This is a genomic window from Agrococcus sp. Marseille-Q4369 (genome assembly GCF_018308945.1).
In the GTDB taxonomy this organism is placed as follows: Bacteria; Actinomycetota; Actinomycetes; order Actinomycetales; family Microbacteriaceae; genus Agrococcus.
Window position 1 is genome coordinate 667,123 of sequence record NZ_CP070501.1, and the last position, 56,067, is coordinate 723,189.

Sequence of the window (56,067 nt, forward strand, 5' to 3'; positions counted from 1 at the left end):
CGCTTGACGCCGTCGGGCTTGATGAGGACGAGGGTGCTCTGCATGGGCTCCAGCCTACCGACGCCATGCGGCCGGGACGCCGCGCGGCGGCGCGGCCAGCAGCCGTGTGCACGCTGCTGCTGCTCGACCGTCTGTCGCACCGCAAGAGCGTGCACATCGGATCCGCGGCGCACGCGGGATGTGCACGCTGTTGCGGCCCGGCGGCGCGGCGAGCCGCAAGAGCGTGCACATGCTCGACGGCTCACGGCCGCGCACCCTCGGGCCGGCTCAGGTGCCGGGCGCGCCTCGCGGGTCGAGGCCCGAGGCGCGGCGCCGCCGCTCGATGCCGCGCGCCTTGACGAAGCAGTAGATCCACAGGCCGATGAGCACGAGCGCGACGACGCCCCACACGGGCTCGAACGCCGTGAGCGCCGCGACCGCGACCTGCAGCGCGAGGCTCACGAGCCATCCCCACGGGCGCGCGAGCAGCGGCATCGTCGCGATGAGCGCGACGCCGACCGCGACGAAGGCGACGGGCGCCGGCCAGTCGCGCGTGACGCCCCACGCGGCGAGGGCGCCGAACGCGATGCCCGCGACCTCGAGGCCGTGCACGATGCGAAGCAGCGCCTCCATCGCGCCGCGCGCCGGGCGGGGGCGACGCTTCGCCGCTCCCTCAGCCTGCGCCGTCGGCTCGTCCTGCGCCATCGGCTCGCTCACGCCTGCCCCTCCTCGTCGGTGACCTCGACCGTCGCCGCCTGCCGGCGCGCGTCGGGCCGCAGCAGCCAGCCCGCCTCGCGCGCGTGGCCGAGCACGTCGCCGAGCAGCGTGATCGAGCCGGTGACGACGACAGCGCCGCCGCGATCGGTCGCCGCCTCGCGCGCCGCCTCGACCGCGGTCGAGAGGTCGGGCTCGACGACGACCCGGTCGGCGCCGAGCACGGCCACGGCTTGCGCGGCGAGCTCGTCGGCGTCGAGCGCGCGCTCGGACGTCGACTGCGTGATGACGACCTCGTCGACGACGCTCTCGAGCGCGGTCAGCACGCCGGTCGCGTCCTTGCCGGCGAGCACGCCGAGCACGAGCGTGACCCGCTCGAGCCCGAAGAACTCGCCGAGCGCGGTGCGCAGCGCCGCCGCGCCGTGCGGGTTGTGCGCGGCGTCGAGGATGACGAGCGGATGCGCTCCGACGGCGTCGAGGCGACCGGGCGACGACGCGGCGGCGAAGCCGTCGGCGAGCACCTCGGCGGTCATCGGCTGCGAGCCGCCGCCGAGGAACGCCTCGACGGCGACGAGCGCGAGCGCGGCGTTCGCGCCCTGGTGCGCGCCCATGAGCGGCACGAGCTGGTCGATGTACTCGGCCGCGAGGCCGCGCACGGTGATGAGCTGGCCGCCCACGGCGACCGCTTGCCCCGCGAGCGCGAACTCGCGCCCCTCGACGAGCAGCCGGGCGCCGACCTCGGCCGCGCGCGCCTCGAGCACTGCGAGGGCCTCGGGCTCCTGCCGCGCCGAGACGACGATCGCGTCGGGCTTGATGATGCCGGCCTTCTCGCGCGCGATCGCCTCGACCGTCGAGCCGAGCCGGTTCGTGTGGTCGAGGGCGATGGGCGTGATGACCGCGACGTCGCCGTCGGCGACGTTCGTCGAGTCCCACGTGCCGCCCATGCCGACCTCGAGCACCGCGACGTCGACCGGCGCATCCGCGAGCACCGAGAGCGCGAGCACCGTGAAGGCTTCGAAGAACGTCAGCCGCCGCTGCCCCGCAGCTTCGAGCTCGGCGTCGACGAGCTCGAGCACTGGCCCGATCTCCTCGTAGTTGCGCGCGAACGCCTCGTCCGAGACGGGTTCCCCGTCGATGAGGATGCGCTCATTCACCCGCTCGAGGTGCGGGCTCGTGAGCACGCCCGTGCGCAGGCCGTGCGCGCGCAGGAGCGCGTCGGCGATGCGGGCGGTCGAGCCCTTGCCGTTCGTGCCCGTGATGTGGATCACGCGGTAGGAGCGCTGCGGATCGCCGAGCAGCTCCACCGCCCGCCGGGTCGCCTCGATGCGCGGCTCGACGGCGTGCTCCCCCGCTCGCGCGAGCAGCCCGTCGTAGGCGGCGCGGGCCGCCTCGGCGTGCTCGAGCGACTCGAGGATGCGGTCGTCGACGTCGTCGTGCTCACTCATGCGCCCACCTCCACGCGGTCGCGGCCAGCCTCGAAGCGCTCGAGCGCGATCGCGAGCGGCGAGCCGTCGCCCACGCGGTGCGCGGTGCGGCCGTCGGCGAGCTCGCCCATCGTGTCGTCGATGCGGTCGAGGGTGAGCTCGAGCGCGAGCGTCTCGGCCATCACGAGCTCGCGGTTCGCCTCGAGCGCCCGCACGCCGTGCTCGTCGGAGCCGAGCTCGAGGCGGATGCGGTCGGAGACGTCGAGCCCGGCCTCCTTGCGCGCCTGCTGGACGGCGCGCACGACGTCGCGCGCGAGGCCCTCGGCCTCGAGCTCTCGCGTCGTCGCGGTGTCGAGCACGACGAAGCCGCCGCCGGGGAGGAAGCCCACCGCGGCCGACTCGTCGGCGACCTCGAGCGCGAGCTCGAACTCGCCCTCCTGCAGCGCGATGCCGCCCGCGGTCACGACGCCGTCCTCTGCGACCCAGTCGCCGGCACGCGCCGCCTGGATGGCGCGCTGCACGTCCTTGCCGAGGCGCGGGCCCGCGGCGCGCGCGTTCACCTGCAGCCGGCGCGAGATGCCGTAGCGCTCGAGCGAGCCCTCGTCTGCCTCCTCGAGCACGACCTGGCGCACGTTGAGCTCGTCCTGCAGCACGGCGCGGAACGGCGCGACGTCGACGGAGCCGACGACCGTGAGGGTCGGCAGCGGCAGCCGCACGCGCTTCCTCGCCTGCTTGCGCAGCGCGTTGCCGACGCTCGCGATCGCGCGCACGGCATCCATCTGCCGCACGAGCTCGTCGTCGGCGGGCAGGTCGGCGACGTCGGGCCAGTCGGTGAGGTGCACCGAGCGGCCGCCCGTGAGGCCCTTCCAGACCTCCTCGGTGACGAGCGGCGAGAGCGGCGCGGCGATGCGCGAGAGCGTCTCGAGCACGGTCCAGAGGGTGTCGAACGCCTGCGAGCCCGAGCCGTCCGCGGCCACGCCGAGCCAGAACCGGTCGCGCGAGCGCCGCACGTACCAGTTGGTGAGCACGTCGAGGAACTCGCGCACCGCCCAGGTCGCGCCCGTCGCGTCGAGCCGCTCGAGCGCATCCGTCGTCGTCTCGACGGTCTTCCGCAGCTTCGCGAGGATGTAGCGGTCGAGCACGTCGGTCGACGCCGTCGACCGCTTCGCGAGGTAGGGCTCGCCGTCAGCGGCGCGGTTGGCGTAGGTCGCGAAGAAGTACCACGTCGACCACAGCGGCAGGTGGAACTGCCGCAGCGCCTCGCGGATGCCCTCCTCCGAGACGACGAAGTTGCCGCCCCGCAGGATCGAGCCCTGCAGCAGGTTCCAGCGCACCGCATCCGAGCCGTAGGCGTCGAACGACTCGTTGACGTCGGGGTAGTTGCGGCGCGACTTCGAGGCCTTGAAGCCGTCGTCGCCGAGGATGATGCCGTGGCTGATGACGTTCTCGAACGCCGGCCGCCCGAAGAGCGCGACCGAGAGCACGTGCATGACGTAGAACCAGCCGCGCGTCTGCCCGATGTACTCGACGATGTAGTCGGCGGGGCTGTGCTCGGCGAACCACTGCTCGTTCTCGAACGGGTAGTGGAACTGTGCGAACGGCATCGAGCCCGAGTCGAACCAGACGTCGAGCACGTCCGGGATGCGGCGCATCGTGCTCCTGCCCGTCGGGTCGTCGGGGTTCGGGCGCGTGAGCTCGTCGATCGCCGGCCGGTGCAGGTCGGTCGGGCGCACGCCGAAGTCGCGCTCGAGCTCGTCGAGCGAGCCGTAGACGTCGACGCGCGGATGGTTCGGGTCGTCGCTCTTCCACACCGGGATGGGGCTGCCCCAGTAGCGGTTGCGGCTGATCGACCAGTCGCGCGCGCCCTCGAGCCACTTGCCGAACTGCCCGTGCTTGACGTTCTCGGGCACCCAGGTGATCTGCTCGTTCGCGGCGAGCAGGTCGTCCTTGATCTCGGTGACGCGCACGAACCAGCTCGAGACCGCCTTGTAGATGAGCGGGTTGCGGCAGCGCCAGCAGTGCGGGTAGGAGTGCACGTAGGAGGCCTGTCGCAGCACGCGGCCGGCGTCCTTCAGCAGCTTCGAGAGCGTCTTGTTGGCGTCGAAGACCTGCTGGCCGGCCACGGGCGGCACGCTGTCGAGGAACCGGCCGCCGTCGTCGACCGACAGGATCGTCGGCATGCCCGCAGCGGTCGTGACGCGCTGGTCGTCCTCACCGTAGGCGGGCGCCTGGTGCACGATGCCCGTGCCCTCGCCGGTCGCGACGTAGTCGTCGACGAGGACGCGGAAGGCGCGCTCGGTGCCCCAGACGGATGCGTCGGTGAAGAAGTCGAAGAGCGGCTCGTACTCGAGTCCCGCGAGATCCTCGCAGCGCAGCGTGCGCGTCACGGCTGCGAGCGCGGCCTCGGCGTCGTCGTAGCCGAGGTCCTTCGCGTAGGCGGGCACGGTCGCGGCGGCGAGCAGGAAGGAGCCTTCGCCCGCCGTCGTGCCGTTGGGCCCTGCGGGCACGACGAGGTACTCGATCTCGGGGCCCACCGCGAGCGCCATGTTCGTCGGCAGCGTCCACGGGGTCGTCGTCCACGCGAGCGCCTTGACGCCCGTCAGGCCCGACGCATCCGCCGACTCACCCCGGAACGGGAACGCGACCGTGAGCGTCGTGTCCTGGCGATCCTGGTAGACGTCGTCGTCCATGCGCAGCTCGTGGTTCGACAGCGGCGTCTCGTCGCGCCAGCAGTACGGCAGCACGCGGTAGCCCTCGTAGGCGAGGCCCTTGTCGTGGAGCTCCTTGAACGCCCAGATGACGCTCTCCATGTAGGAGAGGTCGAGGGTCTTGTAGCCGCCCTCGAAGTCGACCCAGCGCGCCTGGCGGGTGACGTAGTCCTCCCACTCGTCGACGTACTGCAGCACCGACTCGCGCGCGCGGGCGTTGAAGACGTCGACGCCCATCGCCTCGATCTCCGCCTTCTCGGTGATGCCGAGCTGCTTCATCGCCTCGAGCTCGGCGGGCAGTCCGTGCGTGTCCCAGCCGAACACGCGCGGCACCTGCTTGCCGCGCATCGTCTGGAAGCGCGGGAAGACGTCCTTCGCGTAGCCGGTGAGGAGGTGGCCGTAGTGCGGCAGGCCGTTCGCGAACGGCGGGCCGTCGTAGAAGACCCACTCGGGGCAGCCCTCGCGCTGCTCGACCGACGCCTTGAAGGTGTCGTCGCCCTTCCAGAAGGCGAGGATGCCGCGCTCGAGGGCGGGGAGGTCGGGGCTCGCCACGACGCCGGCGGCGTCGGTCGCGCCGCTCGCGAGCGGGTAGCGGTGCTGGTCGGTCACGCTGGTCTCCTGCATCCTCGGTTCTCGGATGCGGGGACGCTCTCGCGCGGTACCACCCCGCTTGCTCCCCGTGCCTCTCGGCTCGGGTCGCCGCTCTGCCCCTGGTCGTGCTCGTTGCTCACGACCGGGCCTCCGGCTGTGACGGGCCTGCCCCGTTCGGATCTACTGAGCGCCACTGCACCTGACGGTGCCTCGTCGCCGTTCTGCCGACCGCTCCCCGGTGATGGCCGGATCGATGCGTGTGCCTGTGATCCTACCGCGACTCGCCCCGCAGCGTCACGCTGCCCGCGCTCACCTCGACGTCGATCGTCGCGGCCGCCTGGCGGTCGGCGTCGACATCGATCGCGGCGCTGCCCGCGGAGACGTCCTGCGTCACCGCGTACTCGCCGTCGGGGATCGCGAGCTCGATCGCGCCCGCGCTCACGGTCGCGGTGATCGCGTCGGGCTGCTCGCCCGTCACGGCGCCGACGACGCGGCCCGCGCTCACGTCGAGCTGCACGGTGCGCGGCGAGGCGACGTCGAGCCGCGCCTCGCCGGCCGAGACCTGCACGACGAGCTCGTTTGCGGTGCCGCCGAGCTGGGCGCTGCCGGCGCTCAGGTCGAGCTCGGCCCGGCCCCAGTCGGCTGCGGCGTCGAGGCTGCCGGCGGAGACGTCGGCGACGATGTGCAGCCCGGCGTCCTCGAGCTCGGCGGGCAGCGTGAGCGTCACCTGCTCCTCGCCGAAGCCGCGGTCGCCGAACCCGAAGCCCCAGCCGCCGCCCCAACCGCCGCCCCAGGGGCCCCACTGCCAGCCGGTGCCGACGACGAGCGCGTCGCCCTGGCGCTCGAGGGTCCACCGCTGCACGGGCCCGCCCGTCGAGCTCGCGTCGAGCGTCGCCTCGTCGACGTCGGCGAAGACGACGTCGAAGTCGGCCGCGGAGGTCGAGAGCCGCAGCTCGGCGACCCCCTCGGCGTCGGCGCTCCACGTGCCGTCCGTCGCCCGGTGCGTCGCGACGCCGTTGACGACGCCGCCGCCGATCGCGAACACCGCGGCGATCGCGCCGAGCACGACGAGCACGATGCTGATCGCGCGTCCCGCGCGGTTGGTGGTCGGGATGGTCATCGGATGCCTCCTGGGGCGTCGTGCGGGCGGCTCGGGTCGGAGCCGGGCGCGTCGAGGTGGGCGAGCACGGCGAGCACGCGGCGGTTGCCGTCCTCGGGGTCGAGCTCGAGCTTCTGGAAGACCGCGGAGATGTGCTTCTCGACACTGCCGGCGGAGATGTAGAGGCGATCGGCGATCGCCTGGTTGGCGGCGCCCTCCGCCATGAGCGCGAGCACCTGCCGCTCGCGCGGCGTGAGCCGCTCCATGCGCGCGTCGCGGCGGCGGCGCGCGAGCAGCTGCGTGACGACCTCGGGGTCGAGCACCGTGCCGCCGCTCGCGACCTGCTCGATCGCGGCGAGGAAGTCGCGCACGTCGGCGACCCGGTCCTTGAGCAGGTAGCCGAAGCCGGCCGGGCCGCTCGCGATGAGGTCGGCGGCGTAGCGCTCCTCGACGTACTGCGACAGCACGAGCACGCGCGGCCGGTCGCCGCGGCCGCGGATGCCGATCGCGGCGAGGATCCCCTCGTTCGTGCGCGTCGGCGGCATCCGCACGTCGAGGATGGCGAGGTCGGGGTCGCATGCGCGGATCGCGGCCTCGAGCGCGGTCGCGTCGGGCAGCTGCGCGACCACCTCGTGGCCCGCATCCGTCAGCAGTCGCGCGATGCCTTCGCGCAAGAGGACGGAGTCCTCGCAGATCAGGATGCGCACGGGACGTCCACCTCGATCGCGGTCGGGCCCCCGACGGGGCTGGAGAGGGTGAGGGTGCCGCCGACGCCGGCGACGCGGTTCGCGAGCCCGTCGATGCCGCCGCCCGGCAGGCGCTCGGCGCCGCCGATGCCGTCGTCCTCGATGCGCGCCCACAGCGCGTGCTCGCGGGTGCGGATCGAGACGCGGATGCGGCTCGCGCGCGCGTGCTTCTGCGCGTTCGTGATGCCCTCGGCGATCGCGAAGTAGACGGCGGTCTCGCTCTCGCGCGAGCAGCGCCGCTCGAGCCGCGCGTCGACCTCGACGGGAATGGCGCTGCGGGCGGCGAGCGCCGAGACGGCGGCGTCGAGGCCGCGGTCGTCGAGCACGGCGACGTGGATGCCGCGGGCGACCTGGCGGAGCTCGGTCACGGCGTTCTTCGACGACGCGTGCGCCTCGTCGATGAGCCGCTTCGCGCCCTCGGGGTCGCTCTCGATGCGGTCGCGCGCCATGCCGAGCTGCATCGCGATCGAGACGAGCCGCGGCTGCACGCCGTCGTGGAGGTCGCGCTCGATGCGGGTGCGGTCGTAGTCGGCGGCCTGCACGACGCCCTGCCGGCGCTCGCGCTCGTGGAGCGCCTTGGCCTCGAGCTGCGCGCGCTCGTCGGGCACGAGCAGGCCGAGCGCGACGCCGCGGTGGGCGATCGCGAGGCCGATCGTGCCGGCGATGCCGGCCGCGAGCGCGAGGATCCCGAGCAGCGGCGCCCACTCGACCGGCACGGCGATCGACGTGAGCGGGATGCGCACGCGCTCGGCGTCGCCGAGCGGCGCGAACGCGAGCGGGATGCCGAGGCCGACGAGCGGCAGCAGGCTCAGCACGAAGACGCCGAAGAGGCTCGCGAGCGCGAAGCTGAGGATCGCGCGCCAGTGGGCGCCGTCGCTCACGATGCGCAGCAGTCGGTGCGGCACCCGCAGCCAGTCGGTGCGGTGCGAGCCGCGCAGCACGGCCGGCGGCACGGGTGCGTCGTACAGCGCCGCGATGCGCTCGCGCTCGAACCACGCGACGGCGAACATCCCGAGCAGCGCGACGGCGAGGAAGAGCACGCCGACGACGACGACGAGGAGCCCGGCGCCGAGGGCGACGAAGGTGAGGATGATCGTGAGGATGGGGAGGCCGATCGAGCCGAGCACCACGAGGTGCGCGATCGTCGCGAGGAGGGGGCCGAGGCGTTGCATGGCTCCACGCTAGGCGCGGCGCGGGGCTCACGCGCGGCGGTTCCCCGGAAGCCTCGCGGGGGCTATCCCCCATGCTCGCCGGGCTCGGCCATAGCCTGCATCGGTACCCTCGCGGCATGACCGCCTCCCGCATCCGCCTCGGCGCCGCAGGCCTCGCAGCCGCGGCGGCCCTGCTCGTGACCGGGTGCGGCATCCTGCCCTCGCCGTCGCCCGCGCCGGTGCCGACGACGCCCGCGACCGTCGAGCCCGCACCCGGCGATCAGGCGCAGCAGTGCGCGCAGGTGCTCGCGGAGGTGACGGCGATCGCGACGGACGTCGCGCGCGTCGGCGAGCTGCTCGCGACCGACCCGTTCGGCGCGCTCGCGCTCGTCGGGAGCATCTCGACCAGGGTCGGCGACCTCGAGACGCGCGTGACCGACCCGGCGCTGCTCGAGCGCATCGGCGAGATCCAGGCGGGCTGGGATGCGCTCGTCGCCGACGCGCAGGAGTCCCTCGCCGCGGGCGATGCCGCGGGCATCGAGCGCGCCGGCACGGCGCTCGCCGAGCTCGGCGACCGGGTCGTCGCGCTGCAGGAGTTCTGCGCGGGCACGCCGTGACCCGCTCGGCGGGCGCGCCTACGCTGAGCGCATGACCGCTCCGCTGCTCGCCCTGCTCGACGGCTCGCTCGCCGACGTCACGCATCCGCTCATCCGCGCCGACGACCTCGGGGTCGTGCGGGGCGACGGGGTCTTCGACGCAGCGCTCGCGCGCCGCGGGCCGGATGGCGCGGGCGTCGTGCGCGACCGCGACGCGCACCTCGACCGGCTCGCGCGCTCGGCGGCGATCCTGCAGCTGCCCGAGCCCGACCGCGCGGGCTTCGGCCGGGCGATGGATGCGCTCCTCGCGGCATGGGACTTCGACGCGCAGCCCGAGGCCGTCATCCGGCTGGTGCTCACCCGCGGGCCGGAGTCGGGCGGCGACCCGACCGCGTTCGCCCTCATGGCGCCCATCTCGGCCGGCGTGCTGCGCGAGCGCGCCGAGGGCGTTTCGATCACGCTGCTCGGCCGCGGGCACGACGGCGACGAGGTCGCCTCGATGCCGTGGCTCCTGCCCGGTGCGAAGAGCCTCTCGTACTCGATCAACATGGCGGCCAAGCGGCACGCGGCGCAGCGCGGCTTCGACGACGTCGTCTTCGTCTCGCCTGCGGGGCAGCTGCTCGAGGGGCCGACGTCGACGCTCGTCGTCGACCGCGGCGGGCGGCTCCTCACGCCGCCGCAGGACGGCATCCTCGCCTCGCTCACGCTCGAGCACCTCATGGCGGCGGCGCCCTCCGCCGGCATCGAGGTCGCGTTCGAGCGGCTCGAGCCCGCCGACCTGCTCGGCAGCGACGGCGCGTGGCTGCTCTCGTCGGGCCGGCTCGTCGCGGCCGTCACGAGCGTCGACGGCACCGAGCTGCCGCGCTCGCCGCTCGATGCGACCGTGCGGCGGTTGCTCGACGCTGAGAGCGAGAACGTCTAGCGAAGCCGCTCGGCCTGCGCCGCGATGAGCGTCGCGACGGCCTCGGCCGGAGCGCGCTCGTGCAGCACCGCGACGACGTGCCGCCCGACGGCCGCGGCATCGACGACCAGCGCCGCGTCGTCGGACTCGAGCGCGACGGCAGCGCCGTGCGCGGACGGCGGGGCCGCGAAGGTGCCCGATTCGGTAGCCGTGCCCTCGCAGGCGGCGGAGAGCGCCTGCAGCGCCGCGATGGCGTCGGCAGCGGCGGCTGCGCTCGGGTAGCGCAGCACCGTGACGTTGAAGACGGCCCCTCGCTCGCTGCCGGCCGAGAGCGCGACCATCGCCGCCTCGCTCGCGGCGCCATCGACAGCGCCGGCGGCCGCGGCGCACTCGGGGCTCGCCGTGCGCGCGACGGCGACGTGCGGGATCGCCTCGCCGACCGGCACGCTCGCGGGCGGCGCGAGCTCGACCCACGTCCCTTCGGTCCACGTCGGCGGGGGCAGCGAGCCGGCGTCCACGAGCAGGTCGACGAGCGCACGCGGAGCCGCCGGCGTCGTCGGCGAGGGGGTCGGGGCTGCGGATGCGGTGGGCGCGGCCGTCGGGGTCGGCGTCGGCCGGGCGGGCTCGGCGGACTGCGAAGGCGCCGGTTCAGCCGCGGGCTCGTCGGGATCCGCGCGCTGCTGGTGCGGCCGCGGCCGCACGCCGGGCGCTTCGCCCCCGTGACCGGCCACGGCCGGGAGCGCGTCGGGCGGCGCGACGCCGGGCGCGGGGGTGCCTGCCTCGAGCCCGGGGTCGGTGGGGCTCGGCATGGCCGCTGCGCCGCAGCCGACGAGCGCGGCGCTCATGAGCAGGGCGGCGGCCACCGTGATGATCCAATGCCCGCGCCGCATGTCCCCCATGATGGGCGGCCCGCCTGGGAAGGCGGGGGTCGGCGCGGTCAGGCTCGCGGATCGTTGTGCATTCGTGATGCGGCGGCGAGCGGCTCGATCGCGGTGCGGACCGCGACCGACGCCTCCGGTCGGCCCGGCTCGAGCGCCCACGCCGCGAGCGCCGCGCATGCCGCGGCGACGATCGCGACCGGCGCAACGGCCGCGGCGGGCGACTCGGGCAGCGCGTCGCGCTCGAGCGCGAGCGCGAGCGCCGCTCGCTCGACGAGCGGCTGCAGCCTCGCGGGGGCGCCGTCGCGCAGCGCCGCCTCGGCCTCCATCGCCCGCGCGTCGCGGAGCGCGACGGGCGGCGTCCGCCCCCACGGCTCGACCGCGGCGACGATCGCCTCGACGAGCGCGTCGAGCGCACCGCGCTCGCGGCCGGCCCCGTCCCCCTGGGCTGCCTCGAGCGCGTCGCCGGCCCTCGCGATGGCCGCGTCGAGGGCGACCCACAGCGCATCCGCCTTGGATTCGCAGTAGGAGAAGACGGTGCCGCGCGAGACGCCCGCACGACGGGCGATGTCGTCGACGCTCACGGCGCCGTAGCCGCGCTCGAGGAAGAGCTCGAGCGCCGCCTCGTGGATCGTCGCCGAGCTCGAGGCCGGGGGCCGACCGGGCCCGCGCCCCTTGCCCCGCCGCTGCGTGCGACCCGCCGCCATGGGAATCTCCTTCCGGCGCTATTGTTGCACTCGGTATGACAATCTGCGCCGCCCCGGCGCCCCGCGAGGAGATCCCGTGACCGCACGCTCGAGCAGCTCCGCCCGCGTCGCCACCGCCGCGACGGTCGGCACCGCGCTCGAATCGTACGACTTCTACACCTACTCCTACTTCGCCGCGTTCTTCGCCGGCCCCTTCTTCTTCTCGGCGCTCGGCGAGGCCGGCGCGCTCGCGGCGTCGTTCGCGACGATCGGCATCGCCTTCGTCGTGCGGCCGCTCGGCGCGATTCTCTTCGGCCACCTCGGCGACCGCATCGGTCGCCGCTCGACGCTGCTCATCACGATCGCCCTCATGGGCGTCGCGACCGGGCTCGTCGGGCTGCTGCCGACCGGCGAGGGCTGGGCGCTGTTCGGCGCGGTCGCGCTCGTCGTACTGCGCATCGCGCAGGGCCTCTCGCTCGGCGGCGAGTGGGGCGGCGCCGTGCTCCTCGCGACCGAGCACGCCGACGCGCGCCGCCGGCCGTTCTTCGCGTCGCTGCCGCAGCTCGGCTCCCCGATCGGCTCGGTCGCCGCGGGCGGCCTCATGCTCGTGATGTTCTTCGGGCTCGGGCCCGAGGCGATGGCGGCGTGGGGCTGGCGCATCCCGTTCCTCATCGCGATCCCGCTCATCGCAGTCTCGCTCTACCTGCGCTGGTCGATCGACGAGACGCCGGTCTTCAAGGAGCTCGCCGCGAAGGGGCAGCGCGAGCGCAACCCCGTGTGGGCCGCGATCCGCACGCAGCCGGCGGCGTTCGGCGTCGCGATCCTCGTGGCGCTGCTCGGCATCGGCTCCTACTCGCTCATGAACACCTACACGATGGGCTACGGCGTCACCGCCCTCGGCTTCGACGAGATGCAGTTGCTCACCGCCGCGACGATCGGCGGCCTGCTGCAGTTCGTCACGGTGCCGGGCTTCGGGTGGCTCGCGACCCGCATCGGCTCGGCGCGCGTCGTCGCGCTCGGCGCGGCGGGCACGCTGCTCATCGCCTTCCCCATCTACTGGCTGCTCGGCAGCGCGACCTTCGCCGTGCTCGTCGCGCTCATGATCGTCGGCGGCATCCTGCCGACCGCGTCGTGGGCCGCGCTCGGCGGCACGATGCAGGAGCTCTTCCGCGGCCGCCACGCCTACTCGGCGCTCTCGGTCGCCTACGCACTCGCCGCCGTGCTCTCGGGCTTCATCCCCTACCTCACGACCGAGCTCGGCGTGCTCACCGGCGGCGCCTGGTGGCACCCGGGGGTCGTGCTCGCGGCGCTCTCGGCGCTCACGCTCGTCGGCGCGATCCTGGCGGGGCGGATGCGTCGGCTCGGCGACGAGGACGCCGACGCCGCACAAGCCGCCGTCCCCGAGGAGGCGACCGCGCCGGTGTGACGCGCGGCCCCGGGCAGGATGGTGGGGTGCTGCTGCAGACCATCGCGAGGGGCGCGAGCGCCGAGGTCGAAATCTCGCGCTCGCGCTTCGTCGCGACGGCGCACCGCATCGCGAGCCTCGACGAACTCGCGCCGCTCGTGCGCGATGCACGCCGCGCGAACGCCGACGCGCGGTACGTGTGCACCGCCGCGATCATTGGACGACCGTCACGCAGCACGCGGCGCGCAGTCGCGGGAGTACCGGAACGTAGCGGTGCGATGTGCTTGTATCGGAAGAAGTTTCCCGGACGCTTGGAGGCACGGTGGAGTCGCAGCTGAAGACAAGAGCGGAGCAGGAGGCTTCGCGCGCTCAGAACTTCCCGGCGTTCTCCGCCCTGAGCCTTCCCTACGTCCGCGAACAAGTGGAAGAAGCACTCACCGCGTTCGGGAAGTTCAGCATGCTCGAGGAGTACACGAAGCATGACATGAGCCATATCGACAGCATGCTGAAGATGTACGACTGGTTGATACCGGCCGCGACTGCCGAGAAAATGACCGCCGCCGATTGGCTACTGGTTACGCTCGCAACTTACTTGCATGACTTCGGGCTGCTAATAACACGCGACGAATTTGATCGCCGTGAAGCGGTGGAGGGATATACCAGGTTCTCGACCCGGGTCCGAGACAACGACGACCCCGAGTATATGGACTACCGGGCACAGTTGAATGCCATGCCGGGCGCCGACGCTGAGCGCTTTCTCTATCAGGAATTCGTGAGAGCAAATCATGCCCAGCGAATCCGAAGTTGGCTGCGCGAGATGCCCGACCCGGCTTTAGGATATGACGACCGAATCGTGGCGCGTCTGCGCGAGATTTTCGGCACCGTCGAGGAGACCTTCCTGGAAGACGTTGGTTTGGTATGCGAGAGCCACCACGCGGATGACCTGCACGACACGCACAAGTATCGTGTCGACCGCCCCTACGGTCAAGATCAGCAGGAGGAGGCAAATGTTCAGTATGCGGCCTTCCTACTCCGGACGGCAGACCTGTTGGATATCACGCGGACACGCGTGCCCTCGATGGCCGCGCTGATCGTTAATCCCCGCAACCCGAAGAGCCAGCTTGAATGGGCTAAACAAAGCGCTGTTCGAAGCGTGCGACCGCAACGCGTCGCTGTCGAGGAGGGCGACCCTATCCCGGAGCTCGACGTCATAGAGGTTCATGCCGACTTCAAGGAATCAGAGGGATTCTTCGGGTTGACCCAGTACCTGAAGTACGCGAGCGACCAGCTGGCCGAGACGCACCGATGGGCGAGTTCGAGCGGGACCGCGGCAGCCAAGACGTACTTGTTTCCCTGGCGCCGCATCGATCCGAGCAATGTTGTCGCGAAAGGATTCGTCGCGGAGCCCTTCAAGTTCACAATCGACCAAGGAAAAATTCTTGATCTGCTGACGGGACACACCCTATACAATGACAGCAGCGTCGTCGTTCGGGAATTGTTCCAGAACGCCCTGGACGCCGTTCGATTGCAAGAGTTTCTCGTGGCTGATTCCGCCTATGCGCCCACTGTTCAAGTATCGTGGGACTCTGCTAGCAGGATGCTGACTGTCGCCGACAACGGCACGGGCATGACTCAGTCGGTAATAGAGAACAACTTCCTGCGCGTTGGATCGTCCAGATATCAGGAGCCTGAGTTTCGAAAGTCCCACCCTGACTTCACTTCCATCAGCCGCTTCGGCATCGGTGTACTGACCGCCTTCATGGTCGCGGACGACGTGGAGGTCATCAGCGTCAATGAACTCGAGGACCAAGCACGGCAATTAACGTTGCGTGACGTGCACGGCCAGTATCTGGTGCGCCTGCTCGACAAGACCGACGCCCAAGTTCCGAGACTCGTTCGCAAACACGGAACGAGTGTTCGACTTAAACTCCGCCCGAGTGCAGTCGCGCTGAACGTCGAATCCGTGTTGCGGTACTGGTGCGTATTACCTGGATGTGCGGTTACTTTATCAATCGACGGGGGAGCGCCGGAGCCCATCGGCTTCCAGTCGATGGCCGACGCGCTCAAGCATGAGCTATTCCGTGCCGATGTCGTGAGTGTCGCGGAGGATGGTCTGACCAGTTCCTATGGCGACGCGGTAGAAGTCAGAGAGGCGTCGATCGACGGATGCACCTTGGCTTACGCGGTGGTCTGGAGCCAGTGGCTGCAAGAGTGGCGCTTCCTAAGCATTGATCGAGAGCCTCACTCGCGCAGAGAGCCATTGGTACTAGGGACAGCGATCGGAGGAGTGCGAGTCACTGAGGACGCTCCAGGCTACAGTCAGCTAGCCGGGATCGCAGCCATGTCGAATGTGACAGGGAAGGGAGCCCCGCGAACGAACGTCGCTCGGAGTGCGATCGAACGCACTGAAGAGTATGACCAGTACCTCCAACGAGTCTACGAGATTTATCTCAACCATATTGATCACGAGATGAGTTCTCTGGAGACCGATCGAAGCACGTCGGCAACAAGGGCTGCAAGTGAGGGCTTTTATATGTTGCAGGATGTCGCGCAAGCGGGAGCTATAGAGTCGGCGGCGAAGTTGCGAACGAACGCTATCCAGCTACCGTATCTCGTAGTTGAAGATCAAGGGATTCGCGAGCGTAAGTCGCTGGAGGAGATTTCTCGCCTCGGGTCGGTTTGGACCGTCGAGGGGACGGCTGTCGACAACTTCGAGAGAGTACTGGGCACGATTCGCGGCGTCTCTTCTCCGTCGCTTGGCGCGCTAGCGACCGCTCTAGGGGTTTCGGACTCGTTGCGGTTGCCTGAGGGCGCTCTGATCTGCGGGCTTCCATCCGCTCGTGCGTATGGTGGGAGGCTGTTCGCCGAGCAGTGGGACCCAGTTGCCTTCGAAACTGACGACGAGTCGAGAGTCCTGCGCGCCCGATGGCAGACCCGCGCTTCGGAGTCGGCATGGGCGGAAGTGCACGTTCCTAAGAGTCTTCCGCGAGTCTTACAGGAACGCTTCGACGCCGTCGATCGCATGCGGCCGGGCGGCACGACCGATGTCTGTGTACCGACCGGCCCGTCTGTGGAGGTCTCCGGCATCACGCAAAGTGTGGTGAGGTGCCAGGGTAGGTATTTCGTATTGCCCCGCAGTCCGCTCTTGAACATTGCGCCGGCGAGGAGCGGTATTCCGGTCGATCAAGTGCGCTGGGCGATCTCGTTCGTGTTGAACAACGTGGTCGCGGGCCAGCCGACACGAACGCGACTATTCGGCCATGTCGCCCCGACTAGGGAAGCCCGCGCCAGTTTCCTAACCGCGATGCGTGATTACGGCCTATATGAGATCATCGACGAATCCAGCACGGTGGACGCGTTCCTCGATCCGTCGGCCGAAGTCCTGGATGTTAAGCAGTGGGATCGCCGTTCTCAAGCGGCAGGGCTCGATTAGGGCGCCGCACCTTGCTTGAGTCGAAACGGCGACACTCGGGGTGCCGTCTTGCGTTCCCCAGCGCCCACGTGGTTTTTCTCAGGACGCGGAACTAGCAACGCGTGCGCTGGAGGATGTATCGAGCGCGACGCGTGCCGCGTGCCCCATGGCCAGGGCCAGGCGCGCGACCGGCTGGCGAAGCCCGGGCAGGATGGAGGGGTGCTGCAGCCGACCATCGCGAGGAGTGCGAGCGCCGAGGTCGAGATCTCGCGCTCGCGCTTCCTCGCGACGGCGCACCCCATCGTGAGCCTCGACGAGCTCGCGCCGCTCGTGCGCGACACCCGCCGCGCGCACCCCGTCTCGCGGCACGTGTGCAGTGCCGCGATCGTCGGCCCGCACGGCGAGTCGAGCCGCTCGAACGACGACGGCGAGCCCGCCGGCACCGCGGGATCGCCGATCCTCTCGGCGATCGCCGGCCGCGGCCTCACCGACGTCGCGGTGCTCGTCGTGCGCTGGTTCGGCGGCGTGAAGCTCGGCACCGGAGGGCTCGTGCGCGCCTACGGCGGCATCGCGGCGGATGCGCTCGACGCGGCAGGGCGGCTCGAGCACGTCACAGCGACCGAGCTCGTCGCGCGGCTCTCGCACGCCGACGCGCCCAGGCTCGAGCACGCGATCCGCGCCGCGGGCCACGAACCGACGATCGACTACGAGGCGACGGATGCGCGGCTCGCGATCGTCGTCGAGGACGCCCGGCGCGCGGAGGCGGACGCGCTGCTCGCGCAGCTCGGCATCGCGGCCGAGCCGAGCGTCGCGCGCGTGCTCGAGCGGCCGGCCTGAACCGGCGGCGCGAGCATCAGCGGCGGCGGGGCACCCGCTGCAGCATCTCGGGCGTGGGCAGGTCGACGCTCGCCGACCACTCGTCGGCGTGCTCCTCGACGTACCGCTTGACGAGCGGGCAGATCGCGACGATCCGCTTGCCCTCGTCGCGCGTCGCGGCGAGCGCCGCGCCGATCACCGCGGTCGCGAGCCCATGACCCGCATGCTCCTCGCGGATCGCGGTGTGGAAGAAGACGCGGTGCTCGCCGTGGTCGAAGAACTGCGCGAACCCCGCGACGGGGCCGTCGGCCGTGATCTCGAAGCGGTCGGGATCCGCGCGCCTCGTGACGGAGGTCTCCATGGCGCCAGCCTGCCACTGCGGCCGCCCCGCAGCGAGCCCCAACGTCGCCGCGCTCAGCCGAGCGATCGCGCGACGTCGAACAGCTGCGGCGCGTAGCCGCCGCCGAAGAGCAGCGTGTGCACGAGCAGCGGCTGCAGCTGCTGCATCGGGATGCGCTCGCGCCAGCCGTCGGCGAGCGGCGCGGCCTCGTCGTAGGCCGCGAGCACGCGCTCGAGCAACGGCAGCCCGAAGAGCGCGAGCATCGCGAGGTCCGTCTCGGCGTGCCCGCCCTGCGCGTGCGGGTCGATGAGCACGGCGCCCGTGTCGACCTCCGACCACAGCACGTTTCCGGCCCAGAGGTCGCCGTGGATCCGCGCGACCGGCCCGACGCCCGCGGGCTGCGGGGCATCGAAGCGCCCGGCGGCCATCCGGTCGACCGCCGCCTCGACCGCCCGCGCCCGGGACGCATCCAGCCGCCCCTCGTCGACGCAGCGCCGCAGCACCGGCCGCACCGCCGTCTCGGCCCACGCCGCGCCCCACGAATCGGCGACCGGCTCGGGCGCGAGCGGCACGCGCGAGGAGCCCCACTCGAGCGGCGGCTCGGCGCCGGCCGGCGGGCAGCAGTGCCACGCGGCGCCGAAGGCGTGCAGCGCCGCGAGGCTGCGGCCGAGCGCCTCGGCGCGCGCGGGCGTGGCCGCCGCCTCCGCGACGCGCGCGACGCGCAGCGCGCCCAGGTCGAGCCGGGCGCGGGCGATGCGCGTGCCGCCCGCCGGCTCCGCCTCGGCGAGCCACGCGAGCCCGGCGGCCTCCATCGAGAGCCGGTGGTCGGCACCGCCCGGCGCGCGCTTCACGACATCCATCCCGCCACCATGCCATGGAGCGCTGAGCCGCGCCCGGCTAGCGTGGAGGCATGGCCGCACCCCGCAAGCCCGCCCCCCTCTGGCTCTACGTCAGCGCCGCCGCGCTCTTCGCGCTCGCCGGCGTGCTGCAGGCCGAGACGCTCCCGCGCGTGCTCTTCCTCATCGCCGCCGCCCTCTTCGCCGTCACCGCGGTGCTGCAGTGGCGGATGCGCCGGAAGGCGTGAGCGCCCGCGCGTAGACTGGCGCGGAGCACAACCAGGCATCATGCCGACGCCCCGGCCCGGGGCGCGGCCAGACGCGATGCCGCGCACATCGAAAGCGAGACGCCATGAGCGCCATGCCCACACCCGGGATGCCCGACCGCCCCGCCCTCGAGGGACTCGAGGAGAAGTGGGGTCAGCGCTGGGAGGCCTCCGGCACCTACCGCTTCGATGCGACGGGGCTGGAGCGCGACGCGATCTACTCGATCGACACCCCGCCTCCCACCGCATCCGGCTCGCTCCACGTCGGCCACGTGTTCTCCTACACGCACACCGACCTCGTCGCCCGCTTCCAGCGCATGCGCGGCAAGCACGTCTTCTACCCGATGGGCTGGGACGACAACGGCCTGCCGACCGAGCGCCGCGTGCAGAACTACTACGGCGTGCGCGTCGACCCGACCCTCCCCTACGACCCCGACTTCACGCCCCCGCACGAGGGCGGCGAGGGCAAGAGCTCGAAGGCCGCCGACCAGGTGCCCGTCTCGCGCCGCAACTTCATCGAGCTGTGCGAGCGGCTGACGGAGGAGGACGAGGAGAAGTTCGAGCACCTGTGGCGCACGCTCGGCCTCTCGATCGACTGGTCGCAGACCTACCGCACGATCTCCGACGACGCCCGTCGCACGTCGCAGCTCGCCTTCTTGCGCAACTTCGAGCGCGGCGAGGCGTACCAGGCGGATGCGCCGACCCTGTGGGACGTGACGTTCCGCACCGCCGTGGCCCAGGCCGAGCTCGAGGACCGCGACCAGCCGGGGGCGTACCACACGCTGCTCTTCACCTCCGAGGACGGCGACCTGCGGATCGAGACGAGCCGCCCCGAGCTCCTGCCGTCCTGCGTGGCCGTCGTCGCGCATCCGGATGACGAGCGCTATCAGCACCTCTTCGGCACGACGGTCTCGACCCCGGTGTTCGGCGCCCCGGTGCCGTTCGTCGCGCACGAGCTCGCGCAGCGCGACAAGGGCACGGGCGTCGCGATGATCTGCACGTTCGGCGACGTGACCGACGTCACGTGGTGGCGCGAGCTGAACCTGCCGAACCGCTCGGTGATCGGCTTCGACGGCCGCTTCGCCGCCGAGGCGCCCGAGGCGCTCGCGAGCGAGGCCGCGCAGGCCGCCTACGCCGAGCTCGCCGGCAAGACCGTCTTCAGCGCTCGCAAGGCGATCGTCGAGCAGCTGCAGGCCGCGGGCCGCATGATCGGCGACCCGAAGCCCATCCAGCACCCGGTGAAGTTCTACGAGAAGGGCGACAAGCCGCTCGAGATCGTCTCGACCCGCCAGTGGTACATCAAGAACGGCGGCCGCGACGAGGCGCTGCGCGAGCGGCTCATCGCGCACGGGCGCGAGATCGCCTGGCACCCCGAGCACATGCGCACGCGCTACGAGAACTGGGTGCACGGCCTCAACGGCGACTGGCTCATCTCGCGCCAGCGCTTCTTCGGCGTGCCGATCCCCGTCTGGTACGCGCTCGACGAGGAGGGCGAGACCGACTTCGACCGCGTGCTGCTGCCGCGGCCCGAGCAGCTGCCGCTCGACCCGACGAGCGACGTGCCCGACGGCTTCGACGAGTCGCAGCGCGGGGTGCCTGGCGGCTTCGTCGGCGAGGTCGACATCATGGACACGTGGGCGACCTCGTCGCTCACGCCGCAGCTCGCGGGCGGCTGGGCCGACGGCGCGGAGCTGTGGTCGAAGATCACGCCCTTCGACCTGCGGCCGCAGGGCCAGGACATCATCCGCACGTGGCTCTTCTCGACGCTGCTGCGCTCGATGTTCGAGGACGGCCGCGCGCCTTGGCAGCACGCGGCGCTCTCGGGCTGGATCCTCGACCCCGACCGCAAGAAGATGTCGAAGTCGAAGGGCAACGTCGTCACCCCGCTCGGCATGCTCGAGGAGCACGGCTCCGACGGCGTGCGGTACTGGGCCGCGTCGTCTCGGCTCGGCGTCGACGCGACGCTCGACCCGCAGAACCCGAAGATGATCAAGATCGGCCGGCGCCTCGCGATGAAGGTGCTCAACGCTGCGAAGTTCGTGCTCTCGATGGAGGGGCAGCCGGGCGAGATCACCGAGCGGCTCGACCGCGAGATGCTCGCCGAGCTCGCCGTCGTCGTGCGCGGCGCGACGCGCGCGTTCGAGGGCTACGACCACGCGAAGGCGCTCGAGTCGACGGAGGCGTTCTTCTGGACGTTCTGCGACGACTACCTCGAGCTCGTCAAGGAGCGCGCCTACTCGGGCGACGAGCCCGGCCGCGGCTCGGCGATCGCCGCGCTGCGGCTCGCGATCGACGTGCAGCTGCGGCTGCTCGCGCCGTTCCTGCCGTTCGCGACGGAGGAGGTCTGGTCGTGGTCGCACGAGGGCTCGATCCACGTCGCGCCGTGGCCCGATGCCGACGAGCTCGGTGTCGATCACTCCCCGACCGGCATGCTCCAGGCCGTCGGCCAGGCGCTCATCGGCATCCGGCGGGCGAAGACGGATGCGAAGGCGAGCCAGAAGACGCCCGTCGCGTCCGCGGTCATCGGCGTCCCGGCAGCGCTGCGCGAGCACCTCGAGGCCGCGACCGGCGACCTCAAGGCCGTGGGACGCATCCGCGACCTCACGCTCGTCGAGGCGGCGGAGCTCGCGGTCAGTGAGATCGCGCTCGAGGAGGCGTGATGCAGATCGGCACCCGCTGGGCGGTCGGCGGCGAGGCCCCGCAGTCGGTGCCGATCGCGATGCGCGCGGCGATCGACGAGGAGGAGCGCACGCTCGCCGAGCTCGGCGCCGACACCGCCTCGTGGCGATGGACGCTCACGTGGCTCGAGGGCCTGCCGATCGTCGAGCTCGACGACGGCACGACCATCCGGCTCGAGGGCGACGACGTGATCGTCAGCCGCGAGGAGTGAGACACGAAGGCCCCCGGGCAGCTGAACTGCTGCCGGGGGCCTTCCTCCCTTGCACAGGAGTGTCCTGGATCGACTCAGCGCATCGGCCGGGTCAGGATCTGCGCCATCACGAACGAGTCGTTGATGACGGCGATCGGCATGGTCACGGGGTGGTCTTCGCGCTTCGGCATGGGTGTCTCCTCGAGTGGTGTGTCTCCCGATCAGTCGATCGGGAAGGCGTTGAACTGGATCTGGATGCGGTGGACGGGATCGTCCTCGTCACCGGTGTCTGCGGCGGCCTCGGCGAGGCGCTGGGCGATGAGGCGCTCGACGTCGCGCGTCAAGCGGTGCAGCTCGCTCGCGCGGAGCGAGACGGAGCGGCTCGAGAGGCGGGACGCGTCGAGGATCGGCTCCTCGTAGCGCTCCTCCCCCGTCGCGACGTAGGCGGCGAGCAGCGCGCTGTCGTGCTGGGTCCACGCGCCGAGCACCGTCGCGGTCGCGGCGCGGCCCTCCGGGGCGTCGGCGAGCTCCTTCGTCCACACCTCGACGGGTGCGATCGCTCGGCGCCACCAGCGCTCGCGACCGGTGCCGATCGACGCGTCCTCAGCGATGAAGCCCTTCGCCTCGAGCTGCCGGAGGTGGTAGCTCGTCGAGCCGGTCGACTCGCCGAGCGTCGCAGCGAGCGACGACGACGTCTGCGGACCCTGCGTCGTCAGCACGTGCAGGATGCGCACGCGCAGCGGGTGGGCGAGGGCCTTGAGGGATTCGAGATCGACGGCCGGGGCCTCGCTCGCGCCGCCGGAACCGTCGACGGCGGCGTCGAGCATGGGTCCATACTACCCTTTGCAAAGCCCTCTCTGCAAGAGGAAGTCAGACACCGCTTCACCCGCAGAGTGCCGCCACTCTGCGCTTCTCAAGCCGCAGGACAGCAGAGTTCCGGCACTCTGCGGTCAGTGGTGAGGCGCGGCAGCAGAGTGGCGGCACTCTGCGGGGCGGCAGGTCAGTCGCGGGCGATGATCCAGCCGTGCAGCATGGCCATCCAGCCATCGTCGTCGGCGGTCCAGGCACGCCACGCGTCGGCGATGCGCTGCCGCTCGGCGGCGTCCGCGAGGCCGAACCGCTCGGTGCCGTCGGCGAACGCCGAGTGCACGGCGCGCTCCGCCCACTGCCCGCCCCAGAACTCGCGGCCGGGGGCCGACTCGAAGCACCTCGTCTCGACGTCGGTCTCGATGCTCGAGAAGCCCGCCTCCCGGGCCCACGCCTTGAGCTTCGCGCCCGCGTCGCCGTCGCCCCCGTTCGCGGCCTGCAGGGCGACGACGATCTCGCGCCAGCGCGCGAGCTCCGGCGTGAGCGGATGCATGGCTGTCGACGAGTAGATGACGTCGCGCGCCGCGACGACCCGGCCCAAGCGCCGCCACGCGGCGAGCGCCGACACCGGCTCGCCCAGGTGCTGCAGCACCTGGTGCGCGTGCACGACGTCGAACTCCCCGCCCGGCGGGGCGTACGCATCCCCCACCAGGAACTCGACGTTGCCGACGCCGGCGTCCGCCGCCGCGCGCCGGGCGTGCTCGACCACCTCGGCGCTCGCATCGATGCCGACGACGTGGCCCGCGTCGCCGACGCGCCGCGCGAGGTCGATCGTGATGGACCCCGGACCGCACCCGACGTCGAGGATGCGCATGCCCGGCTCGAGGATCGGCGCGAGGTAGGCGGCCGAGTTCTCGATGGTTCGAGCCGCGTGCGCGCCGACGACGCTCACGTGGTGGCCATGAGTGTACCTAACCGGGGACATGAGCACACTCTATGGCGAAGCGCGCGCCTGCGCCGGTTCTAGGGTGGTGGCATGACCAACCCCTTCCTGACGCCCAGCGCGCTCCCGTACCAGCTGCCGCCGTTCGCCGACATCCGCGACGAGCACTTCAAGGAGGCGCTCGAGGCCGGCTTCGCCGAGCAGCTCGAGGAGGTCCGCGCGATCGTCGAGGACGACGCCGCGCCAACCTTCGAGAACACGATGGAGCCGCTCGAGCGCTCCGGCGCGATCCTCTCGCGCGTCGCGCACGTCTTCTTCAGCATGACCTCGACCGACTCGACCCCGTTCCTCGAGGAGCTCGAGGAGCGGTTCGCGCCGCGCTTCGCCGCGCACGAGGACGCGATCACCCTCGACCCGCGCCTGTACGCGCGCGTCGCGGCGCTGCACGAGGCACCGGATGCGTCGTGGACGGACGAGCAGCGCTACCTCGTCGAGCGGCGCCACACCGAGATGACCGTCGCGGGCGCCGGCCTCGACGAGGCGGCTCGCGCACGGCTCATGGAGCTCAACCAGCAGATCGCGACGCTCACGACGCGCTTCGACAAGCACCTGCAGGCCGACACGAACGACCTCGCGGTCGTGATCGACTCCGCGGCAGAGCTCGACGGGCTGAGCGACGGCGAGATCCAGGCCGCTGCGGCCGCCGCTGCCGACCGCGGGCTCGACGGCAAGTGGCTCATCACCCTGCCGCTCTTCTCGGGCCACCCGTGGCTCGCATCGGTCACCGACCGCGACGTCCGGCGCCGCGTGATGGAGGCATCCCTCGCCCGCGGCACGCGCGGCAACGAGCACGACAACCGCGAGACGGTCGTCGAGCTCACGGCGCTGCGCGCCGAGCGCGCGGCGCTGCTCGGCTTCGCGACGCACGCGCACGCCGTGACCGCCGACGAGACCGCCGGCAGCCCCGACAACGTCATAACAATGCTCACCCGGCTCGCGAAGCCCGCCGCCGCGAACGCGCGCGCCGAGGCCGCGGCGCTGCAGGCGCAGATCGACGCCGCGGGCCTCGGCTACCAGCTCGCCGCATGGGACTGGGACTACTGGACGGAGAAGGAGCGCACCGCGCGCTTCGACGTCGACACCGCGGCGCTGCGCCCCTACTTCGAGGCCGAGCGCGTGCTGCGCGACGGCGTCTTCTTCGCCGCGACCCAGGTCTACGGCATCACGTTCGAGGAGCGCGACGACCTCGTGGGCTACCACCCCGACGTGCGCGTCTTCGAGGTGCGGAACGAGGACGGCTCCGAGCTCGGCCTCTACCTGCTCGACCTCTACACGCGCGACTCGAAGCGGGGCGGCGCGTGGATGAACTCGCTCATCCAGCAGAACGAGCTGCTCGGCCACCCGACGGTCGTGATGAACAACCTCAACGTGCCGAAGCCGCCGGCCGGCACGCCGACGCTGCTGACCTTCGACGAGACGACGACGCTCTTCCACGAATTCGGGCACGCGCTGCACGGCCTCTTCGCGCACGTCACCTACCCGTCGCTCGGCGGCACGAACGTCTTCCGCGACTTCGTCGAGTTCCCGAGCCAGGTGAACGAGATGTGGATGCTGTGGCCCGGCATCGTCGAGCACTACGCGCGCCACATCGACACCGATGAGCCGCTGCCCGCCGACGTCATCGAGCGGCTGCAGGCGTCGGAGTCGTTCAACCAGGGGCACGACACGAGCGAGTACCTCGCGGCGGCCCTGCTCGACCAGGCGTGGCACGCCCGCGTCGCGGGCGACGAGGTGACGGATGTCGCGGCATTCGAGCAGGACGCACTCGACCGCGTGGGCCTGCTGAGCGAGACCGTGCCGACCCGCTACTCGACCGGCTACTTCCAGCACGTGTTCTCGGGCGGCTACTCGGCGGGCTACTACTCCTACATCTGGTCGGAGGTCATGGACGCCGACACCGTCGAGTGGTTCAAGCATCAGCCCTCGATCCGCGAGGCGGGGCAGCGCTTCCGCGAGCGCCTGCTCGGCGTAGGCGGATCGAAGGACCCGCTCGCCGCGTTCCGCGACTTCCGCGGCCGCGACGCGGACATCGCACCGCTGCTCAAGCGTCGAGGGCTCGACGCCGCGGAGTAGTCCCGGCACGGCGGAGGGGCGCTGCACCGATCGGTGCAGCGCCCCTCCGTCTCACGCGGCTACGGTGTCGCTCCGACCACCGGTGCCTCCAGCACGGCCGTCGCCGTCTCCGCCGTCCCGAGGTTGTCGGTGTAGGTCACCGTCACCCGGATGTAGGAGCCGGCGTCAGCCGCCGTGGTGGTGTACGCGTTCGACGTCGAGCCGAGCACCGTCGAGCCGGCTGGCACCGCCGGGTCGGTCGACCGCGTCCACGTGTAGGTGAACACGACGTCCTCCACCCCGTCGGCGTCCGAGATGGGCGTCGCCCTGAGGAGCGTCCCGATGGGCGGGCCCGCCGGGGATCCCGTGTAGGCGAGGCTCAGCCCGACCGCGGGGTCGTTCTGGTTCTCCACCGTGCTCGTCGAGACGGGCGAGGTCGCCGAGTGCCGCAGCCCAGCGCTGTCGGTGAAGTTCGCCGTCACCCGGATGAACTGGCCGACCGCCGCGGCGTCGGGCGTGCAGCTGCTCGTGACGGTGACACCCGATCCAGTCGCGACGCCCGTGACCGAGGCCCGCTCGAGGCTTCGCGCGGAGCCGCACCCGCCCCTGCGCGTCAGCGCGCGCGACCCGCTTGCAGCACGAGCCAGATGAAGTATGGGATGCCGACGAGCGCGGTCATGACGCCCGCGGGCAGCTGCGCGGGGGCGATGAGCGTGCGCCCGAGGGTGTCGGCGAGCAGGGTGAGCGAGCCGCCGAGCAGGGCCGCGAGCGGCAGCAGCACCCGGTGCCGCGCGCCGACGAGCGCCCTCGCCGCGTGCGGCGCGACGAGTCCGACGAACGCGACGACGCCGATCGCCGCGACCGCCGTCGAGGCGAGCGCGACGGCGAGCACGAGCGCGACGACCTGCACCGCGGGCAGCCGCACGCCGAGCAGCCGCGGCGTCGCCTCGTCGAGCTGCGCGAGGTCGAGGTCGCGGTGCATCCACGCGAGGGCGAGCACCGCGACGACGATCGTCACCGCCACCGGCACGACGTCCTCGAAGCCGCGGCCGTAGGTGCTGCCTGCGAGCCAGACGATCGCCTTCGCCCGGTTGTAGGGGTCGGTGACGACGATGAGCATGCTCGTGAGCGCCGCCGTGCCCGCCGAGAGCGCGAGGCCCGTCAGCACGAGCCGGAGGCTGCCGAGCCGCTGCCAGCCGACGAGCGCGATCACGAGCGCGCCGACGGCCGCGCCACCCGCGAGCGCGCCGCCCGCGACGGCCCAGCCGACCGCGGCAGGCACGAGCGTGATGACGCCGATCGCTCCGAGCCCGGCACCGCCCGCGACCCCGAGCAGGTAGGGATCCGCGAGCGCGTTGCGCGCGATCGCCTGCACGAGTGCGCCCGAGAGCGCGAGCGCGACTCCGGCGAGCACCGCGGCGACGACGCGCGGTGAGCGCGTGTCGAGCGTCACTCGCACCGCGTCGCCCGCGCGGCCCGTGAGCCAGTTCGCGACGTCGCCGAGCAGCAGCATCCGGTCCCCGAGCAGCACCGCGCCGACGGCGAGCGCGGCGAGCAGCACACCCGCGACGACGAGCGGCAGCCACGCGCGCGCGGTGAGCGTCCGCGCGCCGAGCACCGTCATCGACTCGGTCTCGGCAGCGCCCGCCATGGAGCGCGCGAGGACGATGATGCAGACGGCGCCGACGAGGCTCGTCACGACGCCGGTCGGGACGTCCAGCGACCGGATGCCGCCGAGCGCGAAGCGCAGCAGCACGTCGGAGCCGACCACGAGGACCGCGCCGGTGAGCGAGGCGAGCGGGATCGCGACGATGTGGCGGGCGGCACCCGGGATGCGCGCCGCGAGCAGCCGGACGACGATCGGCGCCGCGAGCCCGACGAAGCCGATGGGCCCTGCGATCGCGACCGCTGCGGCCGCGAGCGCGACCGAGGCGACGAGCGCGGTGAAGCGGAGCCGGCCGACCCCCACGCCGATCGTCGTCGCGGCCTCCTCGCCGAGCGAGAGCACGTCGAGCCGGCGCGCGAGCAGCAGCAGCGCGGCGATGCCGAGCAGCACGACGGGCAGCAGCTGCGCGACGGTGCCGATGCCGTTCTGCGAGAGCCGACCGACCCCCCACGCGTACAGGCCGGCGGTCTCCTGCTCCGCGAGGATGATCGCGACCGTCGAGACCGACTGCAGCGCGAGCGCGAGCGCGGTGCCGACGAGCACCATCTGCGTCGTCGAGCCGCGACCGCGGCCGATCGCGACGACGGCGAGCGCAGCCACGATGCCGCCGCCGAAGGCGAGCGCCGCGCCGCCGAGGCCGGGCAGGCTCACGCCGAAGACGGCGGCGAGCGCGATCGCGGCGCCCGCGCCGCCGTTCACCGCGAGCGTGTCGGGCGAGGCGAGCGGGTTGCCGGTGATCGTCTGCATCGCGTAGCCGGCCGCGCCGAGCGCGAGCCCGACGACGATCGCGGCGGCGACGCGCGGGAGCCGGCTCTCGACGATGACGGCGCTGTCGCCCCGCTCCCCGCCGAGCCAGCCCAGCAGCTCGGGCACGCCGAGCTGCGTCGTCCCCTGCGTGACGTGCCAGGCCGCGAGGCCGAGCAGTGCGACGAGGAGGGCCGCGCCGAGCGCGAGCCCTCCAGGTCGGATCCGGGTCACGGCGTGGGCGAGAGCGACGCGAGCACCGCGTCGAGGTAGGCGCTCACCGAGTCGACGCCGCCGAAGAGCCAGATGCCGTCGGGCAGCCGGTGCACGCGGCCCGCCTCGACCGAGGGCAGGCCGGTCCAGATCGCGTTCGACGCGAGCTGGTCGACGAACACGTCGCGGTCGCCGACGGTCATGTAGAGGATGTGCGACTCGGGGTCGAGCGCGGTGAGGCCCTCGACGTCGGTGATCCCGAGCCCGTACTGCGGGTCACCCTCCCCCGGCCAGCCGTTCTCGAAGCCGATCTCCTGGAACGCCGCGGGCAGGAGCGCGCCGTCGGCGTAGGGGCGGATCTCGATCTGCCCGCCGTTCTCGTAGCCGTCCATGTGCGCGAGCGGCGTGCCGGTGAGACCGGCCGCCTCGACCTCGCCCGCGAGCTCGTCGACGTGCGCCTCGAACTCCTCGATCGCGGCCTCGGCCGCGTCCTGGGTGCCGGTCGCCTCGGCGACGAGACGCAGGTCGGCGAGCATCGTGCCGAGGGGGTCGGATGCGTCGGCGCCGGCGAGGACGACGACGGGCGCGATGGCCTCGAGGTCGCCGTAGGCCGCGTCGTCGCGGCCCGCGACGGCGACGATGAGGTCGGGGGCGAGCGCCGCGATCGAATCCATCGACGGCTCGGTGCGCGTGCCGACGTCGGTCGGCTCGCCCGCGAGCGGCGCTCCCGTGCCTGCCCAGCTGGTGTAGCCCTCGACGTCGGCGACGCCGACCGGCTCGATGCCGACGGTCTGCAGGTGCTCGACCGCCGCCCACTCGAGCGCGACGACGTCGGTGGCGCCGGCCGGCACCTCGACCTCGATGCCGCGCGCGTCCGTCACGGTGACGGCCGAGGCGTCGGGCGCCGCGCCCTGGCTGGAGCCGGCCGGCTCGGTCGTGCCGCACGCGGTGAGGGCGAGCGCCGAGAGCAGCGCGGCGCCGACGAGCAGGGTTCGCTTGGACATGGGGGTCCTTCCTCGAGCGCTCGGCCCGATGGGAGTGCGCGTCACGCGGCGCGCGACACGAGGGTCCGGCGGCGGAGCCGCTGCGGCCGGATGCGCAAGCCCGAGGGGTCGGGCTCGACGTCGATGGGCACTTCGTAGGCGGCGCTGAGGCGCTCGGCCGTCAGCACCTCCTCCGGACTGCCGGTGGCTACGATGCGGCCGTGCACGAGCAGCACGACGTCGTCCGCGACCTCGGCGGCCTGCTCGAGGTCGTGCAGCACGATGCCGACCGCCACGCCGTCGTCGGCGAGGTCGCGCACGATCTCGAGGATCTCGCGCTGGTAGCGCACGTCGAGGAACGTCGTCGGCTCGTCGAGGAGCACGATGCCGGTCTCCTGCGCGAGGCACGTCGCGAGCCACACGCGCTGCCGCTGGCCGCCGGAGAGCTGCGCGACGGGGTGCTCGGCGAGCGCGTCGATGCCCGTCGCGGCCATGGCGCGCTCGATCACCTCGCCGCCTCGCGGGTCGCCGGAGCGGAACCGGCCGCGGTGCGCGAACCGGCCGTAGGCGACGACCTCGCGCACGCTCACGCCCGAGGGATCGGGGTGCGACTGCGCGAGCAGCGCGATGCGGCGCGCGAGCTCGCGCTCGGCGAGACCGGCGGCGTCGGCACCGTCGGCGAAGAGCACGCGCCCCTCGCTCGGCCGGTGGAGCGCGGTGAGGCCACGCAGGAGCGTCGACTTGCCGGAGCCGTTCGGGCCGACGAGGGCCGTCACGCGACCCGGGGCGAGCGCGATCGACGCGGCGTGCACGATCGCCTCGCGCCCGTGTGCGAGCGTGACGTCGTCGGCGCGCAGCGCGCTCAGTCCCGTGCGGTTCACGAGGTAAGGCTAGCCTTACCTTCGGTGCGTCCGCAACGCGGTCAGGCGGAGAGCTCCTGGATGTCGTCGGCGGTGAGCACGACGGGCGGCTCGCCGCCCGCGACGGACTCGCGCGTCACGATGACTCGCTCGACGCCCTCGCGCGAGGGCACGTCGAACATCACCGGTGCGAGCACGGTCTCGAGGATCGCGCGGAGGCCACGAGCACCGGTCTTCCGCTCGACCGCGAGGTCGGCGATCGCCTCGAGCGCCTCTGGCTCGAAGTCGAGCTTGACGCCGTCGATCTCGAACATGCGCTGGTACTGCTTCACGAGCGCGTTGCGCGGCTCGGTGAGGATCTGCACGAGCGCCGCGCGGTCGAGCGGCGACACCGTCGCGATGACGGGGAGCCGGCCGATGAACTCGGGGATGAGGCCGAACTTGTGGAGGTCCTCCGGCAGCACGTCCTGGAAGACGTCGAGGTCGGGCTTGAGCGACGCGACCGGGGCCCCGAAGCCGATGCCGCGCTTGCCCGAGCGGTTCGCGATGATGTCCTCGAGGCCGGCGAAGGCGCCCGCGACGATGAACAGCACGTTCGACGTGTCGATCTGGATGAACTCGGAGTTCGGGTGCTTGCGCCCGCCCTGCGGTGGCACCGAGGCGACCGTGCCCTCGATGATCTTCAGCAGCGCCTGCTGCACGCCCTCGCCCGAGACATCGCGCGTGATCGACGGGTTCTCGGCCTTCCGCGCGACCTTGTCGATCTCGTCGATGAAGATGATGCCGGTCTCGGCGCGCTTGACGTCGAAGTCGGCGGCCTGGATGAGCTTGAGCAGGATGTTCTCGACATCCTCGCCGACGTAGCCCGCCTCGGTGAGCGACGTCGCGTCGGCGACGGCGAACGGGACGTTGAGCTGCTTCGCGAGCGTCGACGCGAGGTAGGACTTGCCGCAGCCGGTCGGCCCCACCATGAGGATGTTCGACTTCTGGATCTCGACGCCGTCGCCGGCGGTGTCGGCCGACTCGAGCTGCTTCGCGGCGCCGATGCGCTTGTAGTGGTTGTAGACCGCGACCGCGAGCGACTGCTTCGCGCTCTGCTGGCCGACGACGTACTCCTCGAGGAAGTCGAAGATCTCGCGCGGCTTCGGCAGGGTGAAGCGCTCCGGCTGCGTGCCCTCACCGGCCTCGGCGGCGCGCTCCTCGATGATCTCGTTGCACAGCTCGACGCACTCGTCGCAGATGTACACCGCGGGGCCAGCGATGAGCTGCTGCACCTGCTTCTGGCTCTTGCCGCAGAAGGAGCACTTCAGCAGATCGCCGCTCTCTCCGAGTCGTGCCATCTCGCCCTCCTCATCGCCTGCGAGCGCGGGCCGCGCCCTGTGACGAGCCTAGAGCAGGCCGCCGACACGGGGGCCGACCACGCCGGATTCGGCCCGATCGGCGCGGGGGCGGCCCGTGAGCCCCTCGATAGGCTGGAGGCATGCATGCCGCCCTCGCCGCGCTCGCGGCCGTCATCCTCCTGCCCGCACACGCCGCCGTGATCGGCTCGACGCCGAGCGACGGCGACACGGTCACCGAGCAGCCCGGCACGTTCAGCGTCGTGATGAACGAGGAGATCCTCTCGCTCGAGGGCGCCGACTCCGCGAACCGGCTGCAGCTCACCGACGCGGACGGCCGCTACTACGGCGACGGCTGCGTCGCCGTCGAGGGCGACACGATCTCGCTCGCGGCCGGGCTCGGCGCGGCGGGCGACTACGCGCTCGCCTACCAGGTGGTCTCGGCCGACGGCCACCCCGTCGACGGCACGGTGGCGTTCTCCTTCGAGCCCGCCGAGGGCGAGGCTGGCACGGCCGGCTCCGAGACGGCCCCCATCTGCGGTGCCGCCGCGCCCGACGCGACCGAGCCCGCGTCGACGTCGACGACCGAGCCCGAGGCATCCGCCGATCCCGGCGAGGCGGCGCCCGGTCCGATCGCGACCGACGACGCGACGCCGAGCGACGCGGTCGAGGGCGACGAGGGCGGCGACTTCCCGTTCATCGCGATCGGCGTGCTCGCGCTGCTCGTCGTGCTCGCGATCATCGCCTACACCGTGAACCGCGGCTACCGCCGCCGGCGCGACGAGGCGTGACCCCGCGCATCCCCCGCGCATGACGAAGGCCGGCACTCCCGAGGGAGGCCGGCCCGTCGTCGTGGCAGCGTCAGCCGAGCAGCTGCGGCGCCGTCTTGCGGCTCGAGAGCACCTGGTCGATGAGGCCGTACTCGAGGGCCTCCTGCGCCGAGAGGAACGTGTCGCGCTCGATGTCCTTCGAGACGCGAGCGACGTCGTGGTTCGAGTGCTTCGACAGGGTCTCCTCGAGCCACTCGCGCATGCGGAGCACCTCGCGCGCCTGGATCTCGATGTCGGATGCCTGACCGCGGCCCGCGTCGGACGTCGCGGGCTGGTGGATGAGGATGCGGGCGTTCGGCAGCGCGAGGCGCTTGCCGGGCTCGCCCGCCGCGAGCAGCACGGCCGCGGCGGAGGCCGCCTGGCCGAGGCACACCGTCTGCACGGCGGGCCGGATGTACTGCATCGTGTCGTAGATCGCCGTCATGGCCGTGAACGAGCCGCCGGGCGAGTTGATGTACATGACGATGTCGCGGTCGGGGTCCTGCGACTCGAGCACGAGCAGCTGCGCCATGACGTCGTCGGCGGATGCGTCGTCGACCTGCACGCCGAGGAAGATGATGCGGTCCTCGAACAGCTTCGCGTAGGGGTCCTGGCGCTTGAAGCCGTAGGCGGTGCGCTCCTCGAAGCTCGGGAGGATGTAGCGCGAGCCGGGCGCCTGGAGGGCGCTGCCGCCCGCCTGGAACGTGGGAGTCTCCATCAGTTGCCGCCCTCCTGGTCAGCGGTGCCGTCCTGGTCCGTGCCGCCGCCGCCCGTGACGTCGCTCGCCGACGCGCGGAGGTGGTCGACGAATCCGTACTCGAGCGCCTCCTGCGCCGTGAACCAGCGGTCCCGGTCGCCGTCGGCGTTGATCTGCTCGACGCTCTTGCCCGTGCGCTCCGCCGTGATCTCGGCGAGGCGCTTCTTCATGTCGAGGATGAGCTGCGCCTGCGTCTGGATGTCGCTCGAGGTGCCGCCGAAGCCGCCGTGCGGCTGGTGCAGCAGCACGCGCGCGTTCGGCGTGATGTAGCGCTTGCCCGCGGTGCCGGCGGTGAGCAGCAGCTGGCCCATCGAGGCGGCCATGCCGATGCCGACCGTGACGATGTCGTTGGGCACGAACTGCATCGTGTCGTAGATCGCCATGCCGGCCGTGATCGAGCCGCCGGGCGAGTTGATGTAGAGGTAGATGTCCTTGTTCGGGTCCTCTGCGGCGAGCAGCAGGATCTTCGCGCAGATCTCGTTCGCGTTCTCGTCCCGCACCTCCTGGCCGAGCCAGATGATGCGGTCGCGCAGCAGCCGGTCGAAGACCGACGGCGCGAGGACGGGTTCAGCCACGGGTGACTCCTTCTCTCGGTTGCTCTCCACACTAGGTGAGCGGGAGGGCGCTCCTGCGCGTGTTCGCCGCAGGCGGAGGCACGCGAGAGGGCCGGGCTCGCGCCGGCCCTCTTGCGGTGCTCAGTCCTCCTGGTGCTGCGCCGCGAGCTTCGCCTCGGCCTCGCGGATCGCGCCCTCGACGTCGTCCTCGTCGACCTCGTCGGCCGGCGGCAGGAAGTCGGAGAGGTCGACGGCCTCGCCCTTGTCGTCGACGACCGACACGCGCCCGAGCAGCGTCGAGAGCGTCTTGCCGCGCAGGATGTCGCCGAGCAGCACGGGCAGCTGGCCGTTGGCCTCGAGCGCCTGCACGAGCTCCTGCGGCGCCATGCCGTACTGCGCGGCCTGCTGCACGATGATCTGCGTCAGCTCCTGCTGCGTGACCTGCAGGTTCGCGTCCTCGGCGAAGCGGTCGAACAGCATCTGCTGCTTGAGGAGCTTGCGCGTCTCCTGGCGCACCTCCTCGCCGTGCTCGGTGTCGTCGGCGCGGTTCTCGGCCTCGAGGTGGCGCGTGACCTCGTCCTCGACGACGGCCGAGGGGACCTCGATCTCGACGGCCTCGACGAGCTCCTCCTGCAGGCGCTGGCGCGCCTGCTCGGCCTGGCCCATGCGGCGACTGCGGGCGGCCTGCTCCTTGAGGTCGGCCTTGAGCTCGTCGATCGTGTCGAACGCGCTCGCCATCTGGGCGAAGTCGTCGTCGGCCTCGGGCAGCTCGCGCTCCTTGACCGCGTCGACGGTGACGGTGACCTCGGCGTCCTTGCCGGCGTGGTCGCCGCCGACGAGCTTCGAGGTGAAGGTGGTCTCCTCACCGGCGGTGAGCGAGTCGACGGCCTCGTCGATGCCGTCGATGAGCTCGCCCGAGCCGACCTCGTAGGAGATGCCGTTGGCGGTGTCGACGACCTCGCCGTCGATCGTCGCGGTCAGGTCGAGGGTGACGAAGTCGCCCTTCGCGGCCGGGCGGTCGACCGTGACGAGCGTGCCGAAGCGGCTGCGCAGCGCGTCGAGCTCCTCCTGCACGGCGTCGTCGCCGATCTCGATGGCGTCGACCGTGATCGTGCGGCCGTCGACCTCGGGGAGGTCGAACTCGGGGCGCACGTCGACCTCGATCTCGAGCACGAGGTCGCCCGAGAAGTCCCCCAGCTCGGGCCACGCGGTGACGTCGGCCTGGGGACGGCCGAGCGGGCGGATGCCGGCCTCGGCGACACCCTGGCGGTAGAACTCGTCGATCGACTCGGAGACGGCCTGGTTGAGGATCTCCTCGCGCCCGATGCGCTGGTCGATGATCGCCGCGGGGACCTTGCCCTTGCGGAAGCCGGGGACGCTGATCTGCTCGGCGACGGCCTTGTAGGCGCTGTCGATCGCGGGGCGCAGCTCCTCGGGCTCGACCGCGATGGTCAGCTTGGTGCGCGTGTTCTCGATCTTCTCGACCGTGGTCTTCACGGGGTGGTCTCCTGAGGTTGGTGGTTGTGCGGCACGAGGGCCAGCGGTGCGTAGGCACGCGAGATCCACCGCTTGCGGGCGGACCATCGTCCGAGTGTAACGGCCCTCCCCCGCTATCGGGCCAATCCGCCCGTTCGCCCGTGACGAATCCCGAGCATGACCGCGCTCGCCCAGCCCCGAGCGGCCGCCCGGTGGCAGCCTGCAATACTCGGGCGAGTGGAGACCTCGCTCGAGCAGTGCCTCGTGCGCGCGGCGGAGGGCGACGAGCGGGCGTTCGCTGAGCTCTACGACGCGACGGCCGCGAGGGTCTTCGGGCTCGTGCTGCGCATCCTCGTGGATCGCGCGCAGTCGGAGGAGGTCGCGCAGGAGGTCTACCTCGAGGCGTGGCGGCAGGCGAAGCGCTTCGACCCGAGCCGCGGGGCCGCGATGTCGTGGCTGCTGCAGATCGCGCACGCGCGCGCCGTCGACCGCGTGCGCTCCTCGCAGTCGCAGCGCGATCGCGACGAGCGGATCGGCGTGCGCGACACGGCGGTGCCGGTCGACACCGTCGCCGAGCAGGCCGAGATCTCGCTCGACGCGGCCAGGGCGCGGCGAGCGCTCGGCGACCTGAGCGACTCGCACCGCGAGGCGATCGAGCTCGCGTACTTCGAGGGGCTCACGCAGACGGAGATCGCCGACCGCATCGGCGCGCCGCTCGGCACGGTGAAGACGAGGCTCCGCGACGGCATGCAGCGCCTCCGCGGGATCCTGGGGGTGACGACATGACCGACGAGTCCCGGCCCGTCGACGAGCTGGCGGCCGCCTACGCGCTCGACGCGCTCGAGCCTGCCGAGCGCGCGCGCTTCGAGGCCGAGGCGTCGCCCGAGGCGCTCGAGGAGGCGCGGCAGCTCGCCGACACCGCGGCGCTGCTCGCGGCCGACGAGGTCGCGCCGCCGCCGAGCCTGCGCGCGAGCGTGCTCGACGCGATCGCGCTCGAGCCGCGGCACGCCGCGCCGTCCGCACTCTCGCCACCGGACGCATCCGCCGCCGCTCGCGCCGACGAGCCGCGCGCATCCGCCGCCGCTGTCGGCCCGGTCGGCCCTGCCGAGCGCCGCGCGCGAGCGCGCTGGCGGCCCGCGCGCGTGCTCGGTGCGGTCGCGGCGGGGTCGGCGCTGCTGCTCGGCGGCGTCGCGATCGGTACCCAGCTCGGCGGCGACTCGCGACAGGAGGCGCTCGGCGCCCTCATCGCGGCGTCCGACGCGCAGCGGAGCGAGGTCGAGCTCGCCGACGGCGGCGTCGCGACGGTCGTCTGGTCGCCCGAGCGCGACCAGTCGGCGATCCTCTTCGACGGCCTGCCGGCCGCGCCCGAGGGCTCGACCTACCAGGCCTGGTTCATCGACGAGGCCGGCGCCCGATCGGCGGGCGTGTTCGACGCCTCGAGCGCGTTCCTGCTCGAGGGCGAGCTCTCGGCCGGCACCGCGATCGGCGTGACGGTCGAGCCGGCGGGTGGCTCTGAGGCGCCGACGAGCGACCCGATCCTCGTCGTCGAGACCTAGGTGGCGGCGCAGGGGGCGGGCCGCCTCGGCGCGGCCGCGATCACCATCGCGTCGGTCGGGCTCATCGTCACGTGGAGCTCGGGCTTCGTCGGCTCCGACCTCGCGGCTCGAGCGGGCGGCGAGCCGATCACGGTGCTCGCGTGGCGCTTCGTCGTGCTCGCGGGCATCCTCGTCGCGGCGATGCTCGTGCTGCGCCGGCGCTGGCCGGGGCGCGCGAGCTGGCGGCGGCAGGGCACGGTCGCGGTGCTCAACCAGGCGGCGTACCTCCTCCTCATCTTCGAGGGCGTGCGCGCGGGCGTCGACGGCGGCACCGCGGCGCTCATCGCAGCCCTCCAGCCGATGCTCGTCGCCACGATCGCCGGCCGCTTCCTCGGCGAGCGGGCGAACGGATGGATGTGGCTCGGCATGGCGGTCGGGCTCGGTGGCGTCGCGCTCGTCGTCTCGGGCGCGCTCGGCGGCACCGGCGCGCCCCTGTGGGCCTACGCGCTCCCGCTCGCCGCGGTCATGTGCCTCGGCACCGGCACCGTGCTGCAGCGCCGCTGGCACATGCACGACGACCTGCTGCAGACGCTCACGATGCACTCGATCGTCGCGGGCGCGGTCTTCATGGCGGTCGCGCTGCTGCGCGGGCACGCCGCTCCCCCGGCGACGGTCGACATCTGGTTCGCGGTGCTGTGGCTCGTCGTGCTCTCGAGCCTCGGCGGCTACGTGCTCTACGTGACGGTGACGCGCTCGCACGGGGCGACGTTCGTGAGCACGATGCTCTACCTCACGCCGCCGACGACGATGCTGTGGGTGTGGATGATCTTCGGCGTGCCGGTCACGCCGCTCGGCGTCGCCGGGCTCGTCGTGGCCGCCGCCGGCGTCGCCATCGTGCTGACCGCCCAGCGCCGCGGGCGCGCGCGGCCGTAGGGACGCATCCGACCGAAGCCCAGAGGAGGTCGATGATGGAGGAGCAGCTGCCCGCGGGCGTCTGCTTGCGCTGCCGCCGCCCGCCGCGGAGCACGCGGCCGTGCGTGATCGAGGGCGGGCACGGCGAGCCGCCGGTCGGCGAATGGCCGTCGCACCACCGGGAGGACTGGAGCGACGCCGAGCTCGCCGAGCTGGGGCTCACCCCCTGGCGCTGGCCGCTGCACCGCCGCACGATGCTCGCCGACCTGCGCTGGGCGCAGCTCGAGTCCGACTGCGAGCGCCACGGGCACGAGGTCATCGAGGAGGATGGGTACGTGCTGTGCGATCACTGCCACCACCCGCTCGTGTGGGTGGCCACCGAGGACGAGGCACGCTGAGCGAGACGGAGGAGAGACCATGCAGGAGCTCCAGGCGATCTACCGCGACCTCTCCACGGCCCACGTCGCGGATGCGTGCATGCGCGCGGGCGTGCCGGCGCGGTGCGCGCCGAGCGGTCTGCGCCCCGTGCTGCCCGGCGCGCACGTCGTCGGACGCGCGCTCCCCGCGCAGCACAGCGGCAGCGTCGACGTCTTCCTCGAGGCGCTCGAGCACGCGGTGCCCGGCGACGTGCTCGTCGTCGACGACGGCGGCCGCGCAGACCGCGCGTGCGTCGGCGACCTCGTCGCGCTCGAGGCGGCGCGCGCCGGCCTCGCCGGCATCGTCATCTGGGGGCTGCACCGCGACACCCGCGAGCTGCGCGAGGTCGGCCTGCCCGTGCTGAGCCTCGGCACCTCGCCGAGCGGTCCGGCGAGCGTCGAACCGCAGCGGCCCGACGCGCTCGAGGTCGCCCGGCTCGGCGAGCACGCGGTGACGCGCGACGACCTCGTGCTCGCCGACGACGACGGCGCGATCCTCGTGCCGCTCGCGCGCGCGAGCGACGTCGCTGAGGCCGCCGCGAGCATCCGCGACACGGAGCGCCGCCAGGCCGCCGCCATGCGCGCCGGCTCGAGCCTGCGCGAGCAGGTGCGGTTCCGCGACTACCTCGACGCCCGCCGCGACCGCGGCATCGGCTTCCGCGAGCACCTCCGCGACGCGGGCGGCGCGATCGAGGAGTGAGCCGACGCATCCGACGACATCCGATGAAGGAGAGAGCATGACCCGCCAGTGCCGCTTCGCCCAGGTCGACGTCTTCGGGGCCGAGCCCTACCTCGGCAATCCCGTCGCCGTCGTGCTCGATGCCGAGGGCATCGACGACGCGGCAATGCAGCGCATCGCCCGCTGGACGAACCTGTCGGAGACGACGTTCGTGCTGCCGCCGACGACTCCGGAGGCCGACTACCGCCTGCGCATCTTCACGCCGGGCGGCGAGCTGCCCTTCGCGGGGCACCCGACGCTCGGCTCCGCGCACGCGTGGCTCGAGCACGGCGGCGTTCCTCAGCGCGACGACCGCATCGTGCAGGAGTGCGAGGCTGGCCTCGTCGAGGTCCGGCAGGGCGACGCGCTCGCGTTCGCCGCTCCCCCGATGCGTCGCACGGGCGGGCTCGATCCGGAGCACCTCGCGCGCATCGTCGAGGCGTTCAGCATCCCGCCGGAGCGGGTCGTCGCGCACCAGTGGGTCGACAACGGGCCGGGCTGGTGCGTGCTGCAGCTCGGCTCGGCCCAGGAGGTGCTCGACCTCGAGCCCGACCTCTCGCGCATCCCCGACGCGATGGTCGGTGCCATCGGCGCCTACCCGCCGGGCTCGGAGCACGCCTTCGAGCTGCGCTCGTTCGCACCTGCGATCGGCGTCGCCGAGGATCCCGTGTGCGGCAGCCAGAACGCCTCGGTCGCGCAGTGGCTCACGAGCACCGGCGCGGCCGAGCGCTCCTACTCCGTCTCGCAGGGCCGCCGGCTCGGACGCGCCGGCTCGATCGCGATCGAGGCGGATGCGGACGGCACCGTCTGGGTGGGCGGCGCGACGGTCACGTGCTTCTCGGGCATCGCGATCGCTTGACGCGACGCGCTCGCGTCGGTCATCCGTCGGCGAGCAGGCCCTCGACATCCGGCAGCCCCTGGAAGGCCGTGAACGTGCCACGCTCGGCGATCTCGCGGGCGGCGCCGAGCCACCCGCCCCACGCCGCGCGCGAGCGTGCCGCCGACGCTGATGCGGCGCACGCCGAGCGCCGCCGCCTCCTCGACGGTGACGAACGGCGCATTCACGAGCAGGTTCACGGGCTTCGGCGCGACGGCCGCGACGATCGCCGCGACCTCGTCGCGCGAGGAGATGCGTGGCGCATAGAGGCAGTCGGCGCCTGCGCCGGCGTACGCGACGAGCCGACGGACCGTGTCGTCGAGATCGGGATGCCCGACGACGTACCCCTCGGATCTCGCGGCCAGCAGCGCCCCGGTCCCGCCGCGCTCGATCGCCGCTCGAGCCGCGGCGACGCGCTCGACGGCGAGTGCGTGCTCGTAGAGCGGGTGCTCGGCATCGCCGGTCGAGTCCTCGATCGACAGGCCCGCGACGCCGGTCGAGGCGGCCAGCTCCATGTGCGCGGCGACGATCTCGGGATCGTCGGCGAAGCCGCCCTGGAAGTCGGCGTTGAGCGGCACGGCGACGGCTGATGCGAGGGCGCGGAGATGGCCGAGCGCCTCATCGAGCGCGCGACGCGCGAGTCCTGCTCGGCGATCGACCAGGCGAAGCCCGCGCTCGTCGTCGCGAGCGCGGGGAAGCCGAGCCGCTCGAGGATGCGGGCGCTGCCGAGATCCCACGGGTTGGGCATCACGAACGTGCCCGCTTCGTGCAGGCGATGGAACTCGATGACTCGCGGATCGGGCATCGCGACCTCCGGCGCGGTCCGCTGCCGCGCTCGCCGCGACCTTATGTCGGCGCGACGCGTGCGACAAGGGGCGGTCCTCCGCGCGCCGCGCCGGCGACGATCGCCTGCTCGAGCAGGGCGCGGTAGCCGTCCTCGAAGGACGGGTAGCGCAGCCGACCGAGCAGCGCAATGAGGCGATCGCCCCGCAGCACGGTGCCGCTCGGCGCCGCCGGCTCGATCCGAGGTGGCGGCGGCACGCCGAGGGCCTCCGCGATCCAGCTGACGACCTCGCCGAGCGGCGCGGGGCGAGCGTCGACGGCGTGCAGGAGGCGCGGCGGCTCTGGCTCGCCGAGCATCGCCTCGAGCGAGCGCACGAGATCCGTCTCGTGGATGCGGTTGGTGCGCCGCGCGTACTGCACGGGTGACCCGTCGCGCACCTTGCGCACGAGCATGTCGCGGCCAGGGCCGTAGATGCCCGCGGGGCGCACGACGAGCGCGTCGAGGCGATCGATCGCGAGCCGCTCGCCGTCGAGCAGCGCCGCGGCGCGAGCGGAGGCCGGCGCCGGCTCGTCCGCTTCCGTGAGCGGCATCGGACCGGCGCGGCCCTCGAGCACTCGCGTCGACGAGACGAGCACGACGCGGCGCGGCACGACCGGCAGCGCATCGGCGAGGTGCCGGAGCGACCGCACGTACGCCGGCACCGGGCCGTCGTGGTCGCCGGGCGGCAGCGTGATCACCACGTCGTCGACCGCGGGGATGAGCATCCGGGGCACCGGTGCGCTGAGGTCGGCCGAGAGCCGCGCGAAGGCATCCGGCAGCTCGGTCGTGTCGCGGCGCAGCGCGAGCACCTCGCCGCCGGCGGCGACGAGCCGCAGGCCGAGCCGCGTGCCGAGCTTGCCGCAGCCGACGAGCAGGGTCCTTCGCGACGATGCCGCTGTCTCGCTCGCTCGCACGTCGGGGCGACAGGATTCGAACCTGCGACCTCCCGCCCCCAAAGCGGGCGCTCTAGCCAAGCTGAGCTACGCCCCGTAGGGATCGCTCCCGTACAGTCACCGATCCTAACCGCGTGGGCGCATCCACCGATCCGACCACGGGCGCCCGCCCCGGCTATCGTGTCGACGTGCTCCCCGCCGTCGTGCTCACCGCCGTCCTCGTCCTGCTTGCCGTCTTCCAGCTCGCGCTCGCGCTCGGGGCGCCGCTCGGCCGCCTCGCGTGGGGCGGGCAGCATCGCGTGCTGCCCGCGCGGCTTCGCGTCGGCAGCGGCATCGCGATCCTGATCTACGCGGGCATCGGAGTCCTCGCGTGGAACCGCGTCGGAGCGCTCGACCTCCTGCCCGACGCCGCGGCGAGCGTCGCGATGTGGGTCGTCGTCGCCTACTTCGCGCTGGGCATCGCCATGAACGCGATCTCCCGCAGCAGACCGGAGCGGTGGACGATGGTGCCGGTCGCGGCGGTGCTCGCGGTGCTCTCGCTCCTCATCGCGCTCGAGCCGGTGCGATGAACCGGTCCGCGGCGGACCGCTCGAACGTCGATTGCCGGTGCGGCATGCTGGCGTCGTGATGGAGCCCGAGGTCGACGAGCCGCTGCGTGCGCGGTACGGCTGGCGCGACCCGGCGGCGAACGAGTTCACCGCAGGCGACATCGTCTTCGGCTGGGTCGTCGGCATCGGCGGGGTGCTCGCGGGCTCGCTCATCTCGGGGCTCGTGCTCGTCGCCGAGGGGCTCGTCGTCGCGCTCGCCTACGGCGCCTTGATCGGCTTGCCCGCGCTGACCCTCTACGGCGTCCCTGCGGCCATCGCCGCGGCCGCCGCGCTGCGACGCGTCGCGGCGGAATGGGTGCACCTCGCAGCGTTCGGCGCGCTCGGGGCGATCGGCGGCCTGCTCGCGGTCCTCGTCTTCAGCAGCGGAGATCCGCTGTGGAGCATCCTCTACGCGCCGGGCATCCTCACGGGCACGGCGACCGCCGTCGTCGCCCGAGCGCTCGCGAAGCGGCGCGCGATCCGCACGCGCGGCGCCGCCCCCGCGACGGCGAGCTAGAGCGTCCGCTCGCGGATCATCCGCGAGAGCTCGCGCCCCGAGTCCTTCACGGTGCGCTCCTGCGTCTCGTAGTCGACCCGCACGATGCCGAAGCGCTTGTGGTAGCCCCACGCCCACTCGAAGTTGTCCATGAGCGACCAGTACATGAAGCCCTTGACCGGCACGCCCGCGTCGACCGCGTCGAGCACGGCGCCGACGTGCGAGCGGAGGAAGTCGGTGCGCTCGGCATCGTGGATGCGCGCTTCGCCCGTCGACGCATCCGTGACGACCTCGTCGTCGTAGGCCGCGCCGTTCTCGGTGACCCACAGCTCGACGCCCTTCGCTCCCGTGTACTCGTCGTGCAGGTGGCGGAGGAGCTTCGTGAGGCCGGAGGGGTTGACCTCCCAGCCCATGTTGGTCGTCGGCACGCCCCGCGGATGCGCCTGCACGCCCTCGGCGGCGGGGTACGGGCTCGCGATCGGGCGATCGGTCGGTGCGTCGTTGACGACCGGCGCCTCGGGCGTCTCGTACGAGACGGCGTCGTCGTGGTAGTAGTTCACGCCGAGCACGTCGATCGGCGCGGCGATGATCTCCAGGTCGCCCGCCTGCACGACGGCATCGAGGCCGAGCGGGCCGACGTCGCGCACGAGCGACTCGGGGTACTCGCCCGTCATGATCGGGTGCACGAAGAAGCGGTTGTACTGGTCGTTGAGGCGCCGCGCGGCCTCCAGGTCGGAAGCGCTCTTCGGGTCGACCGGCTCGGCGGGCTGGAAGTTGAGGGTGATGCCGACGCGCTCGGCCCCCGCCTCGCGCAGCGCGCCGACCGCCATGCCGTGGGCGAGCAGCAGGTGGTGGCCGGCCTGGAGGCCCGCCTCGACGCTCTGCCGCCCGGGCGCGTGCGCGCCGGCGGTGTAGGAGAGGAACGACGAGCACCACGGCTCGTTGAGCGTCGTCCAGTTCTGCACCCGGTCGCCGAGCGCGTCGTGCACCGTGAGCGCGTAGTCGACGAAGCGGTGCGCGGTGTCGCGGCTCGTCCACCCGCCCTGCTCCTCGAGCGCCTGCGGCAGGTCCCAGTGGTAGAGCGTGAGCCACGGCATGATGTCGGCCGCGAGCAGCTCGTCGACGAGCCGCGAGTAGAAGTCGATGCCCTTCGCGTTGGGCTCGCCGCCGTCGGGGCGCACGCGGGCCCAGCTCGTCGAGAAGCGGTAGACCTGCAGGCCGAGGTCTCGCATGAGCGCGACGTCGTCGGGCATGCGGTGATAGTGGTCGCACGCGACGTCGCCGTTGTGGCCGTCGATCACCGCGCCCGGCACGCGCGCGAACGCGTCCCAGATGCTCGCGGTGCGCCCGTCCTCGAAGGCGGCGCCCTCGATCTGGAAGGCCGCCGTCGCGGCGCCGAGGATGAAGTCGTCAGGGATGCTTCGCTGCACGGTCTCGAGCGTAGCCGGGCGAGGGAGGCGCGGACGTCGCACGGACGGAGAGGGCGGATGCGGTAGATTCGTCGCGTCCCGATCGCGCGTCGCGCTCGGGGCGCGCGGGCGTAGCTCAATGGTAGAGCCTCAGTCTTCCAAACTGATTACGCGGGTTCGATTCCCGTCGCCCGCTCCGCTCCTTGTCGCTGTGCCGCTCCGGGCGCCCCCTCCCTCCGCGCGCTGAGCCGCTCCGCGCGCGCAGCGCGCCGAGCGTGTCGAAGCGCACCCTCGTCGGCGCCTGACCGGACAGAACACGTTCTCCACAGGCTCTGCTCGCGCGCATTCGCGTGTCAGTGGCTCGTGGTGGAATGCCGTCATGGATGAGTGGTGGGGCGTCGATGCGGAGGAGTACATCGCGTCGATCCGGGCGGGCGCGATCGACCCGCACGGCCGCACCGCCGACGAGCTCGAGGACGAGCTCGCCGCCTACGACCGCGACTGGTCCGCGCGGCTCGCGCTGCTGAGCGACGCGGAGGTCGAGGAGGTCATCGCCGGCCGCATGGAGGTGCCGCCGCTGCCGGGCACCGTGCCCGCGGCCGAGCGGCCGGAGTCGGTGCGGCGGCAGGACGCGCTCGCCGGCCGCATCCGCGCGATCGAGCTGCGCCGGGCGCGGCTCGAGGCCGAGCACCGCGAGGTGCTCGCGGCCGAGCTCCAGCATCTGCGCGACGCAGGCGGCGACGTCGGCATGGCCGTCAAGGAGAGCGCCTCGATCCTCGCCGCGGAGCTGCGCCTGTCGGATCGCGTCATGGAGCGCAAGCTCGTCGACGCCTGGACGACCGTCACCGACCTTCCCGCCGCGCACGCCTCGCACAAGGCTGGCCGCATCACCGGCACCCACCTGCGCGCGATCGAGCAGGCCACCGAGGCGCTCCGCACCGACCCCTCGGTCGACCCCGAGGATCGAGCCAAGGTCGAGGCGGAGCTGGTGGAGATCGCCGAGCGGGTCACCCCGTCGCAGCTGCGCTCCCGCGCGAGGCGGATCGTCGACCGGGCCATGGCCGAGCCGCTCCAGCGCCGCCACGACCGGGCGGTCGAGCAGCGCCGCGCCTGGGTCGACGACCATGACGACGGGATCTCGACGCTGTCGCTGTCCGGACCCTCCGTCACGATCCACGGCGCGTTCAACCGGGCGACCGACGCCGCCCGCGCCAAGCCGAAGGACGACCCGCGCACCTTCGACCAGTACCGGCTCGACGCGCTCATGGAGACGCTGCTCACCGGCCAGGTGCCGGAGGATCTGCACGGCATCAACCCCATCGCTGCCACCATCACGGTCACGATCCCGGCGACCGAGCTGCTGAAGCAGACCGACGACGACGAGCCGCAGCTGCGCTTCTCCGGCGCCCTCGAGGGCGGCGCGCTCGTCGACGCCGCCACCATCCGGGCGCTGGCGTCCGAGACGATCACCTGGGAGCGGCTGTTCCTCCACCCGGTCACCGGTGTCCCGGTCGCGGTCGACACGTACAAGCCCAACCGGGCCATGCGCCGCTGGCTGCAGCGCCGCGACGGCCGCTGCCGCTGGCCCGGCTGCACCAACCGCGTCTCCAGAGCCGACGCCGACCACACCATCGCCCACGCCAACGGCGGACCCACCAGCATCCACAACCTCGCTCACCTGTGCCGACGGCACCATCTGATGAAGCACGCCACCGCCTGGACTGTGCGGCAGCTCGACCAAGGCGTCCTCGAGTGGACCAGCCCCACGGGCAAGATCTACCTCGACGAACCCGAACCCGCCGGACCAGCGTTCCTCGACCACGGGGTCGACATCTGGGAGCTCTCCAGCGATGAACCGGCGAAGTGCACCGCGAGCGACCCGCCATGGGCGCACCTCAACGACTGCACCTGCGACCTCGCCGGCGCCGCACGCTGATCACCGCGCGTCGCGCGACGCCCTGACGCCCTGACGCCCTGACGCCCTGACGCGACGGTCTCGATGGCCGATGCGATCGCGACGCGCGCCGACGGCGACGTGCCCGCTCCCGACATCCATAGGTGGCAGCGGCGCCCGTCCGAGCGGCGCCCGGTAGCGTTGCGGGGTGCGCTCCAGGCTCGTGACCCGACCCGCCCGGCGCGGCTCCGCCCGCGCGGGCGCCGCGCTCGTCGCCGGCGCGACGGTCGCGCTCGCCCTCGCCGCGTGCATCGCGGCCCCCGCCTCGGTCCCGGAGGATCCCGCGATCCCGGCCAGCGCATCCCCCGTCTTCACCGACTTGAGCCCGGCGCCGACGACGAACGGACCGACCGAACCGCCCGTGCCGACGACCGCGCCGGGCGAGTTCTCGTACGGTGACACCGTCGTCGTGCACACCGACCGCGGCTCGACGTGGGAGATCACGGCGCTGCGCTCGATCGACCCCGCCGACTCGCTCGCCGCCCAGTCGGGCGCCTCGCCCCGCGCGGGCGAGCGCTTCGTCGTGCTCGAGCTGGAGATCGAGAACGTCGGCGTCGTCACGACGCACCCGATGTTCGACATGACGTTCGCCTATCAGCCGGACGGCGGTCCGTTCTCGGATCAGAACTCCGCCTCGACCGCCGCCGCTCCCGACGACCTCGGCTACGTGTGGGAGATGCAGCCGGGCGATCGCGAGACCGCCCAGGTGATCGTCGCGGTGCGCGAGGACGACCCGACCGGCTCGTGGGTCGTGAGCCCCTCGGCGTCGGGCATCGACGGCGCGACGCTCTACCGCTGGCGCTGAGGCGAGCGCCCGGCGGCTGCCTGCGTCACAGCTGGCAGCCGGGGCACCAGTAGAGCTTGCGGCCCTGCATCGTCTCGAGCGCGATCGCGGTGCCGCAGCGGCGGCACGGCAGCCCCTCGCGCTTGTAGACCCAGTGCCGGTCGGCCCGGTTCGCGAGCGCCGCCGCCCGGCGCGCGCCCCGCAATCCGTCGATCGTCAGCATCTGCCCCGTCTCGACGCCGATGCGGAGCAGCTTCACCCAGTCGCGCCAGAGCCCGCGCAGCTCGTCGTCGGTCAGCTGCGAGCCCGGCCGGTGCGGATCGATCGCAGCGCGGAAGAGCAGCTCGGCGCGGTAGACGTTGCCGATGCCGGCGACGACCGACTGGTCCATGAGCAGCTGCCCGATCGGCTGGTTCGACCTCGACGCCCGCTCGACGAAGCGCTCCTCCGCACGGCGCTTCGACTCGGTCGGCGCCTCGGGGTCGGGCCCGAGCCGCTGCGCGAGCGCCTCGACCTGGCGGTCGTCGAGCACCTCGCACACGGTCGGACCGCGCAGGTCCGCGACGGCGGTGTCGGTGAGGATGCGCACCCGCACCTGCCCGACCGGATCCGGCGGGAAGGCGGTCACCGCGGTCGCGGTCTCGTGCTCCCCCGCGCGCAGCCGAGTCAGCCTCGGCGCGCCGATCGAGTGGATCGAGTCCTCCGACTCGCCCTCGGTGTCAGCCCCGCGCATCCCCGTCTGGCCCATGCGTCCGTCTGCGGCGAGGATCGTCGGGTCGACCGAGATCTCGCCCGCGAAGTCCCACGCGCCGTAGATGCCGAGGTGCACGTGCAGCGTCGGTCCGTCGAAGCCGACGAGCAGGTGCTTGCCGATCGCGTCGGACGACGTGATCTCGCGCCCGTCGAGCTCGGCCGCGCCGACCTGGAACCGGCCCTGCGGGCTCGACACGGCGGCTGTGCGGCCGACGAAGTTCGCCCGGAACTGGCGGGCGATGCGATGGACGGAATGCCCCTCCGGCATCAGCGGATCTCGTGGCCCGCGATGCCGCCCGTCGTCTCGTACTCGGCGAGCTGCGCGATGCGGCGAGCGTGCCGCTCGGCACCGCTGAAGGGCGTCGCGATGAAGGCGTCGATGATCTCGAGCATCCCGGCCTCCTCGTGCTGGCGCGCGCCGACCGCGACGACGTTCGCGTCGTTGTGCTCGCGCGCGAGCTCGGCGGTGCGGAGGCTCCACGCCAGCGCGGCGCGCACGCCCTCGACCTTGTTGGCGGCCATCTGCTCGCCGTTGCCCGAGCCGCCGAAGACGACGCCGAGCGCCTCGACGCCCGCGCGCTGGTCGCGCACGACCGCGCGGGCCGCGTTGATGCAGAACGCCGGGTAGTCGTCCTCGGCGTCGTACTCCGTCGGCCCGTGGTCGACGCACTCGTGGCCGCGGTCGGTCAGGTGCTGGACCAGCCGCTTCGACATCTCGAAGCCGGCGTGGTCGGTGGCGATGTGGATGCGCATCACGCCTCCTGCTGATCGGTGGCGAAGACGGGCCCGCGGGTGCGCGAGCGCTTGAGCTCGAAGAAGCCGTCGATCGACGCCGCCGCGACGATGCCGTCGAAGAGCTGCAGTGCCGCCTCGCCGGTCGGCGCGGGGCTCACGACGGGCCCGAAGAACGCGACGTCGTCGACCGCGATGACCGGCGTGCCGACGTCATCGCCGACGAGGTCGATCGCCGCCTGGTGGCTCGCGCGCAGCGCCTCGTCGTGCTCGTCGGTCTCCTCCGCGAGCGCCGCGTCGAGACCGGCGGCCTCGAGCGCCTCGGCGATGATCGCGTCGTCGTCCTCCCGGCGCTCGTGGTGGATGCGCTCGCCGAGCGCGTCGTAGAGCGCCTTGACCGTCGCGTCGCCGCCCGCGGCGCGCGCCGCCGTGACGAGCCGCGTGAGCCGCATCGAGCGCGGCATGCGCGCGGCGTACGCCTCCGGCAGGTCGCGGCCCTCGTTGAGCACGGCGAGGCTCATGACCTGCCAGTCGACGTCGAACCCCCGCACGTCGGCGACCTCGCCGAGCCAGCGGCTCGTCATCCACGCCCACGGGCACGTGGGGTCGAACCACATGCGGACGCTCGTCGGCTGCTCGGTCGTGACGTCGGTGCTCATGCCTCGATGGTATCCGGGCGGCCTCGACGGGTTCGGGCGTGCACCGGGCGCCCGGGCGCGCGCGACTACGCTGGAGGGCACTGCCCACCAGCACCTGAGAGACAAGGGAGTGCCAGCGTGCCCGGAGAGAACCTCACCCGCGCCGAGGCCCAGGAGCGCGCTGCGCTCGTCGAGGTCGACAGCTACGAGATCCACCTCGACCTCACCACCGGCGACGAGGTCTTCCGCTCGACGACGACGGTGCGCTTCCGCGCTCGCGAGGGCGCGTCGACCTTCATCGACCACATCTCGCGCGAGGTGCACTCCGTCGTGCTCAACGGCACCGAGCTCGACTCCGCCGTCGTGAACGACGGGGTGCGCATCCAGCTCGACGACCTCCGCGACGACAACGCGCTCACCGTCGTCTCCGACGCGCGCTACGTCAACACCGGCGAGGGCCTGCACCGATTCGTCGACCCGGTCGACGGCGAGGTGTACCTCTACTCGCAGTTCGAGGTGCCCGACTCGCGCCGCGTCTTCGCGGTGTTCGAGCAGCCCGACCTCAAGGCGACGTTCCGCTTCACGGTCGTCGCGCCCGCGCGCTGGCAGGTCGTCTCCAACCAGCCGACGCCCGAGCCGGTCGTCGAGGGCGACACCGGCACGTGGAGCTTCGAGCCGACTCCGCGCATCTCGAGCTACATCACCGCGCTCGTGGCCGGCCCCTACACCGTCACGCGCTCCGAGCTCACCTCGCGCGACGGCCGCACGATCCCGCTCGGGATCTTCTGCCGCGCCTCGCTCGCCGAGCACATGGACTCCGATTACATCTTCGACATCACGCGCAAGGGCTTCGCGTTCTTCGAGGAGCAGTTCGGGGTCGCGTACCCGTTCGAGAAGTACGACCAGCTCTTCGTGCCGGAGTTCAACGCGGGCGCGATGGAGAACGCCGGATGCGTGACGTTCACCGAGTCGTACGTCTTCCGCGCGCAGGTGACCGACGCCATCCGCGAGCGCCGGGTCGTCACCGTGCTGCACGAGCTCGCCCACATGTGGTTCGGCGACCTCGTGACGATGCGCTGGTGGAACGACCTGTGGCTCAACGAGTCGTTCGCGGAGTGGGCGTCGACGCTCGCGACCGCCGAGGCGACCGAGTGGACGGGCGCGTGGACGACGTTCCAGGCGATGGAGAAGACCTGGGCGTACCGCCAGGACCAGCTGCCCTCGACGCACCCGATCGTCGCCGAGATCCGCGACCTCGAGGACGTGCAGGTCAACTTCGACGGGATCACCTACGCCAAGGGCGGCTCGGTGCTCAAGCAGCTCGTCGCCTGGGTGGGCCTCGAGGCGTTCATGCAGGGCGTCGGCGCCTACTTCCGCAAGCACGCGTGGGGCAACACCGAGCTCGCCGACCTGCTCGCCGAGCTCGAGACGGCGAGCGGCCGCGACCTCGCCGAGTGGAGCAGGCTGTGGCTCGAGACGGCCGGCGTCAACACCCTCCGCCCGACGATCGAGACGACGCAGGACGGCATCATCACCGCCTTCACGATCGAGCAGACGGCGCCCGCCGAGTGGCCGACGCTGCGCCCGCACCGCCTCGCGATCGGCTTCTACGACGAGGTCAAGGGCAAGCTCGTGCGCCGCGAGCGCATCGAGCTCGACGTGGCCGGCGCGGTCACGAACGTGCCGCAGCTCGTCGGCCACCTGCGCCCGGCACTCATCCTGCTCAACGACGAGGACCTCGCCTACGCGAAGATCCGCCTCGACGAGCCGTCGATGGCGACCGCGCTCGCGAGCCTGCGCGACATCGAGGACCCGCTCGCTCGCGCGCTCGTGTGGGGCGCGGCGTGGGATGCGACGCGCGACGGCGAGACGCCCGCGAGCGACTACGTCGACCTCGTGCTCGCCAACATCGGCGCCGAGACCGAGTCGACGACCATCCGGCTCGCGCTCGCGCAGCTCGCCCAAGCGGCGCGCACCTACGTGCACCCCTCGCGTCGCGCAGCGACGATCGAGCGCATCGGCGACGCGCTGTGGACGCTCGTGGTGGATGCGGAGCCCGGCTCGGACGCGCAGTTCCAGTTCGTGGGCGCCTTCGCGGGCCTCGCCTCGACCCAGCAGCACGTCGAGGCACTCCGGGGCCTGCTCGACGGCTCGCGCACCCTCGAGGGCCTCGAGGTCGACGCCGACCTGCGCTGGCAGCTGCTCGACGGCCTCGTGCTGAACGGCGCGGCGGGCGAGGAGGAGATCGCGGCGGAGCTCGCGAGCGACGACACCGCGACGGGCCGGCAGTTCGCGGCCCGCGCGCGCGCGACGATCCCCACGCCCGAGGCGAAGGAGGCGGCGTTCGCATCGGTCGTCGACCAGGCGGGCGCCTCGAACATGATCGTGCGCTACACGGGCCTCGGCCTCGTGCACGTCAACGACGCATCCAGCCTCGACGCCATCGTCGACCGCTACCACGAGGCGATCCACGGCATCTGGGACACGCGCACCTACCAGGTCGCGGAGGGACTGCTCGTCGGCCTCTACCCCGCCGTCGTCGCCGACGAGCGGCTCGCGCGCACGACCCGCGAGTGGCTCGAGCGCAACGAGTCGGCCGCGCCCGCGCTGCGGCGCATCGTCGTCGAGCACCTCGCCGGCGTCGAGCGCGCGCTCGCGGCGCAGGAGCGCGACGCCTGATCGGGGACGGGATGCTGACTGCGGCGACGGAGGAGGCGTCGGCGACCGGCTGGGCCGCCGTCGCCGAGTGGTGGACAGTGTGGGGGCAGGCGGTCGGCGTGCTGCTCGCGATCCTCGGCGCGTTCGTCGCCTACTGGATCGTCAAGGCGGCGATCGGCCGGGTCGTGCAGGGCGTCGTCTCGGGCGTCAAGCGCCGGGCCGACGCCGCCGACACCGAGGCGCTGTCGAACTCGCCGCTCGCGCAGGTGCGGGTCGTGCAGCGCACGCGCGCGATCGGCAGCGTGCTCAACACGCTCGCGGCGTGGGTCATCGGCGCGCTCGCGCTCATCCTCATCCTCTCGATCCTCGGCGTGAACGCCGCCTCGCTCGTCGCGATGGCCGGCTTCCTCGGCGCGGCCGCGGGCGTCGGCGCGCAGGGCGTCATCAAGGACTTCCTCAACGGCCTGTTCATGGTCTTCGAGGACCAGCTCGGCATCGGCGACGTCGTCGACCTCGGCGAGGCCTCCGGCGTCGTCGAATCGGTCGGCATCCGCGTCACGCAGGTGCGCGACGTGCACGGCACCCTCTGGTACGTGCGGAACGGCGAGATCGTCAGGGTCGGCAACGAGTCGCAGGGCTGGGCTCGCGTCATCATCGACCAGGCCGTGCCCTACGACGTCGACATCGACCGCGTGCAGGAGCGGCTGCTCGACATCGCGACGCGCATGAGCGAGGACCCGGCGTGGCTGCATCGCATCATCGACAAGCCCGAGGTGTGGGGCGTCGAGTCGGTCTCGGCCGAGGCGATCGTCATCCGGCTCGTCGTGCGCACGAAGGCGAGCGCGAAGTACGAGGCGGGCCGCGAGCTGCGCCGCCGCGTCAAGCTCGGCCTCGACGACCTGGGCCTGCACCTGCCGTCGATGCAGAGCATCGTCGTCAAGGGGATGGAGCAGTCGAGGTGACGAACCAGAGCATGCACGAGGCCATCGGCGGCGAGGCCTTCTTCCGCGCGCTCGTGCACGAGTTCTACGAGCGCGTCTGGGCCGACGAGGTGCTGCGGCCGATGTACCCCGCCGACGACCGCGCGGGCGCCGAGGACCGGCTGCGCATGTTCCTCGAGCAGTACTGGGGCGGCCCGACGACCTACGGCGAGCACCGCGGCCACCCGCGGCTGCGCATGCGCCACGCCGCCTACGCGATCGACCCGGATGCGCGCGACCGGTGGCTCGCGTGCATGCGGGGCGCGCTCGATGCGCTCGAGCCCGCGCCGCTGCTGCGCGCCGAGATCGAGGACTACTTCGAGCGCGCCGCGACCGCCATGCTCAACCGCAACCCCCTCATCCGCTGACCCAGCCCCGAAGGAGCACCATGGCCGACGACGTCCTGGTGATCGGCGCCGGCCTCGCCGGTCTCGTGACCGCGAGCGAGGCGCTCGAGCGCGGCCGCCGCTTGCGCATCATCGACCAGGAGGGACCGCACGCGATCGGCGGCCAGGCCTACTGGTCGTTCGGCGGCCTGCTGCTCGTCGACTCCCCGGAGCAGCGCCGGCTCGGCATCGCCGACTCCCTCGAGCTCGCGCGCGCCGACTGGTCGGCATCGGCCGGCTTCGACCGCGACGAAGATGCCTGGGCTCGGCAGTGGGCGGACGCCTACCTCGACTTCGCCCACCGCGAGCTGCGGCCGTGGCTGCGCGAGCTCGGCGTCGGGCTCTTCCCCATCGTCGGGCACGCCGAGCGCGGCGCGCGCACGCCCGGGGGCCACGGCAACACCGTGCCGCGCTTCCACATCGTCTGGGGCACCGGCCCGGGTCTCGTCGCCCCCTTCACGCGACGGCTGCGCGACGCCGTCGCCGACGGCCGGGCGCAGCTCTCGTTCCGCCACCGCGCCGAGCGGCTCCTCGTCGAGGACGGCCGCGTCGTCGGCGTGGCGGGCTCGCGGCTCGCGCCCGACGTGACCGTGCGCGGCGAGCCCTCGAGCCGCGAGGCGGTCGGCGCCTTCGAGCTGCGCGCCGACGCGGTCGTCGTCGCGACCGGCGGCATCGGCGGCGAGCTCGAGCGCGTGCGCGAGCTGTGGCCCGCGCGCCTCGGCGCCGCGCCCGAGACGGCCGTGCGCGGCGTGCCGCTGCACGTCGACGGCTCGGGGCTCGCGATCGCCGCCGAGGCGGGCGCGCGGCTCGTGAACGGCGACCGCATGTGGCACTACACCGAGGGCATCCGGAACTGGGATCCGGTCTGGCCGCAGCACGGCATCCGCATCCTCCCCGGTCCCTCGAGCCTGTGGATCGACCACCTCGGACGCCGCTTGCCCTCCCCCAACTACCCCGGCTTCGACACGCTCTCGACCCTGGAGCACCTCCGCTCCGTCGGTGCCGAGCACTCGTGGTTCGTGCTCACGCAGTCGATCGTCGAGAAGGAGTTCACGCTCTCGGGCTCCGAGCAGAACCCCGACCTCACCGGCAGGAGCCTCCGCCGCCTCGCGCACCGCGTGCTGCCCGGCGCGCCCGAGCCCGTGCAGGCGTTCCTCGACCACGGCGAGGACTTCGTCGTCGCCGGCAGCCTCACCGAGCTGCTCGACGGCATGGAGCGACTCGGCCCCGGCCTCGACCGGGCAGCCGTCGTCGCGGCGATCCACGAGCGCGACGAGGCCGTCGCCGACCCCGCGTCGACCGATCCGCAAGCAGTCGAGATCCGCCGCGCGCGCGCGTACGTCGGCGACCGGCTCGTCCGCACAGCCGCACCGCACCGCATCCTCGACGAGCGCAACTGGCCGCTCATCGCCGTGCGCCTCCACACGCTCACGCGCAAGACCCTCGGCGGCATCCAGACCGACCTCGACTCGCGCGCCCTCGACGCCGACGGCGCGCCGATCCCCGGGCTCTTCGCCGTGGGCGAGGCCGCGGGCTTCGGCGGCGGCGGCGTGCACGGCTACCGCGCGCTCGAGGGCACGTTCCTCGGCGGATGCCTCCACACGGGGCTGCGGGCCGGTCGCGCCGTCTGAGCCGGGACAGCGAAGCGCCCCGTCGCGAGGGACGGGGCGCTTCGCTTCGAACGATCAGTGCGTGAAGTTGCCGCGGTAGTGCTCGTACACCCAGCCGACGAGCATGATCAGCAGCAGCGCGGCCGAGATCGGGATGAGGAACGTCGGGCCCGCGACCGAGAGGAACACCAGCGCGAGGGCGAAGCCCACGCCGATCGGCCACCAGCTCCACGGGGAGAAGTGCCCCTCCTCCGGGTCGGCGTCGTCGATCTCGGCGTCGAGACGGTCGGAGGGGTGCTCGACCCCGCCCTGCCCGCGTCGCACGAGCACGAGGTAGAACCCGATGAGGCCCGACATGAGGCCCGTGAGCGCGAGGCCCAGGGTGCCGGCCCACTCGACGCTGCCGTCGTACGCGAGCATGTGCCAGATCGTGTACGCCGCCGAGCTGAGGAAGAAGAAGGCGGTCAGGATCGCCATCAGGATGATGTTGACGCGCATGTCAGCGCACCTCCTCGTCCGAGAGATCCACGACCGGACGCTGCGGGGCGTCCTTGAGGGCGCCTACCCCGACGCCGTACTGCATGCCCGCGTTCGGGTGGTGCAGGTCGAACGCCGGCGACTCCGAGCGGATGCGCGGGATCGAGTGGAAGTTGTGGCGCGGCGGCGGGCAGCTCGTCGCCCACTCGAGCGAGCGGCCGGTGCCCCACGGGTCGTCGACCGTCACGCGCGGCGCGGTGCGCGCCGTGATCCAGACGTTCCAGAGGAACGGGATCATCGACAGGCCGAGGATCATCGAGCCGACCGTCGACACCTGGTTCATCCACGTGAAGCCATCCTCCACGAGGTACGTGTAGTACCGCCGCGGCATGCCCATCACGCCCAGCCAGTGCTGGATGAGGAACGTCATGTGGAAGCCGATGAACAGCATCCAGAAGTGCACGTGCCCGAGCCGGTCGTTGAGCATCTTGCCCGTCCACTTCGGCCACCAGAAGTAGAAGCCGGCGAACATCGCGAACACCACGGTGCCGAACACGACGTAGTGGAAGTGCGCGACCACGAAGTACGTGTCGGAGATGTGGAAGTCGAGCGGCGGCGAGGCGAGGATGACGCCCGTGAGGCCACCGAACGTGAACGTCACGAGGAACCCGAGCGTCCAGATCATCGGCGACTCCCACGTGATGGAGCCTCGCCACATCGTGCCGATCCAGTTGAAGATCTTCACACCGGTGGGCACCGCGATGAGCATCGTCATGAGCGCGAACCACGGCAGCAGCACCGTGCCGGTGACGTACATGTGGTGCGCCCACACCGTGACCGACAGCGCAGCGATGGCGATCGTCGCGCCGACGAGCGTGTTGTAGCCGAAGATCGGCTTCCGCGCGAACACCGGGATGATCTCGGAGATGATGCCGAAGAACGGCAGCGCGATGATGTACACCTCTGGGTGCCCGAAGAACCAGAACAGGTGCTGCCAGAGCACAGCTCCGCCGTTGGCCGGATCGTAGATGTGGCCGCCGAGGATGCGGTCCATCGCGAGGCCGAACATCGCGGCCGCGAGCACCGGGAAGACGACGATCACGAGGATCGACGTGATGAGGATGTTCCAGGTGAAGATCGACATCCGGAACATCGTCATGCCGGGCGCGCGCATCGTGATGATCGTCGTGACGAAGTTGACGCCACCCATGATCGTGCCGAAGCCCGAGAGGCCCAGCCCGAGCACCCACAGGTGCCCGCCGATGCCGGGCGAGAACGCGGTCGTCGACAGCGGCGTGTAGGCGAACCAGCCGAACGAGGCGGCGCCCTGCGGCGTGAGGAAGCCGGCGACCGCGATGAGCGAGCCGAACGAGAACATCCAGTACGCGAGGGCGTTGAGGCGCGGGAACGCGACGTCCGGGGCACCGATGTGCAGCGGCATCATGACGTTCGCGAAGCCCGCGAAGAGCGGCGTCGCGAACATCAGCAGCATGATCGTGCCGTGCATCGTGAAGAGCTGGTTGTACTGCTCCTCCGTCGGCACGACCTCGAGGCCCGGCGCGAACAGCTGGGCGCGGATCAGCAGCGCCATGACGCCGCCGATCAGGAAGAAGAGGAACGACGTGATCAGGTAGAGGTACCCGATCGTCTTGTGGTCAGTGGTGGTGATCCACTTGACCAGCACGTTGCCCTTGCGCTCAGCCCCCGGGCTCAACGCCGGTCGCGTCTGCGTACCGGGCGTCACCGTGGCA

At 72.3% G+C, this 56,067-nt stretch carries 53 protein-coding genes, 2 tRNA genes and 2 pseudogenes (2 of these 57 cut by a window edge); 26 read left to right on the forward strand and 31 right to left on the reverse strand.

What is annotated here, in order from left to right:
- The 7 genes from ndk to JSQ78_RS03470 form a co-directional block, all read right to left on the reverse strand.
- A protein-coding gene (gene ndk / locus JSQ78_RS03440) for a nucleoside-diphosphate kinase (RefSeq protein WP_211449402.1) crosses the window boundary here: on the reverse strand, positions 1-44 show its 5' portion. It extends 367 nt beyond the left edge of the window; the window shows 44 of its 411 coding nt (coding positions 1-44); its start codon is at positions 42-44; its stop codon lies beyond the left edge, outside the window.
- A 223-nt stretch (positions 45-267) separates the two neighbouring features.
- Positions 268-696, reverse strand: a complete 429-nt coding sequence (locus JSQ78_RS03445; RefSeq protein ID WP_211449403.1) for a DUF4233 domain-containing protein — start codon at positions 694-696, stop codon at positions 268-270.
- Positions 693-2,138 (reverse strand): bifunctional folylpolyglutamate synthase/dihydrofolate synthase, encoded by a 1,446-nt coding sequence (locus tag JSQ78_RS03450; RefSeq protein ID WP_211449405.1) that lies wholly within the window; start codon positions 2,136-2,138, stop codon positions 693-695. Before JSQ78_RS03450 ends, JSQ78_RS03445 begins: the two co-directional genes overlap by 4 nt.
- A complete protein-coding gene (ileS, locus tag JSQ78_RS03455) occupies positions 2,135-5,449 on the reverse strand; it encodes an isoleucine--tRNA ligase (protein ID WP_211449407.1) in 3,315 nt (1,104 codons plus the stop codon). Before ileS ends, JSQ78_RS03450 begins: the two co-directional genes overlap by 4 nt.
- 238 nt (positions 5,450-5,687) lie before the next feature.
- Entirely contained in the window at positions 5,688-6,536 is an 849-nt protein-coding gene (locus JSQ78_RS03460; RefSeq protein ID WP_211449409.1) for a hypothetical protein, read from the reverse strand.
- Positions 6,533-7,222, reverse strand: coding sequence for a LuxR C-terminal-related transcriptional regulator (locus JSQ78_RS03465; RefSeq protein WP_211449410.1), 690 nt, complete (start codon positions 7,220-7,222; stop codon positions 6,533-6,535). Before JSQ78_RS03465 ends, JSQ78_RS03460 begins: the two co-directional genes overlap by 4 nt.
- Positions 7,210-8,433: a sensor histidine kinase gene (locus tag JSQ78_RS03470; RefSeq protein WP_211449412.1), complete on the reverse strand. Its 1,224-nt coding sequence runs from the start codon at positions 8,431-8,433 to the stop codon at positions 7,210-7,212. Before JSQ78_RS03470 ends, JSQ78_RS03465 begins: the two co-directional genes overlap by 13 nt.
- Before the next feature lie 116 nt (positions 8,434-8,549).
- Here JSQ78_RS03470 and JSQ78_RS03475 point away from each other — a divergent pair, with 116 nt between their 5' ends.
- A complete protein-coding gene (locus JSQ78_RS03475; protein ID WP_211449414.1) occupies positions 8,550-9,029 on the forward strand; it encodes a hypothetical protein in 480 nt (159 codons plus the stop codon).
- Between the two features lie 31 nt (positions 9,030-9,060).
- A complete protein-coding gene (locus JSQ78_RS03480) occupies positions 9,061-9,930 on the forward strand; it encodes an aminotransferase class IV (RefSeq protein WP_211449416.1) in 870 nt (289 codons plus the stop codon).
- On the opposite strand, the gene JSQ78_RS03485 is transcribed toward JSQ78_RS03480, so the two are convergent.
- Both JSQ78_RS03485 and JSQ78_RS03490 read right to left on the reverse strand, forming a co-directional pair.
- Positions 9,927-10,799, reverse strand: coding sequence for a hypothetical protein (locus JSQ78_RS03485; protein ID WP_211449418.1), 873 nt, complete (start codon positions 10,797-10,799; stop codon positions 9,927-9,929). The two genes, JSQ78_RS03480 and JSQ78_RS03485, sit on opposite strands and share 4 nt — an antisense overlap.
- 47 nt (positions 10,800-10,846) lie before the next feature.
- The gene (locus JSQ78_RS03490; protein ID WP_211449419.1) at positions 10,847-11,494 is read right to left on the reverse strand and encodes a TetR/AcrR family transcriptional regulator; all 648 of its coding nucleotides are present in this window, start codon (positions 11,492-11,494) and stop codon (positions 10,847-10,849) included.
- Between the two features lie 76 nt (positions 11,495-11,570).
- On the opposite strand from JSQ78_RS03490, the gene JSQ78_RS03495 reads away from it, so the two are divergent.
- From JSQ78_RS03495 to JSQ78_RS03510, 4 genes are all read left to right on the forward strand, one after another.
- Positions 11,571-12,899: an MFS transporter gene (locus JSQ78_RS03495; protein WP_249295873.1), complete on the forward strand. Its 1,329-nt coding sequence runs from the start codon at positions 11,571-11,573 to the stop codon at positions 12,897-12,899.
- Positions 12,900-12,925: 26 nt separating this feature from the next.
- The gene (locus tag JSQ78_RS03500) at positions 12,926-13,216 is read left to right on the forward strand and encodes a hypothetical protein (protein WP_211449423.1); all 291 of its coding nucleotides are present in this window, start codon (positions 12,926-12,928) and stop codon (positions 13,214-13,216) included.
- Positions 13,201-16,311: an HD domain-containing protein gene (locus tag JSQ78_RS03505; protein WP_211449425.1), complete on the forward strand. Its 3,111-nt coding sequence runs from the start codon at positions 13,201-13,203 to the stop codon at positions 16,309-16,311. The genes JSQ78_RS03500 and JSQ78_RS03505 overlap by 16 nt, the downstream gene beginning before the upstream one ends.
- Before the next feature lie 198 nt (positions 16,312-16,509).
- Complete coding sequence (locus tag JSQ78_RS03510) at positions 16,510-17,127, forward strand: IMPACT family protein (RefSeq protein WP_211449426.1); 618 nt, start codon at positions 16,510-16,512, stop codon at positions 17,125-17,127.
- A gap of 16 nt (positions 17,128-17,143) precedes the next feature.
- Here JSQ78_RS03510 and JSQ78_RS03515 read toward each other — a convergent pair whose 3' ends face one another.
- Positions 17,144-17,467 carry a GNAT family N-acetyltransferase gene (locus tag JSQ78_RS03515; RefSeq protein ID WP_211449428.1) on the reverse strand — a complete coding sequence of 108 codons (324 nt, stop codon included), beginning with the start codon at positions 17,465-17,467 and terminating at the stop codon, positions 17,144-17,146.
- A 53-nt stretch (positions 17,468-17,520) separates the two neighbouring features.
- Positions 17,521-18,306, reverse strand: coding sequence for a fructosamine kinase family protein (locus tag JSQ78_RS03520; RefSeq protein WP_211449430.1), 786 nt, complete (start codon positions 18,304-18,306; stop codon positions 17,521-17,523).
- 50 nt (positions 18,307-18,356) lie between these two features.
- Here JSQ78_RS03520 and JSQ78_RS03525 point away from each other — a divergent pair, with 50 nt between their 5' ends.
- The 3 genes from JSQ78_RS03525 (at position 18,357) to JSQ78_RS03535 (ending at position 21,438) form a co-directional block, all read left to right on the forward strand.
- Entirely contained in the window at positions 18,357-18,530 is a 174-nt protein-coding gene (locus JSQ78_RS03525) for a hypothetical protein (protein ID WP_211449432.1), read from the forward strand.
- Positions 18,531-18,634: 104 nt separating this feature from the next.
- The gene (valS, locus tag JSQ78_RS03530) at positions 18,635-21,208 is read left to right on the forward strand and encodes a valine--tRNA ligase (RefSeq protein WP_249295874.1); all 2,574 of its coding nucleotides are present in this window, start codon (positions 18,635-18,637) and stop codon (positions 21,206-21,208) included.
- Entirely contained in the window at positions 21,208-21,438 is a 231-nt protein-coding gene (locus tag JSQ78_RS03535) for a hypothetical protein (protein WP_211449434.1), read from the forward strand. Before valS ends, JSQ78_RS03535 begins: the two co-directional genes overlap by 1 nt.
- Positions 21,439-21,638: 200 nt before the next feature.
- Here the strand turns inward: JSQ78_RS03535 and JSQ78_RS13805 are convergent, their stop codons facing one another.
- Both JSQ78_RS13805 and JSQ78_RS03545 read right to left on the reverse strand, forming a co-directional pair.
- On the reverse strand, positions 21,639-22,244 hold the full coding sequence (locus JSQ78_RS13805) for a winged helix-turn-helix domain-containing protein (RefSeq protein ID WP_249295875.1): 606 nt from the start codon (positions 22,242-22,244) through the stop codon (positions 21,639-21,641).
- Positions 22,245-22,417: 173 nt separating this feature from the next.
- Positions 22,418-23,176, reverse strand: coding sequence for a methyltransferase domain-containing protein (locus JSQ78_RS03545; protein WP_349305132.1), 759 nt, complete (start codon positions 23,174-23,176; stop codon positions 22,418-22,420).
- A gap of 84 nt (positions 23,177-23,260) precedes the next feature.
- Here JSQ78_RS03545 and JSQ78_RS03550 point away from each other — a divergent pair, with 84 nt between their 5' ends.
- Positions 23,261-25,300, forward strand: coding sequence for a M3 family metallopeptidase (locus JSQ78_RS03550; RefSeq protein WP_211449437.1), 2,040 nt, complete (start codon positions 23,261-23,263; stop codon positions 25,298-25,300).
- Between the two features lie 59 nt (positions 25,301-25,359).
- Here the strand turns inward: JSQ78_RS03550 and JSQ78_RS03555 are convergent, their stop codons facing one another.
- From JSQ78_RS03555 to clpX, 5 genes are all read right to left on the reverse strand, one after another.
- The gene (locus JSQ78_RS03555; RefSeq protein WP_211449439.1) at positions 25,360-25,761 is read right to left on the reverse strand and encodes a hypothetical protein; all 402 of its coding nucleotides are present in this window, start codon (positions 25,759-25,761) and stop codon (positions 25,360-25,362) included.
- Between the two features lie 131 nt (positions 25,762-25,892).
- Positions 25,893-27,923, reverse strand: a complete 2,031-nt coding sequence (locus JSQ78_RS03560) for an iron ABC transporter permease (RefSeq protein ID WP_211449441.1) — start codon at positions 27,921-27,923, stop codon at positions 25,893-25,895.
- Complete coding sequence (locus tag JSQ78_RS03565) at positions 27,920-28,906, reverse strand: ABC transporter substrate-binding protein (protein ID WP_211449442.1); 987 nt, start codon at positions 28,904-28,906, stop codon at positions 27,920-27,922. Before JSQ78_RS03565 ends, JSQ78_RS03560 begins: the two co-directional genes overlap by 4 nt.
- A gap of 41 nt (positions 28,907-28,947) precedes the next feature.
- Positions 28,948-29,766, reverse strand: coding sequence for an ABC transporter ATP-binding protein (locus JSQ78_RS03570; protein WP_211449445.1), 819 nt, complete (start codon positions 29,764-29,766; stop codon positions 28,948-28,950).
- Positions 29,767-29,807: 41 nt separating this feature from the next.
- Positions 29,808-31,085 carry an ATP-dependent Clp protease ATP-binding subunit ClpX gene (gene clpX / locus JSQ78_RS03575; RefSeq protein ID WP_211449447.1) on the reverse strand — a complete coding sequence of 426 codons (1,278 nt, stop codon included), beginning with the start codon at positions 31,083-31,085 and terminating at the stop codon, positions 29,808-29,810.
- 140 nt (positions 31,086-31,225) lie between these two features.
- Here clpX and JSQ78_RS03580 point away from each other — a divergent pair, with 140 nt between their 5' ends.
- Positions 31,226-31,873, forward strand: coding sequence for a copper resistance CopC family protein (locus tag JSQ78_RS03580; protein WP_211449448.1), 648 nt, complete (start codon positions 31,226-31,228; stop codon positions 31,871-31,873).
- A gap of 70 nt (positions 31,874-31,943) precedes the next feature.
- Here JSQ78_RS03580 and JSQ78_RS03585 read toward each other — a convergent pair whose 3' ends face one another.
- From JSQ78_RS03585 to tig, 3 genes are all read right to left on the reverse strand, one after another.
- Positions 31,944-32,609: an ATP-dependent Clp protease proteolytic subunit gene (locus JSQ78_RS03585; protein WP_211449450.1), complete on the reverse strand. Its 666-nt coding sequence runs from the start codon at positions 32,607-32,609 to the stop codon at positions 31,944-31,946.
- Positions 32,609-33,223: an ATP-dependent Clp protease proteolytic subunit gene (locus JSQ78_RS03590; protein ID WP_211449452.1), complete on the reverse strand. Its 615-nt coding sequence runs from the start codon at positions 33,221-33,223 to the stop codon at positions 32,609-32,611. Before JSQ78_RS03590 ends, JSQ78_RS03585 begins: the two co-directional genes overlap by 1 nt.
- Before the next feature lie 120 nt (positions 33,224-33,343).
- The gene (tig, locus tag JSQ78_RS03595; protein WP_211449453.1) at positions 33,344-34,699 is read right to left on the reverse strand and encodes a trigger factor; all 1,356 of its coding nucleotides are present in this window, start codon (positions 34,697-34,699) and stop codon (positions 33,344-33,346) included.
- A 216-nt stretch (positions 34,700-34,915) separates the two neighbouring features.
- On the opposite strand from tig, the gene sigK reads away from it, so the two are divergent.
- Genes sigK through JSQ78_RS03625 form a run of 6 tightly spaced genes read left to right on the forward strand, consistent with a single transcriptional unit; the run spans position 34,916 to position 39,118 of the window.
- On the forward strand, positions 34,916-35,464 hold the full coding sequence (gene sigK, locus JSQ78_RS03600; protein ID WP_249295876.1) for an ECF RNA polymerase sigma factor SigK: 549 nt from the start codon (positions 34,916-34,918) through the stop codon (positions 35,462-35,464).
- Positions 35,461-36,234, forward strand: coding sequence for an anti-sigma factor (locus JSQ78_RS03605; protein WP_211449457.1), 774 nt, complete (start codon positions 35,461-35,463; stop codon positions 36,232-36,234). Before sigK ends, JSQ78_RS03605 begins: the two co-directional genes overlap by 4 nt.
- Positions 36,235-37,146, forward strand: coding sequence for a DMT family transporter (locus JSQ78_RS03610; RefSeq protein ID WP_211449459.1), 912 nt, complete (start codon positions 36,235-36,237; stop codon positions 37,144-37,146).
- A gap of 35 nt (positions 37,147-37,181) precedes the next feature.
- Positions 37,182-37,523 (forward strand): hypothetical protein, encoded by a 342-nt coding sequence (locus JSQ78_RS03615; RefSeq protein ID WP_211449461.1) that lies wholly within the window; start codon positions 37,182-37,184, stop codon positions 37,521-37,523.
- 19 nt (positions 37,524-37,542) lie between these two features.
- The gene (locus JSQ78_RS03620; RefSeq protein ID WP_211449462.1) at positions 37,543-38,241 is read left to right on the forward strand and encodes an RraA family protein; all 699 of its coding nucleotides are present in this window, start codon (positions 37,543-37,545) and stop codon (positions 38,239-38,241) included.
- 37 nt (positions 38,242-38,278) lie between these two features.
- On the forward strand, positions 38,279-39,118 hold the full coding sequence (locus tag JSQ78_RS03625) for a PhzF family phenazine biosynthesis protein (RefSeq protein ID WP_211449464.1): 840 nt from the start codon (positions 38,279-38,281) through the stop codon (positions 39,116-39,118).
- A gap of 182 nt (positions 39,119-39,300) precedes the next feature.
- On the opposite strand, the pseudogene JSQ78_RS14100 reads toward JSQ78_RS03625, so the two are convergent.
- The 4 genes and pseudogenes from JSQ78_RS14100 to JSQ78_RS03640 all read right to left on the reverse strand — a co-directional run.
- Positions 39,301-39,714: pseudogene (locus JSQ78_RS14100) on the reverse strand (isocitrate lyase/phosphoenolpyruvate mutase family protein); the annotation flags it as partial.
- A gap of 89 nt (positions 39,715-39,803) precedes the next feature.
- Positions 39,804-39,941: pseudogene (locus JSQ78_RS14105) on the reverse strand (isocitrate lyase/phosphoenolpyruvate mutase family protein); the annotation flags it as partial.
- A gap of 41 nt (positions 39,942-39,982) precedes the next feature.
- On the reverse strand, positions 39,983-40,873 hold the full coding sequence (locus JSQ78_RS03635) for a Rossmann-fold NAD(P)-binding domain-containing protein (RefSeq protein ID WP_211449466.1): 891 nt from the start codon (positions 40,871-40,873) through the stop codon (positions 39,983-39,985).
- Between the two features lies 1 nt (position 40,874).
- Positions 40,875-40,949: transfer RNA gene (locus JSQ78_RS03640), tRNA-Pro, on the reverse strand.
- Between the two features lie 91 nt (positions 40,950-41,040).
- On the opposite strand from JSQ78_RS03640, the gene JSQ78_RS03645 reads away from it, so the two are divergent.
- Both JSQ78_RS03645 and JSQ78_RS03650 read left to right on the forward strand, forming a co-directional pair.
- On the forward strand, positions 41,041-41,421 hold the full coding sequence (locus JSQ78_RS03645; protein WP_211450495.1) for a hypothetical protein: 381 nt from the start codon (positions 41,041-41,043) through the stop codon (positions 41,419-41,421).
- Positions 41,422-41,476: 55 nt separating this feature from the next.
- The gene (locus JSQ78_RS03650; protein WP_211449468.1) at positions 41,477-41,956 is read left to right on the forward strand and encodes a hypothetical protein; all 480 of its coding nucleotides are present in this window, start codon (positions 41,477-41,479) and stop codon (positions 41,954-41,956) included.
- Here JSQ78_RS03650 and JSQ78_RS03655 read toward each other — a convergent pair.
- Positions 41,953-43,365 carry a GH1 family beta-glucosidase gene (locus tag JSQ78_RS03655; RefSeq protein ID WP_211449469.1) on the reverse strand — a complete coding sequence of 471 codons (1,413 nt, stop codon included), beginning with the start codon at positions 43,363-43,365 and terminating at the stop codon, positions 41,953-41,955. The two genes, JSQ78_RS03650 and JSQ78_RS03655, sit on opposite strands and share 4 nt — an antisense overlap.
- 104 nt (positions 43,366-43,469) lie before the next feature.
- On the opposite strand from JSQ78_RS03655, the gene JSQ78_RS03660 reads away from it, so the two are divergent.
- From JSQ78_RS03660 to JSQ78_RS03670, 3 genes are all read left to right on the forward strand, one after another.
- Positions 43,470-43,540: transfer RNA gene (locus tag JSQ78_RS03660), tRNA-Gly, on the forward strand.
- Positions 43,541-43,723: 183 nt separating this feature from the next.
- Positions 43,724-45,280: an HNH endonuclease signature motif containing protein gene (locus tag JSQ78_RS03665; protein WP_211449471.1), complete on the forward strand. Its 1,557-nt coding sequence runs from the start codon at positions 43,724-43,726 to the stop codon at positions 45,278-45,280.
- 166 nt (positions 45,281-45,446) lie between these two features.
- Entirely contained in the window at positions 45,447-46,103 is a 657-nt protein-coding gene (locus JSQ78_RS03670) for a hypothetical protein (RefSeq protein WP_211449473.1), read from the forward strand.
- 25 nt (positions 46,104-46,128) lie between these two features.
- On the opposite strand, the gene JSQ78_RS03675 is transcribed toward JSQ78_RS03670, so the two are convergent.
- The 3 genes from JSQ78_RS03675 to JSQ78_RS03685 are packed head-to-tail and all read right to left on the reverse strand — an operon-like array spanning position 46,129 to position 48,226.
- Complete coding sequence (locus JSQ78_RS03675) at positions 46,129-47,103, reverse strand: Fpg/Nei family DNA glycosylase (RefSeq protein ID WP_211449475.1); 975 nt, start codon at positions 47,101-47,103, stop codon at positions 46,129-46,131.
- The gene (locus JSQ78_RS03680) at positions 47,103-47,588 is read right to left on the reverse strand and encodes a ribose-5-phosphate isomerase (protein ID WP_211449477.1); all 486 of its coding nucleotides are present in this window, start codon (positions 47,586-47,588) and stop codon (positions 47,103-47,105) included. Before JSQ78_RS03680 ends, JSQ78_RS03675 begins: the two co-directional genes overlap by 1 nt.
- Positions 47,588-48,226, reverse strand: a complete 639-nt coding sequence (locus JSQ78_RS03685) for a mycothiol-dependent nitroreductase Rv2466c family protein (RefSeq protein ID WP_026372582.1) — start codon at positions 48,224-48,226, stop codon at positions 47,588-47,590. Before JSQ78_RS03685 ends, JSQ78_RS03680 begins: the two co-directional genes overlap by 1 nt.
- 117 nt (positions 48,227-48,343) lie before the next feature.
- Between JSQ78_RS03685 and pepN the strand changes: the two genes are divergently transcribed.
- The 4 genes from pepN to JSQ78_RS03705 are packed head-to-tail and all read left to right on the forward strand — an operon-like array spanning position 48,344 to position 53,860.
- On the forward strand, positions 48,344-50,884 hold the full coding sequence (pepN, locus tag JSQ78_RS03690; protein WP_211449479.1) for an aminopeptidase N: 2,541 nt from the start codon (positions 48,344-48,346) through the stop codon (positions 50,882-50,884).
- A gap of 11 nt (positions 50,885-50,895) precedes the next feature.
- A complete protein-coding gene (locus tag JSQ78_RS03695; RefSeq protein ID WP_211449480.1) occupies positions 50,896-51,825 on the forward strand; it encodes a mechanosensitive ion channel family protein in 930 nt (309 codons plus the stop codon).
- Positions 51,822-52,211 carry a globin gene (locus tag JSQ78_RS03700; RefSeq protein ID WP_283245028.1) on the forward strand — a complete coding sequence of 130 codons (390 nt, stop codon included), beginning with the start codon at positions 51,822-51,824 and terminating at the stop codon, positions 52,209-52,211. Before JSQ78_RS03695 ends, JSQ78_RS03700 begins: the two co-directional genes overlap by 4 nt.
- 20 nt (positions 52,212-52,231) lie before the next feature.
- On the forward strand, positions 52,232-53,860 hold the full coding sequence (locus tag JSQ78_RS03705) for an FAD-binding dehydrogenase (RefSeq protein ID WP_211449482.1): 1,629 nt from the start codon (positions 52,232-52,234) through the stop codon (positions 53,858-53,860).
- Between the two features lie 54 nt (positions 53,861-53,914).
- On the opposite strand, the gene JSQ78_RS03710 is transcribed toward JSQ78_RS03705, so the two are convergent.
- Positions 53,915-54,337 carry a cytochrome c oxidase subunit 4 gene (locus JSQ78_RS03710; protein WP_211449484.1) on the reverse strand — a complete coding sequence of 141 codons (423 nt, stop codon included), beginning with the start codon at positions 54,335-54,337 and terminating at the stop codon, positions 53,915-53,917.
- 1 nt (position 54,338) lies between these two features.
- On the reverse strand, positions 54,339-56,067 hold the 3' portion of the coding sequence (ctaD, locus tag JSQ78_RS03715; RefSeq protein ID WP_211449486.1) for an aa3-type cytochrome oxidase subunit I. Its footprint extends 5 nt past the window's final position; the window shows 1,729 of its 1,734 coding nt (coding positions 6-1,734); the start codon falls outside the window, past its right edge — the gene reads right to left on this strand; it ends in the stop codon at positions 54,339-54,341.

Coding starts and splice junctions, on each gene's coding strand:
- JSQ78_RS03450 (WP_211449405.1), bottom strand. CDS start 2,138: ATGAGTGAGCACGACGACGTCGACGACCGCATCCTCGAGTCGCTCGAG.
- ileS (WP_211449407.1), bottom strand. CDS start 5,449: ATGCAGGAGACCAGCGTGACCGACCAGCACCGCTACCCGCTCGCGAGC.
- JSQ78_RS03460 (WP_211449409.1), bottom strand. CDS start 6,536: ATGACCATCCCGACCACCAACCGCGCGGGACGCGCGATCAGCATCGTG.
- JSQ78_RS03470 (WP_211449412.1), bottom strand. CDS start 8,433: ATGCAACGCCTCGGCCCCCTCCTCGCGACGATCGCGCACCTCGTGGTG.
- JSQ78_RS03475 (WP_211449414.1), top strand. CDS start 8,550: ATGACCGCCTCCCGCATCCGCCTCGGCGCCGCAGGCCTCGCAGCCGCG.
- JSQ78_RS03480 (WP_211449416.1), top strand. CDS start 9,061: ATGACCGCTCCGCTGCTCGCCCTGCTCGACGGCTCGCTCGCCGACGTC.
- JSQ78_RS03485 (WP_211449418.1), bottom strand. CDS start 10,799: ATGCGGCGCGGGCATTGGATCATCACGGTGGCCGCCGCCCTGCTCATG.
- JSQ78_RS03490 (WP_211449419.1), bottom strand. CDS start 11,494: ATGGCGGCGGGTCGCACGCAGCGGCGGGGCAAGGGGCGCGGGCCCGGT.
- JSQ78_RS03515 (WP_211449428.1), bottom strand. CDS start 17,467: ATGGAGACCTCCGTCACGAGGCGCGCGGATCCCGACCGCTTCGAGATC.
- JSQ78_RS03520 (WP_211449430.1), bottom strand. CDS start 18,306: ATGGATGTCGTGAAGCGCGCGCCGGGCGGTGCCGACCACCGGCTCTCG.
- JSQ78_RS03525 (WP_211449432.1), top strand. CDS start 18,357: ATGGCCGCACCCCGCAAGCCCGCCCCCCTCTGGCTCTACGTCAGCGCC.
- valS (WP_249295874.1), top strand. CDS start 18,635: ATGAGCGCCATGCCCACACCCGGGATGCCCGACCGCCCCGCCCTCGAG.
- JSQ78_RS03535 (WP_211449434.1), top strand. CDS start 21,208: ATGCAGATCGGCACCCGCTGGGCGGTCGGCGGCGAGGCCCCGCAGTCG.
- JSQ78_RS13805 (WP_249295875.1), bottom strand. CDS start 22,244: ATGCTCGACGCCGCCGTCGACGGTTCCGGCGGCGCGAGCGAGGCCCCG.
- JSQ78_RS03550 (WP_211449437.1), top strand. CDS start 23,261: ATGACCAACCCCTTCCTGACGCCCAGCGCGCTCCCGTACCAGCTGCCG.
- JSQ78_RS03565 (WP_211449442.1), bottom strand. CDS start 28,906: ATGTCCAAGCGAACCCTGCTCGTCGGCGCCGCGCTGCTCTCGGCGCTC.
- clpX (WP_211449447.1), bottom strand. CDS start 31,085: ATGGCACGACTCGGAGAGAGCGGCGATCTGCTGAAGTGCTCCTTCTGC.
- JSQ78_RS03580 (WP_211449448.1), top strand. CDS start 31,226: ATGCATGCCGCCCTCGCCGCGCTCGCGGCCGTCATCCTCCTGCCCGCA.
- JSQ78_RS03585 (WP_211449450.1), bottom strand. CDS start 32,609: ATGGAGACTCCCACGTTCCAGGCGGGCGGCAGCGCCCTCCAGGCGCCC.
- JSQ78_RS03605 (WP_211449457.1), top strand. CDS start 35,461: ATGACCGACGAGTCCCGGCCCGTCGACGAGCTGGCGGCCGCCTACGCG.
- JSQ78_RS03615 (WP_211449461.1), top strand. CDS start 37,182: ATGGAGGAGCAGCTGCCCGCGGGCGTCTGCTTGCGCTGCCGCCGCCCG.
- JSQ78_RS03620 (WP_211449462.1), top strand. CDS start 37,543: ATGCAGGAGCTCCAGGCGATCTACCGCGACCTCTCCACGGCCCACGTC.
- JSQ78_RS03625 (WP_211449464.1), top strand. CDS start 38,279: ATGACCCGCCAGTGCCGCTTCGCCCAGGTCGACGTCTTCGGGGCCGAG.
- JSQ78_RS03665 (WP_211449471.1), top strand. CDS start 43,724: ATGGATGAGTGGTGGGGCGTCGATGCGGAGGAGTACATCGCGTCGATC.
- JSQ78_RS03675 (WP_211449475.1), bottom strand. CDS start 47,103: ATGCCGGAGGGGCATTCCGTCCATCGCATCGCCCGCCAGTTCCGGGCG.
- JSQ78_RS03680 (WP_211449477.1), bottom strand. CDS start 47,588: ATGCGCATCCACATCGCCACCGACCACGCCGGCTTCGAGATGTCGAAG.
- JSQ78_RS03685 (WP_026372582.1), bottom strand. CDS start 48,226: ATGAGCACCGACGTCACGACCGAGCAGCCGACGAGCGTCCGCATGTGG.
- JSQ78_RS03695 (WP_211449480.1), top strand. CDS start 50,896: ATGCTGACTGCGGCGACGGAGGAGGCGTCGGCGACCGGCTGGGCCGCC.
- JSQ78_RS03705 (WP_211449482.1), top strand. CDS start 52,232: ATGGCCGACGACGTCCTGGTGATCGGCGCCGGCCTCGCCGGTCTCGTG.
- JSQ78_RS03710 (WP_211449484.1), bottom strand. CDS start 54,337: ATGCGCGTCAACATCATCCTGATGGCGATCCTGACCGCCTTCTTCTTC.